Here is a 57,671-nt window from a genome sequence, read left to right as displayed (position 1 = left end):
CGGCGGCTTCAAGTCGGTGGATGACCTCAATAATGTGTCGGGCATCGGCGACAAGACTATGGAAAGCATCCGACCTTATGTCACGGTTGACTAAGCTCCCCTGCCAGCCCATCCACCTAGCCATCTTAGCGGTGGCGGCATACTTTGCAGTCCACTCCTTTTCCCTCTTGACAATGGGCCTGTTGAGTCTGGTAGTAGTTGTCTTTTGGATTCGGCAAGGCAAGACAGTTTTTCTCAAGACGCTGCCGCTTCTAGCCCTGTGCAGTTTGTTTTTCGGATGCCAGAAGGTCCAATGGGAGCGGGCAGATCAGTCAGCCCCAGAGCAAGTGACGACTGTGCAGATTATTCCAGATACGATTGAAGTAAACGGGGACAGCTTGTCTTTTCGTGGTCGGGCTGACGGACAAACCTATCAGGTGTTCTACAAATTAGCTAGTCAGGAGGAGCAGACTTATTTTCAAAAGCTGACAGGTCTGGTCCAGCTTGAAGTGGAAGCAGAGGTCAGCCTGCCAGCTGGTCAACGTAATTTCAAGGGCTTTGACTATCAGACCTACTTGAAAACCCAGGGCATTTATCGGATAGTCAAGATTACGGCAATCAAGAAGATTGTCCCAGTCCAGTCTTGGAATGTTTTTGACTGGTTATCAAGCTGGCGGAGAAGTGCGCTTGTTTTTATCAAAACTAATTTTCCGGCACCCATGAGCCACTACATGACAGGGCTCTTGTTTGGGGAGCTGGATAGTGATTTCGACCAGATGAGTGACCTCTATTCTAGTTTAGGAATCATTCATCTCTTTGCCCTGTCTGGTATGCAAGTTGGATTTTTCATCGATAAGTTTCGCTGGATTTTACTGCGTTTGGGCTTGACCAAGGAAACAGTGGATAAGTTACAAATTCTCTTTTCCCTTGTCTATGCTGGTTTGACAGGCTTTTCTGTGTCAGTGGTGCGGTCTTTGGTTCAAAAAATTCTGGGTAATCTAGGCTTGCGGAAGTTGGATAACTTTGCGGTGTCGGTCTTTGTCTGTCTGCTGATTCTGCCCCGATTTCTGCTGACAGCTGGCGGTGTCCTGACCTTTACCTATGCTTTCTTGCTGACGGTTTTTGATTTTGAAGACTTGGGGCAGGTCAAAAAGGCTGCGGTGGAGAGTCTCAGTATTTCGCTGGGAATTTTGCCGGTGCTGATGACCTATTTCTATGCCTTTCAGCCCCTGTCTATCCTCTTGACCTTTGCCTTTTCTTTTGTCTTTGATGTCCTGCTTTTGCCAGGTTTGTCAGTTATTTTTCTCCTGTCGCCAATCGTCAAGATTACTTGGGTCAACGGATTTTTCGTCTTTATGGAAAAAATCATTGTCTGGGTGGCTGACTTTGGTTTCAGACCTTGGATACTGGGCAAGCCGTCTGAGCTGGTCCTCTTGCTTTTGCTGGTCAGCCTCTTCTTGCTCTACGATTTCCACAGGAGAAAGAAATGGCTTCTAGGACTGAGCTTGGTCCTCGCTCTGCTATTTTTCATAACCAAACACCCGCTGGAAAACGAGGTGACGGTAGTGGACATCGGGCAGGGGGATAGCATCTTTTTGCGGGATATGCGGGGGCGGACGGTTCTGATTGATGTGGGCGGACGAGTCGATTTTGCGGCCAAGGAAGCGTGGCAGGAGCGGTCTTCGCAGGCTAATGCAGAGCGGACTTTGATTCCCTATCTGCATAGTCGGGGTGTCGATAGGATTGATAGTCTAGTGCTGACCCACACCGACACAGACCATGTGGGTGATGTGCTGGAAGTGGCTAAGCAGGTGAAAATTGGACGGATTTACGTGTCGCCGGGAAGTCTGACGGTGTCTGACTTTGTAGCAACCTTGAAAGAAATCAATGTCCCTGTCCATGTGGTGGCGGTAGGCGACCGCTTGCCGATTTTTGACTCCTATCTGGAGGTTCTCTATCCAAGTGGAACGGGCGACGGTGGCAATAATGACTCCATTGTCCTTTACGGTCGCTTGTTGGAAACCAATTTTCTCTTTACAGGAGATTTGGAGCAAGGGGAGTTAGACTTGATAGAAACCTATCCCAACCTGCCCGTCGATGTCCTCAAAGCTGGTCACCACGGCTCCAAAGGTTCTTCCTATCCTGAATTTCTAGACCATATCGGAGCCAAGATTGCTCTGGTATCAGCAGGAGAAAATAACCGCTACAAACACCCTCACCAAGAAACCTTGGACCGTTTTGACAGTCGGAATATCCAAGTCTATCGTACCGACCAGCAAGGAGCTATTCGCTTTCTAGGTTGGAGGGAGTGGAGGATTGAAACGGTGAGGGAGTAAAGTTTGAACGATTTGATACAAAATAATAGTTTTTATTGGTTTCCTGACGGTTATTGTTGGGAAATCTTTCGTTGCGATAAATTTGTCAGCGTTTTCTTTGTGTTGCATTCTTATTTATTATATAATTGTAGTAGATTTTTTATTTGGCTCAAAAAGGAGACTATATTTTAATGAATTTGCATTTTTTACAAAAGAAGCAGCATTTTGGAATCCGTAAGTTTTCCATCGGTGTCGTATCTGTTGCCTTAGCAATTAGCTTTAGTGTTGCTGGAGGACAGGCTGTGGCTGCCCAAGAGGCAACACAAGCAAATGTTAGTAGCCAGCAAACGAGTCAGGTAGTAACAGATCAAGCAAATCAACTGCAGGAAACCAATGAGGTAACTGTTCAAATTCCAGAAACTGTTGGTTCCTCATTAAACCAAGCCACACAGGAGAACCCAGCTCAAGAAAGCCAGCTTGTGGAAGTAGAACCAGCTATTCAGAAGGAAGTGGTTTCTCAAGACATTTCAGCACCCCAAGCAGCACTTCCAGCAGAAGCAGGGCAAGAACAGACTGCAGAAGAGCAGTCAAATACAGCTGGTGATGAGAGCACTCTCACAGTCGAAAATTCTCATCAGATTATTGAGCAAGTAGAACCAAAATCTATTCAAACGGCACAAGAACCAGCAGGTTCAACGGACGAGGTTACTCAACCAGTTCAGCCAACTGAAACAGCAGCAGTAGAAGAAGTCGTTCAGCCTGTGTTACGTTCAGCACGAAGAGCACGCAGTGTGGCAGCTCAGGAGTTGGCTAAACTGCCACTAGATGCCAATGGAAAGCTGGTAACTTCTTTGACTAATCAATCGGCTGTTAAACTACAAACAGTGTTTGCAGATGGGACCAGTCAAATTGAAGAAGCTAATGCAGCTAATCTCCCAAGAATAAAGAATGGTCAAAATATCTCAGAACTAGTTAGCGCAGTATCACCTGAATTGAAGGCGGTTGACTATGAGAGTCTGTATGAGCATTTAAATCATTCAGAGAGGCCGCTAGAAAAAATACTATTGGAGCAGGCTCTAAAAAAGGAAAATGGTGGTAAGGCTCTAACTGATGAAGAAATGTCCCAGCGCAAGCGACAGGTCTATATGGACCAGTTGGATATGCGGGATAGCTTTAATGCTGTTCAGACAAATTTGGATAGTATTTTGGCTGGTGTTTTTGAAAAAACGACTACAGTCGATGCTAATACAATCAAAGCAAACAAAGAGAAGATTTTACTTGGCTTGACCTATCTTGACCGTCAGTATGGGTTTCAATTTGGTAATTTTTCAGCCAAAGACCTCATTTTGTACCATCCAGAAGTGTTTGGAAATAGTAGTGAACCCTTGACCAATTTATTGGCGATAGGCGATTTGGCTTATGCTGATTTGGAGTTGAGAAACAACTTGGAGACCTACCAACGAAAACTAAGCCCGATTACTAATCATGCTGATGCAATTCAGTTTATTGAAAGTCAAGTTCCACGTTGGACGGGTCAAGAAGATGTTTCAGCTTGGTTTAAAGATACTTCCAAGGCTTATATTGTTGAAGCTAGCAGTCCTCATGGTCAAACAAAACTCTACACCACCTTGCGAGATAGCCAGCGGTGGCAGAACCACATTTTGCCTCTTCTGAACCTGAGTGATGATTCGCTCTATGCCATTAGTACGACAAATACCATCACTTATGGTGCGGTAGATACCTATCTGGCCGAAAAAAACGATAGCAACCGAGCTGCTTTAAAAACTACAATAGCTGATTATGCAACTCATCAACAAGCTTTTTTGGATTTTTGGTATCGTATTAGTGAACAGAGTGAACGATTAAAAACTTATGAACCGATTATTGTAACTGACTCTCTGCAAGCCTATTCAACTGGAAAGGATTCTGCAGAACAATTGTGGTCGCCTAAATCAGGTCCTAAAGCCTTGACAGGAGTGCAGGAGTTTATCGGTCCCATGAATCTTTATATCAATTTTGTTCGTGCAGGAGGTCAAGCCAATGGGACCAATAGTATGAACAATTTCCTCTATAAGTCATTAACTAATGATGGCCATGCTGTCTACACTCATGAGTTGACACACATGTTGGATAAGACCGTTTGGTTAAATGGACATAGTCGTCGACCAGATCAGTTGCAGGAAGTATTTGCGAGAGGGTTATTTGAATCGTTGAATATGTCTGCATCACCGACTTCAGATCCGATTTTTAACCTCAATACTGCTTATACTATTTCGGGCGATAGAACCCAAAATGGGCATCCAAGTCGTTTCCAAACCTCTACAGATTTGAAAACCTATATGCAGGGAATGCTAGATGTCCTCTATACTTTAGATTATGCAGAGGCCCAGTCAATCTTGAAGAAGGCTCCTGATGAAAGGGCTGTTCTGCTTAATAAAATCAGTCTCATTCCAAATCCAGCTAATAATGGTGGCGGAAAAACGACTGAAATTGTAAACTCCATTGATACGACTTCAGCTGCTAACTTACAGACGATTGCTGATTTTGTAGATCAAGGCTTAATTTCGGGACGGTATAAGTTTGATGGGCTTAATACACGAGGAACAGCCCGTACGAACTCCTACTATACCATTCCTCTCTTTGAACCGATTTATGCGGCTCTACAAAATGATTCGGGTAGCGGAGGTGATATTAGCTTTAAACGGAATGCCTATGAAATTTTAGGCGAGTACGGCTATGAAAAAGGGATGGTGGCCTACATTTCTGACCAATATGCAAACGATAAGGAAGCTCTTGCAGCTATTATGCCTGAATTCGATGGGAATTTAGCAACCTTTAAGAAGGCTATGTTCAATCGCCGCATTGCCAAGGTGTCTGAGCTAAAACCCACTAGTGTAGCCAGTGATTTTACTGCAATTCAAACTAAAATGGATGAAGCCATTGCTAAAGACTTACAACAACTTAAAGTCAACGCAAATAATAACGTTCTTTTGTCAACTGGTGTAAATGCTGTTAGAGAGTTGAAAAATCAGATTTTCCAAGCATATTTGAAAGATACAAATGAATTCCGTACAAGTATTTACAGTCAACCAAAGGCGCGTGAGCTCTATGTTACCGATGGTGCTGAAACCTCTACCGATGGTCAGGGAACGGAAACAAATCCATATCAAAGTTTATCTTATGCACTCTCTCAAGCTAAAGATGGTGATACTATTAAATTGGTTAGTGATATCATTCATCGTGATGGACAAAATTTTTCAACGAATTTTGTCATTGATAAGGCGGTGACAATTGATGGTCGTGGAAATAAATTAAATCTCCGTGGACTTAATCTGCTGACGACAAAAGACGTGACTCTGACCAATCTCAACCTTGCGATGATTCCAGATGGTGCTCAACAACCGAAAATTTATGCGGATGGTAACCATCTGACCTTTAATAATGTGTCAACGACCATCAGTCAGGCTCAGACAGGTCTTCGTCCAATCTTGATTGCAGGTTCACCAACTGACACCCCTTCAGGAAGCCATGCTCGGATCTCGATTATTGGCGGCTCCTCAGACACTCGCTTCCAGCAAATTTTTGCGGGCAATGCCCAAGGGGCTAGTTTGATTCCGGTTGAGATTATCATAGACTCAGAATTTGCCAAGGTTGATCAAGGGATTGACTTAGGTGGTGTAGATGGTAACCAAACACTTGGTCGGGTTAGCCTAGAGAGTAATTCCGGCAATATCAAGAAAGTTATGGCGACTAATAGTTCAGATAACCAAGTGAGTCTGAAAGCAACTCGTATCTATGGGCTAGATTTAGTAGATGTGCAGGAATTGGCCTTGCAAGATCAAGCCAATATTACCCTATCTAATCGAGTTTCTAGTATCTCCACCCGACTAGAAGTGGAAAAAGGTAGCCTTCTCAATCTGGATATGGACCAGAATCTTGAAGTCGGTGAACTGATTGGAGATGGAAAACTGATTATCCCAGTTAGCTCTAGCTTGCAGGTAACAGGAGATATTCAAGATAGTGTTCAGGTTCTTGTCAGAGGATTTGAACAAGATCTGACCAAGAATATAGACAAGGAATATGTAAGGGTTGAGGGACTATTATCTCCTACAGCTCGTATTACCTTGGAGAAAGGCTATAATCGTTTTGACTTGGTTCAGGATGGAGTAGCCTATCGTTTAACAGAGCCGACTCAGACACCGCAGAACCTCCAAATCAACCTTCGTTTCAAAGATGGTGAAACGGTTGTTAAGGAAGAAAGTGTGACCTTGCAAGCAGGCTCTTCTGTGACAGATTTGGAAAACCGCCTGCCTCGACCAGCTCTAGGTCATTATGAGATTTCTTCAAGTTTCGACCAGACTCAATTGAACAACCTGCAAACTTCTCAGATAATTGATATTCCATTGGAATTGATTACGCCTGCCTTACCAGTTAAAGTATTCGATAAAACTGCAGTTACAGGTCTTGAATTGGTAATCCTGCCGACTAAGACAGACTATCGTCCGGCTGAAACAGTGGACTTGTCAGGTCTTCAAGTGAGACTGATGGATAATCAAGGTCTGTCCAAAACCATTATTCCAGACCAATTTGGTGAGTACGGTGTGGAATTGGTGCCTGTTACCCTGACCCCACAAGTTACTCGTCTTCAAGTCCGTAAAGATACTCATGAGGTGGCTATTCCAATTCAGGTTATCCCATGGAAAGCAGATGTTTATGCAGTTACTGTTGGGGAGAAGCATGTTTATGAGACGGATGATAATCTGACTGCGGTAGAAACTGCCCTTTTAGCTAAGGTTCAGGTTGATGCCAAAGCAGGTTCTGTTGAAAAGAGCTTTGTAAACCCTCTTCCAACTACTCTTGGTGAACACAACGTACCAGTCCTTGTCAGATTTGATGACGGTAGTCAGAAGCGGGTTGAGGTTGCGGTTGAGGTTGTCCCTGCTAACCTCCAAATCAACCTTCGTTTCAAAGAAGGTGAAAGACTTGTCAAAGAGGAAAGCCTGACCTTGCCAGCCGGTTCTTCTGTGACAGATTTGGGAGATCGTTTGCCTCAACCAGATCTAGGTCATTATGTGATTGCTTCAAGTTTCGACCAGACACAATTAAACAATATCCAAACTTCTAAGACAATTGAGATTCCATTGGAATTGGTGACACCAGTCAAAGTATTCGATAAAACTGCTATTACGGCTCTTGAGTTGGTGACTTCACCGACCAAGCTTGACTATCGCCCAGCAGACAAAATAGACTTGTCAGGTCTTCAAGTGAGACTGATGGATAATCAAGGTCTGTCCAAAACCATTATTCCAGACCAATTTGGTGAGTACGGTGTGGAATTGGTGCCTGTTACCCTGACACCACAAGTGACCAGTTTTCAAGTTCGTAAGGACAATCATGAGTTGACTATCCCAATTCGGGTTATCCCATGGAAAGCAGATGTCTATGCCGTTACTGTCGAGGAGAAGCATGTCTATGAAACCGATGATGATCTGACTGTGGTGGAAACTGCCCTTTTAGCTAAGGTTCAGGTTGATGCCCAAGCAGGTCCTGTTGAAAAAGGTCTTGTAAACCCTCTTCCAACTACTCTTGGCGAACACAGCGTACCAGTCCTTATCAAATATGATGATGGTAGTCAGAAGCGGGTGTCTATTCAGGTTGTTGTCCAACAAACAGCTCATGGGGAAGGTGTCACACATGAATTGCCAATCGGTGTTCTTCCTAAATCGGATCGCTACCAGCCACAAGTAACTAGCGAAGCCCGTGTCCTTCCAACCAGCAGTACTGAGGAAATAAAGGCTGAAATTGTTAAGCAGATCAGTCTTCCAACTGAAGCAGGTCAAGTTGTTTATGAACTTGTAAGTAACCTTCCACAGACAAATGGTGACTATCCAATCACGGTTCGTGTTATTTATGATGATCGCAGCCAAGACGAGATAGTAGTACCACTTCATATTTTCAAAATGGAAAACGGTAAGGGAGTCACACATGAATTGCCAATCGGTGTTCTTCCTAAATCGGATCGCTACCAGCCACAAGTAACTAGCGAAGCTCGTGTCCTTCCAAACAGCAGTACTGAGGAAATAAAGGCTGAAATTGTTAAGCAGATCAGTCTTCCAACTGAAGCAGGTCAAGTTGTTTATGAACTTGTAAGTAACCTTCCACAGACAAATGGTGACTATCCAATCACGGTTCGTGTTATTTATGATGATCGCAGCCAAGACGAGATAGTAGTACCACTTCATATTTTCAAAATGGAAAACGGTAAGGGAGTCACACATGAATTGCCAATCGGTGTTCTTCCTAAATCGGATCGCTACCAGCCACAAGTAACTGGAGAAGCCCGTATCCTTCCAGCAAGCAGTAGTGATGATGCAACGGCTGAAATTGTTAAGCAGATCAGTCTACCAGCTGAAGCAGGTCAATTTGATGTTGTAGTAGTCACTCCTATTCCACAGTCTAGTGGTGACTACTCCATGATTGTTCGGGTGGTCTATGATGATCGCAGCCAAGACGAGATAGTAGTACCACTTCATATTTTCAAAATGGAAAACGGTAAGGGAGTCACACATGAATTGCCAATCGGTGTTCTTCCTAAATCGGATCGCTACCAGCCACAAGTAACTGGAGAAGCCCGTATCCTTCCAGCAAGCAGTAGTGATGATGCAACGGCTGAAATTGTTAAGCAGATCAGTCTACCAGCTGAAGCAGGTCAATTTGATGTTGTAGTAGTCACTCCTATTCCACAGTCTAGTGGTGACTACTCCATGATTGTTCGGGTGGTCTATGATGATCGCAGCCAAGACGAGATAGTAGTACCACTTCATATTTTCAAAATGGAAAATGGTAAGGGAGTCACACATGAATTACCAGTCGGCGTTCTTCCGTCATTAGAAGTAGCTTTAGAGAAGGGGTTAGGAGAAAATAGTCCGAAGCCAGCCGCAAAAGAAATGGCAGTCTCTGTGAGTGTCGTGGGACAGCAAAAATTCGCTAAAGGACAGTTACCTAAAACAGGGGATAGGAATAATCTTTTACTGGTTGGCGTAATGCTTGCAATCTTTAGTTTAATTTCCTGGATGCCGGGTAAGAAACCTCACCAAGTAGAAGAGAAGTAGTAATCATTCATTCTTTTGCTCTATCAGCATAGGAAGAAAGATTTGTTTTCCCTTAAATGCTACCAATCGAATGTTATCCTAATTTTAAAGGCAGAAGCTAAATGTATTAGTTTCTGCTTTTTTAAGCTTAACAAGAGAGTTGAATGATAGATTTTTATTGAGTATTATCAATGAGTTTGTTTTCTATTTTTATTTCAACATGGTATAATTTATTAAGAATTAGAGGTATACATGTTAGTTATTGGACAGATTGAGACATTTAAAAAAGAGAAGTTAGGTTCCTTGACCGTTTTATGCGGTGAGGATGTTGGACAATATCAGATCGCAAAGGATTTATTGTTGCGACAGATTGATTTCGATCCTGCAGACCTTAGTTTTGCCTATTTTGACATGTCAGAAGCTGATTATAGTCAGGTGGATTTGGATTTGGCTTCTCTCCCATTTTTTTCAGACGAAAAAGTTGTCATCCTGGATTATTTTTCTGATTTGACCACAGACAAGAAGCGGCATTTGACGGACGATGAGCTTAAACAGTTTGAGGCTTATTTGGAAAATCCTGTCGAAACAACACGTTTGATTATCCTAGCCCCAGGAAAGTTGGATAGCAAGCGACGCTTGGTCAAACTCCTCAAACGAGATGGACTAGTATTAGAAGCAAATCCTCTGAAGGAGATGGATTTGAAAAATCATTTCCAAAAGGAGATAATGCGTCTTGGATTGCAGATGGGAGGAGAGGTTTTTCAATATCTTTTAGAAAAGTCCAATTTTGATTTTGCAGAAATCAGTAAGAACCTAGTCTTTCTTCAATCTTATAAGGGAAAAGAGACGATTGAAATTTCAGATATTGATGCGACTATCCCCAAAACACTACAAGATAATATCTTTGATTTAACACAGTTAATTCTACAATCCAAGGTAGACGAGGCTCGCAACTTAGTTCGTGACTTGCGGTTGCAAGGGGAGGAAGAGGTTAAGTTGATTGCCATCATGTTAACCCAATTTCGAACCTATCTACAAGTGCAAATCCTAGTAGAGCAAGGCCGAGGGGAACAGCAGATAGTAGCTGAGTTATCAACTATTATGGGGCGTAAGGTGAATCCATACCAAGTAAAGTATGCTTTGCGTGATTCACGCCATCTGTCCATTGGATTTTTGAAAAAAGTTGTTCGATTATTGATAGAAACAGATTATCAAATCAAGACAGGACGGTTTGATAAGGATTACTTGTTTGATCTTACATTGTTAAAAATTGCAACGAGTTAAGTGTCTGATTAGTATTTTCAGACAAAAAAATTGAAAAGGCTCTCACATTGGAGTAAAATAAGAATATCAATTAGTATAGGAGAACAAGAAAATGGCAATTATTTTACCAGACCTTCCATACGCATACGATGCCTTGGAACCACATATTGATGCAGAAACAATGACCCTGCACCATGACAAGCACCATGCAACTTATGTTGCAAATGCTAATGCTGCCCTTGAAAAATACCCAGAAATTGGCGAAGACTTGGTAGCTCTTTTGTCAGATGTGGAGCAAATTCCAGCTGATATCCGTCAAGCCCTTATCAACAACGGTGGTGGTCATTTGAACCATGCTCTTTTCTGGGAATTGCTTACACCTGAAAAAACAGAAATTTCAGCAGAATTGGCAGCAGATATTGATGCAACCTTTGGTTCATTTGATGCATTCAAAGAAGCCTTCACTACAGCAGCAACAACTCGCTTCGGTTCAGGTTGGGCTTTCTTGGTTGTCAACAAAGAAGGCAAGTTAGAGGTTATCTCAACAGCTAACCAAGACACACCTATCATGCAAGGGTTGAAACCAATCTTGGCATTGGATGTTTGGGAACATGCTTATTACCTTAACTACCGTAACGTCCGTCCAAACTACATCAAAGCCTTCTTTGAAGTGATTAACTGGGACAAGGTTAACGAACTTTATAAAGCAGCTAAATAAGAACAGTTCTCTTCCGTTTGGAAGAGATTTTTTAGTTGCGAAGAGTACTTTGGAGAGAATTGTGTATGGGAAGAGGGATGATTTTTCGTATTATGTATAAAAATAACAAGATATTTTTCAGAAAAATGATGTAAAAGTAAGAATAAACGAATATTTTTATAATTTTTTGTTATAAATGACTGATTTGATATTGAAAAGCCGTAAAAAAAGGATTATTATAGATATGTCAATATGAAAAAAATAGAAGGAGCATTGTTTTGCTTATGAAAAAGAATATTCGGTTGAAAAGCAGTGTACTAGCTCTTGTAGCTGGTTTTAGTGTCATTACAACACAGGCTGTTTTAGCAGATGAATTAGCTGTCCAAATTATGGGAGTTAATGATTTCCATGGTGCGCTTGATACGACAGGGACAGCGCGATTGGAGGGGGAAACAGTTCGGAATGCAGGAACTGCTGCTTTGCTTGATGCTTACATGGATGATTCGCAAGCAGAATTTGAAGAAACAGCAGCAGAAACAGAAACACCTGCAGAGTCTATCCGTGTTCAAGCCGGAGATATGGTTGGCGCAAGTCCATCGAATTCTGGACTTTTACAAGATGAACCAACTGTAAAAGTCTTTAACAAAATGGATGTTGAATACGGTACTTTGGGGAACCATGAGTTTGATGAGGGACTTGATGAGTATAACCGTATCATAACTGGTGAAGCTCCAAAAGAAGGCCAGTTTAATGAGATTGTAGATAATTATACTCATGAAGCTGCCAAACAGGAGATTGTTATTGCCAACGTTATTGACAAAGAGACGGGTGAAATTCCGTATGGCTGGAAACCGTATGCTATTAAGACTATTCCTGTAAATGATAAAGAAGCAAATATTGGCTTTATTGGTGTAGTTACGACAGAAATTCCTAATCTTGTTTTGAAGAAAAACTATGAGCAGTACACTTTTTTGAATGAGGCAGAGACGATTGCAAAATATGCGCGTGAGTTAGCTGAAAAGGGTGTAAATGCGATAGTTGTACTGGCTCACGTCCCAGCTACAAGCAAGGATGGTGTGGCTGCTGGTGAAGCTGCAGATATGATTGCTAAGCTAAATGAAATCTATCCTGAACACTCAGTTGACCTTGTATTTGCCGGTCACAACCATGTCTATACAAACGGTACAACAGGCAAAACCTTGATTGTACAAGCTACCTCACAAGGTAAGGCTTATGCAGATGTTAGAGCTGTTTATGATACAGATATTGCCGACTTTAAAGAAGTTCCGACTGCGAAAATTATTGCAGTGGCACCAGGGAAGAAAACACCAAGTCCAGAAATTCAGGCGATTGTAGACGAAGCAAATGCCATCGTTAAAAAAGTAACAGAGCAAAAAATTGGTACGGCTAGTCAAGCGACAGATATTTCTCGCGAGGTAAATGAATTTAAAGAAAGTGCTGTGGGTAATTTAGTAACATCGGCTCAATTAGCTATTGCTAAGAAATCAGGTTATGATGTTGACTTTGCAATGACCAACAATGGCGGGATTCGGGCAGATTTGAAGGTCCAAGAGGATGGAACAGTTACTTGGGGAGCAGCACAAGCTGTTCAACCATTTGGGAATATCCTACAAGTCGTTCAAATGACAGGTGAGCAGATTTATACAGCCTTAAATCAACAATACGATGAAGGCGAAAAATATTTCCTTCAAATGTCTGGAATTAAATATATCTACACGAAAGCAGATAATCCAACGGAAGAAAATCCTTACAAGGTTGTTAAAGCCTTCAAAGAAGATGGAACAGAGTTTGTTCCGACAGAAACCTATACACTTGTCATCAATGACTTCCTATTTGGCGGTGGGGATGGCTTCTCGATTTTCAAAGAAGCTAAACTGATTGGCGCTATCAATCCAGATACAGAAGTATTTGTGGAGTATTTGACTGATTTAGAAAAAGCAGGTCAAACCATTAGTGCCACTATTACAGGTAGAAAAGCATTTGTAGAGGAGTACGTAGAAGAATCAAAAGCAGAAGAAAAAGGAGATGCTGCTGGGACAACTACCGATACGAAAACACCTGAAAAAGCAAACGACGGTGGCGGTAGTGTAGCAAATCAGAAAGCAAACGAGCAACCGGCACCATCTGGAAGTGTGGCTCCTATTTCAAATAAGAAAGCTGAAAAAGCATCAGGAAATCAAACACTTCCAAGTACCGGTCAAGAAGCCCTAGGCACACTTCTTATTAGCTTGGGTGGCTTAGTTTCACTCGGAATGGCTGTCTCAATGAGACGTAAGGAAGGGGAATAGGAATCAAGCATAAAAACGACAAACTTTCGAAGTACATTATAGAATTACTTCTTTTAGAGATTATCATGAGAGAAATACATAAAAACAATTGTGTTTCATCTTAGAGTAGGTTCTGCTTTTTGTAAAAATTTGAAAAAAACTTATATAACCTTGCTCTTGCAATCTGCTCTCTTCTAGTGTACAATAGAGAAGCAGACTTCCCTTAGTTAAATGGATATAACAAATTCCTCCTAAGAATTAGTTGCAGGTTCGATTCCTGCAGGGGAGATGAAAATACAACAAAAACCCTTGATACACAAGGGTTTTTAACTTTATTGCCCCAAATCTGCCCCAAATTTTTCCATTAAATTTCTGACTTTGTCGAATGATTCTTCTTGTTTAGCCTTGAATAAGTGCGAATATGTTTTCAATGTTTCGGTCGCATCCTTGTGTCCTACTAACTTGGCAATGGTCACAACGTCCACGTCATGATAGATTAGCCAGCTAACGTAGGTATGACGTAAGCCGTGTACATTAAATGTTTGACGTGTCTTTTTCTTTAAAATTTTATTTTCGCCAGTCCCTGTCAATTTGGTAAACAATCTTTTATCTGGATTGTCTATATATCCAACTTTCATGTACTCGTCGTATGCTTTCAGCCACTCACTATCAAATGGCACATCTCGTTCTGATTGCGGATTCTTAGTAGGTCCCCAACCTTTCTTCTTTCCGTAAACCTTGTAAGTCCTGCGGATTCGTAAACACATATTTTCGCGGTCAACGATAGGCTCTGTAATGCCTGCTGCTTCCGAGAAACGAAGTCCGGTTTTTCCGATAGTGTACAGGAAGAAGTGGGACTGGTACTTAATTGTCTTTCGATAATCTGTGATTAATTGTTCATATTCATCTAGTTCCAGGTACTTATCCTCCTCTTTCTTGGATTCGACATCGGAGAAAATCTTGACAATTTCGGTAAAATCTTTTTTTAAAATTCCCTGGTGGATAGCAACTTTAATTGCTGCCCTTATATGCGAATTGAACCTTTTGACACTATCTTTCACATAACATTTTGCCAGTTCGTTTATAATGTTTTGATAGGAAGTAGCGTTTATTTTCGAGAGTTTCGTTTCGTGAAAGTATATAGTAATCAGTTTAAGGGTATATTCATATTTACCAAATGTTTCTGGTCCGACATGAGGCTTCTTGTGGACAAGCATCCATTTTTCAAAGTATTCAGCAAGGGTAATGTTCTTATCTTCCACAATGCCGTTGGACAGCTCAATTTCAGCTTGGGATGCTGCTTGAACAGCCTCTGCCTTGGTTCTATATCCTGACTTAGATTTCTGCTTATATGAGCCGTCTGGGGCTTTATATGAGATACGGTATTCCCATCCGTTATCCCTTTTTCTAAAATATGCCATTGATTTACCCTTTCTAATTTGATAAAATGGGTATAGTAAAGAGACCTACTGCAAAGCAGGTTTTTACTATACGGAATTACCCTACACTCAAGCTTTGGTCGGCGGAGAGTGTGGGGATTTTTTTGTTTTTTTGTAAAATAGCAAAAAAGCAGCCATGAAAAACATGACTGCCGTACGGTATGGGACTAAATCCCGAATGTAAACTTTATGAGGCTTTACCTCTAATACAGTCATATTTTATACTTTTTTTTGATTTTTGTAAAGTATTTTGGTTAGAAATACAATTCTTTAACTTTTGCGTTGATGGCGTCAAGAGTTTCTGGTGATACTTTTATCTTTCCTACAGGGTCTAAGGGGTTCTTTTTGAGTATCCTATCTTTGCTAATGGTTTGTAGGCTGTCGCATTTTGCGAATGATTGCTTGAGGTATTTACCATAGTAGTCGATGACTTCTTTTAGATTTGAAATGGTGAGTTGGAACTCCTCACTTGAAGTGTTTTCCTCAGTTATCTTCTGTTCTAGTTTAGCAAATTCTTTGTCTATGTACTTAAATGATTGTTGACCAATTATTTCTTGTAACGGAACAGTGTTGTCATTTTCTTTGGAAGTGATTGGGATGACTGTCAATGTCTTTTTGTACGGTGAATCTGTTTTATCAAGTACTATAGCCCAATGATTGTTTGACAACTCTCCACCAACGTTTACTCCAAATTCAACAAAGACTAGTGAACCACGATTAAACTTCCAATATTTTCTTTTGGGACTTTCTGCCTCGTAAAGATACTGCTCTGATTGTCTTTTGACAGCAGGGGCTAGGAAGCGGTATTTGGTGGAGGTGTGTTTTGCCTTGCCAAGTTTGTATAATTTTTCTACTTTGATGTAATTTTGTTTGGCATTCTCAAAGTATGGATTTTCTTTCATAAAAATCTCCTCCCTACCTCTCCCTATACGCCTCCACGACTTCGCCGATGGTTCGGAAGTCGGTGTCTGCTGTGATGGGGATGTCGTCATAGTCTGGGTTCAGGCTGTGAAGATAGGCACCTTGGTCTGTGATGCGGAGTTGTTTGATGTAGGCGTCGCCGTTATAGGCGAATACTCCGATGTCGCCGTCAGATAGGTCTACAGATAGTTTGACGAATATATAATCGCCTGAGTGGTATTCTGGTTCCATGGAGTCTCCGTAGATAGGGACAACGAAGTCAGCGTCCACTTCAATAGGTAATTCGATTGTTTCAACCTTTACATCATTCAGATACTGACCTGTGCCAGCGGAAGCGGGTTGGTCGTAGTAGTTGTAGGTGTGGTAGGTGGCTTGCAGTTCATTTACTGTATTCTTACTGTATGTTACTGTATTTTGTTTATCTAGGAGCTCGCTAGAGTAGCGTAGCACGCTTTTCTGGTTGGGTTCGGTTAATTGCACCACCTTGTCCGAAATCTGCTCTATGAGGCTGTTAGGGGCTGTGGTGGGGGTTTCTCCGAGGAGTTCAGATTTTTTAATATTGAAGATTTGAGCCATTTGCTCAATTTTATCCATTAAAGGTTTATTTCGTCCAACTTCCCAAGCAGAAATTGCAGTCGGAGCAACATCTAGTAATACAGCTAAATCTTTTTGGGTAAGTTTTTTACTTTTTCTATATTCTTTAATATTGTAAGCTAAAATGTCCATTTTTTTAGCCTCCTCACAGTGTTTTCTTATCTGTATTCTACACTTTAAGTGTAAAAATGTAAAGTTTTTTTATTTTTTTGTAAAAAAGTATTGACAAGTACACTTCAAGTGTAGTATAATATAGTCAAGGTTAAGGAATTAACCGAAATAAAAACAGGAGGTACAGCCAATGGCTAAACACGAAAAAAAGCCTAAACGCAGAGAAATCGAATTTGACATTCAATTCTTCTGGTTTAGACTTCGAGTAAAATACTTAATCGAGTGGTAGCTTGATTAAGTAGGGGGGCAGGAGCCTCCCTCCCTCGTAAGAGGGATAGGTATAGTGTACCACATTGGCTGTACTTCCCGCAAGGAGTATCTTATGAGTTGGAAAAAAATTCTCTTTGGTAGTTATGAAAAGATCTTTGTCAGTCAGGATGGCAGGGCAAAGACGACTATCTCTATCAAGGGTGGATTGTTGCTTAATCTGTTGGCACTGGTCGGGCTGGTTGGCTTGATTTGGTGGCTGATTGGTCTATTTACATAGAAAGGAGTGAAGGTTATTGCAATTAACTTTAAAAATGGCTCGTGCTAAGGTAGGACTTACTAAGAAACAAATGGCTTTGGAACTTGGTGTTACTCGTCCCACTTATGACGATTATGAAAATTACAATACCATAATGCGTATTGATGTGGCACAGCGTTTTTGCGACATCGTCGGTGTATCGATTGACGATGTTATTTTTCAAAAGAAAACTACACTTGAGGTGTAATTTTTTAGAAGTTTATATACACTTGAAGTGTAATCAAACACGCCAGCTCTGCTATTTCCCCAATGGTCAGTCTTTGGTCAAACTTTATACAATACTTGTATAAAAAGTTCTTGACTTCTTCAAGAACTTTAACTAACAGGTGGAAGGAGGGGTGATCATGACGTCTATACATGTGTCTTTGTCGGTTGAGATGAAGAAGCGGTTGGGGGTGGAGTGCCAGCGTCTGGGGCTGTCGATGGCGGCTTATGTGCGGTTGGTGCTGGCGGAGAAGTTGAGAGAGGAGTAGGGCGGTACAGCTCTGCTATTTATGGAAAGGAGGAGGACATGAACAAGAAAGGACGACCAGCAGGGGTCAAAAACGATCGTGGACTTTACACAATCGCGGTACCAAAGGAAATCTACGACCAAATAGATGATTTGGCTATCGGTAGCGGTAGGTCGCGGACGGCTGTTGCAAGCTTTATTTTTACAGAAGGACTGGAACATATCCAAATTGTCGAGGAAACAATCACACGCAAGCGGATTGTGGGTATTGAGTAGGGAAAGGCCAACCAAACTAGAAAGGAGAAAGGGATGAACGAACTAGAAAGAACAGCCCTCAATGAAATACTGAGGACTGTGACCTATATTGCTGAAAGGGTGGATAGACTTGGAGAACAGTTATATCCACATCTTACAGAAACAGATAAAAAAGAGGTGCTGGCATTGATTAACGATGCACTTTCGAAAGGAAGGGGTATCTCAGATAATAATCTTGACGGTGTCAAGTTCCAGTCAAATACTCCTCAAGGGATAGAAGGTGTTAGATAAACAACGTTTCTAATTTCTTTAGCTCTAGATGATATTCGGGAGAAATATGGCTATAAGCCTTGTCGAAAAAAGTATTCAAGTCAGCGACTACATAGAGTTCTGACAGTTTCTGACACTCTGCTAAAAAGTCTGGTCTGCCTTGGAAAATGGGAAGCATAATCGCAGCTATGTAAGTGTTTATCTTACGATTTCCTGTGGGATTATCTTTTAAGTAGTCCAAAGGTAATTGTTTTAGATTTACAGGTTCGCTTTCTTGAAGCTGTAATTCGCTGTACTCAAGCGTGAAGTCTGTGAAAGATTTAATTATCGAATTTGCAGATTTAGACCACTCTTGAGCAAAACCTTGTAGGAAAAGGTGAGAAGCTACCTCACATAAGACTTCTTCAAGCCAAAACATCGGCGTATTAGAAGGCGATTTATAGTAAGCGTGTAATAGCTCGTGACCTAACTGGTAAATAACTTGAGAATGCTCATTGATTTCTTGTAAGTGTAAGAAAATCAAATGCTCTTCTGGAAAAGACAATGGGCAGTCGATAAATGGAGCGAAGATAATCGATATGTTTTCGTCTTTGAGATTAGGGAAAATGTCTTGCGCAACACTTGCTAGATGGTCAAATATAGCTGAGTACATAGCAGAGTTAAATGGCTCTGGCAGTGGGCGGACAGATTGATAAAACATCTTCCAGTTTGTCGCAGGAACAAAATACTTTTTCATAACAGTTCTCCAATCGTTTTTACTTTAATTATAGCATATTTACTAACTAACTAGAAAGGAGAAGGGGATGAGACCAAAACGGTATCCGTATCAAGGAAAAAAAGCTTCGACCACAGAAATAGTCAAAGCTTGGAAAAAAGATTGTTTAGAAATTTTACAAAAGCAGATAACTTCTATTGAAGAGAAGTTAGCGCTACTTTATAACGAGTGAACCGCCATGCTCAATGACAGTATATCCACTCTTCTCTAATTCTTGAATTATTTCTTCAACAGGCATCGCATAGAGTTTTGGATTTATAGATGTTATCGGACTTGATAATCGTTCGTCAAAAGCAAATTTTAATTGATTATCCAAATCTGCCCAAGTCTTAAGCTTTTTTGATTATTTGGTTTTGGACTTAACTTGCTCATACTTCTTCTCCTTTCCATAATATTTGACGCACAGGAGAAAATCACTAGATTTGGTAGTTAAAGTTGAATTTGCTTACCTGATTGTCATAAGTTGATAATAACAAAAATATATAGAAATAATATCAGTCTAAAGACGGATATAGCACTATATATAGTGGTTTTGAAGATGTGGGAGAAAATTGAAGAACTCGCTAATATTCGAGGAATTACTATCTACGCTTTAGCAAAGAAAGCAGGTATCAATTATACGATGTTGGCAGAACTAAAATCTGGGAAGAAGAAGGATATGATGTTTAGTAATGTTGTTAAAATCGCTAAGGCTCTTGATGTGAGTCTGGATGAATTAGCAAAAAGCTAATAAAAAACCACTGCGGGAACAGTGGCTTACTAAAAATTACAATTAAATTATAACACACGAAAGCGAGGTTTGACAAGATGGATGACATTGCTGAAAGCCTCATATCACGTTTTATCAGTCAACTAAAAGTTAGGCTGGTAGAGGTATTTGAGGTGTTTAACTTAGAACTTGCAATGCCTTTGCTACTCAACAGCAAGCAGTGCAAGAAGTTGCTAGGGATTGCAAATGAGACGGAATTCCAGAGGGTGTCACACTTGAAGGATTTTCCAAGAATTGAAAAGAAAGGGTCGCACCCACGATTTCCACGAGATGCGGTGGTTGAGTGGATGCGTGTGAATTGGAAGTCGATATGACAGAAGCGATATTTACATTAGGAATCTTCGCTGTGCCGATTTTGACGGCGGCAGTTGTGGAACAGTGGAAAGCGGAGAAGGAGCGGAAGAAGCGTGATCAGGAGCTTTTGCTCGACTACAAAATCGCTATGGCTTGTGAGCGGGCAGTTGAAGCTGATCGCTTAGCCTGGAAGAATCAAATTAAACAGTCGCTAGCAAGCTGGGAACCAATCAAATTTGCTGATGATGCACCAGTTCGTGCAGCTAGAAAGTGGGGCAGACATGCACATTAGCAATGGGATTGGACGGGAAAATCAAATTGATCAGATTGTCTATTTCACAGGTAAAACACGACAGTTTTATCAAGCTATGTCACCGTACGAACTTGCTGTGGAATTGAAAATCGTGAAGATCCAGGCAGGGCTAGTATGACAATTTACGACAGAGAATACGTGTGTGACGATTGTCTTGAACAATGGGAATCGCGCTCAGAAGAACCAATGATATTTTGTCCATTCTGTATATCAGATGAAGAGCCGAGAGTTATCGGAAAGTGGAGGGCTTATGACTAGTATTGAAAGGATTAGGGAATACTATCGCGAACATCCGAACGCATCTTCTAAGGAAGTGTCAGAGGTATTGAAGATTAAAGAGAATACTGTCAAGGCTTCGATTTCTAAAGATGTGAAAAATCGTCGGGCAGTTCGTTTAGATAATGGTGGTATTGACTATACAGATTTTTTTGAGAAAGATGAATGGTTAAAAGCATTCCGTGAGTATCAGAAAGAGATTCTGGAAGAGCAGATTGAAGTCCTGCGAGAAGCAAATCGTAGAGAGATTGATAGCAACCAGATCCGCTTGAACGCTCGTGAGATACGGATGTTGCTGAATGATTTGGCTAGATTATGACAAGACAAGATTTAATTGAACTAATGGAAAGTGATGCAGCAATCGGCATCAAGGATTTTATGGCTATGCATGATCACTATGTTGCCTGCTTGATTACCCACAAGCAAGGTTACGACCATGACCAGTTGGAGTATATCGCTGCATACGTTAAATTTTTGGAAAATCATTTTATGGAGGACTTGTAATATGGCGTTTTTGTACGAATTAGAAGGGATTTATGCCCAGCTTCAAGCTATGGAATTGGACGATGAAACGTTTAATGACACGCTTGAAAGTATTGACTTTGAAGAAAATTTTGCGCAATCTTGCGAATGGTTTATCAAGATGCAACGTAATGCCGAAGCCGATGCAGAACGGTTTAAGGCTGAAAAAGACGCGTTCGCCAAAAAACAAAAAGAAGCTGAAGCAAGGGCGGAACGTTTTAAGGAACGTGTAAAAGAAGCGATGATGTTAACTAATCAACAGAAGGTTGATACTGGATTATTTAAATTATCACTCCGAAAAACGGAAAGTGTCACTATTTTTGACCCATCGAAATTAGCAGATGAATTTTTGAAAGTGAAAGTTGAACCGAATAAAACGGAAATCAAGAAAGCCATCAAGAATGGTCAAGTTGTTTTCGGAGCTGAACTGACAGAAGGGCGCAGTGTGGTAGTGAAATGAAAATTACAAAAGCGACAGATATAATGTTAAATGATTCCTGTTATCTCATCTATGGGAACCCAGGGTTTGGGAAGACTTCGGCATTGAAATACATCCCAGGTAAGACCTTGGTGATTGATATTGACAAGTCATCCAAGGTTCTAAACGGGTGCGAGAATATTTCTATTGCGAAAGTAGACTCGCATAAAATCTGGGACGAATGGTTGAATGTTGTCAAAGAATTACTAAAAGGAGCGGCTGAACCATTCGACACCATCGTCGTCGACAATGTATCAGAACTCTTTCGGGCTTGCTTGGCGAATTTAGGTCGCGAGGGCAAGAACCACAGGGTGCCTTCTCAAGCGGACTACCAACGGGTAGATTTCACTATTTTGGATAGTTTGCGGGCCTTATTGCAGCTGAAAAAACGTATTGTGTTCACAGCTTGGGAGACTTCGGATCAGTGGACGGATGAAAATGGCATGATTTACAACAGGGCCATGCCTGATATTCGTTCTAAGATTTTGAATAACTTCTTAGGCTTGACCGATGTGGTGGCTAGATTGGTCAAAAAGACCACTGAAGACGGCGAGGAAGTGAGAGGTTTTATTTTACAACCGTCGGCAAGTGTCTACGCAAAAAATCGTCTGGATGACCGTAAGGGGTGCAAAGTAGATGAGCTTTTCACTACGGAACTACCAAGTTGAACTGATTTTGGATATCAAGAAATCCATGCTTGCAGGCCACCGTAAAATCATGGTGCAGTCACCCCCACGGTCCGGAAAAACAGTTTGTATGGCTCACATCGCCAAGAATGCGACAGATAAGCAAAAGACGGTACTGTTTTTCAGTCATCGCAAGGAAATCAACGAACAAGTTTTTGAGACATTCAGCCGCGCTGGTGTCGACATGGGATTGGTCTATATCGGTACAGTTGGTAGTATTGTCAGGAAGTTAGGAAAATTACCTTTGCCGACACTCATCTTGGTGGATGAAGCGCATCATATCAAGGCTAGTCAATACCAACAGATTTTAAAATATTATCACCAGGCGGTACAGTTGTTTTTTACAGGAACTCCGATACGCTTGGATGGTTCTGGTTTTGACGATATGGCGGATGATTTGGTTGTCGGTAAATCTATCCTGTGGTTGCAGGAACATGGCAATATTTCAGAGTTTGACTATTATTCTATCAATCTGCTTGATCAGGCAAAGCTAAGGAAACGGCAGGGCGAGTACACGAACCAGTCGATTGATGATAGTTTTGATTTCAAGCAACAGCACGGCGATTACTTGAGCCATTACGAACGTTTGGCAAAGGGAAAACAAGCTATCGTATATTGCCATAGCGTAGAATACGCTGAGAGGGTTTCTAAGCGATTTTTTGAAGCAGGGTACCAATCAGCCGTAGTGTCTGGAAAAACTCCGAAAGTCGAACGAGAGCGGGCAATGCGTGCCTTTCGTGACGGAGAAGTGACTATCATGGTGAACGTCAATTTATTTACTGAAGGGATTGACTTGCCAGGTGTTGACGTCTGCATCATGCTACGACCGACGGCATCGTTAAGTTTGTATTTGCAGTTTGCAATGCGCGCCTTGAATCCCAGAGATGGCAAACGTGCCATACTGATAGATCATGTCGGAAATCACATTCGGCACGGTCTGCCAAACGATGACCGCTACTGGACCTTGGAAGGCGTTGATAAAACAAAATCATCCAGTAAAGAGAAGGAAGAGGCGCCTAAGACTTGCGAGAATTGCTTTGCGACATTTTATAGGGATAAGATTGTCGATGGAAAATGTCCTTACTGTGATGAACCATTGAAAATTATCAAGGATATTGAACAGGAGGCAACAAATGAAACGTTAACTTTAATCAACCAGGGGATGGAGTTTGTCTCTATCCGCGGTGAGATGATAGAAGTGACACGGGAAGAGGCTTTGGTCTACAAGCGTGTCAAACGATATGGTAAGAAATACGAGAGATGTGAGTCTCTCGCAGAATTAAAAGCATTTAGAATTATCCACGGTTACGCCCCAGGCTGGCTGTGGCACAAACAAAAAGAATTAAACCTTTGGAGGAATTAAGAATGGGACTTTTTACAGTAAATTATGAAGCAGCAGAACAATTTTCATCTATCGAAGACGGAACTTACGAAGTATTTATTTCACATGTGGAGCAATCTGCAAGTAAAGGTGGCACCGACTTCTTGGATATTCGCTTGAAAATCCGTGAGGACTTCCAGCAGAAGTTCCGCAACAATCTTATCTTTGACAAGATTTGGATCAACAAAGAAACCTTGCAATACCCTGAATTTGCTCTTCAGCGTTATGCTAAGGCGGTAAAATTGCCTGAAAACATTGAAATTCAGACCGTGGAGCAGTTTTTGAACCTTATCAAGGGTAAGAACTTGAAAGTCACGGTTAAGAATGAGCAGTCTGAATACAACGGTAAGACCTATGACAACCTGAATATCAAGAAATACGAGCAATCAGAATTGCCACCAGTTGCTGTCCAAGCTAGTCAGCCTGTTGTGGATGACTTAGATTTGCCATTCTAAGACTATGGCAGGAATGGTAGAATACGCCTTGCACTATGCTCGCCTTGGTTTTTCTGTCATTCCGATTGATAAGAAGAGCAAACGGGCCATAACAGCGTACAAGGATAAGACTTTTTCAGAATTAGAAATCAAGCGTCTGTGGCGTGATAACCCAGATGCCAACATAGCTGTAAAAACAACGGATTTCTTTGTTATTGATATTGATGTTCGAGATGATGTGGATGGCTATTCCAGTTTTGAAGAATGGGAATTGAAACAATATATCCCTGCCACTCTACAGGCGACAACGCCGAGTGGTGGCAGGCATATATTTCTCAAGAAACCTAAAGGTGTTCAAATTAGTCAAGATATTAAGGTTCGTCCAGGAATTGATATCAAAGCCCACCCGAACAATTATGTCTTGGTAGCACCTAGCAACAATCCCAAGGGAAAATATGTCTGGGATCAGTCTGTCGAAGAGATGGCAGAGGCTCCGATGGAGCTGTTGGACATCTTACAAGCAGAGAAGAAACCAAGCAAAATCAATTTTATAACTAAATACAACCCAGAATACAGCAGTAAAACAGCTAAGCTATTTGAACAAATTGTTTTCGGTTTGGGTGATGAAGGTGGAAGAAACAATAATCTAGCTAGTTTGATTGGCGGGTTATTGATCCGTGGTGTTGATGAGGAGGCAGCTTATATGTTAGCAAAAATAGCTAATCATTACACGCCAAGTCCTCTATCTCAGCAGGAGGTAGATAGGACATTTGAAAGTATGTTAAGAAAGGAGCTTGATAGGCGAAGTGGTATTGGATATAGCGAAGATTAAAGCAGAGTACGAAAACGTCGTTCCACATCCAGCTGTCTACGAAAAACCGACCGACTGGCGTGAGATTCGTCTGGCCTGTCGTGATTACAGAAACGACTGGCTGGAAAAGGCTAAGTGGAAAGAAACGCAGTATGGAACCATGGAAGAAATAAAAGAGCCACCGAAACGCTTGACAGAGTTAGCTGTTGCGGAAGGTTTGGAACAAATCCTATATGTCATCAACCTACCGAACGACAGGGTGGCGGTTTATGATCCTGACGCTGGTTATTATCATAAAGACCCATCTTTTGCTTACAAGGTTATCAGATTGTTAGAACCTACTTTTACCGAGACACGGTCCAAGAACGTACTATTCATGTTAGCAGCAACCAAACGGAAATATCTATATGATGGATTCTCATGCGATTTTTCTATCGGGGATTACCAGGATCCGAAACGTTTCATTCTGGTGAAAAACGGTATTTTTGACAAACAGTTGAAGAAGATGTCGGGTTTTACCCATCGGTTCGTGGCATTTTCAACCATTGAGACAGAGTATGATCCGTTTGCGGCATCACCAAACATTGACGGTTGGGATGTAGATAGTTGGTTACTGGATTTGATGAGCGGTGACGAAGACTTGGTTCATCTCTTATGGCAGGTTATTTCAGCCAGCCTAAATGGGAACTACTCGTACAGGAAGTCTATCTGGTTTGTCGGTGAAGGAAATGACGGTAAGGGTACGGTCCAACAATTGATTACAAATATTGTCGGTATCCGTAATGTAGCAACCTTGAAACTGAATCAGTTTTCGGAACGTTTCGCCTTGTCAATGATTGAAGGTAAAACTGTTATCATCGGGGACGATGTGCAGGCTGGTGTTTACATTGATGAATCGTCGAATTTTAACAGCGTCGTGACTGGTGAGCCAGTATTAGTCGAGGAGAAGAATAAGCAACCTTACTCGACCGTGTTCAAAAAAACCGTCATTCAATCAACCAACGAATTGCCGAGGTTTAAGAATAAAACCAACGGAACCTATCGGCGTTTTCTTATCATCCCCTTTCGGAAGACATTTTCAGCCAAGGAAGATAATTGGCAGATTAAGGATGAGTACATCAATAGGGATGATGTGAAACAGTATGTGTTGAAAAAAGCCCTTGAGTTAAACTTCACACGATTCAGCGAGCCACAGGCAACGCTGGATGTCTTGGAAGAATTTAAATCTAGCAACGATACAGTTAAAGCGTTTATTGACGAATGGTTCGGAACATTTCAATCCGAACGCCTGCCGGTCCGTTTCTTGTGGTGGTTGTATCAGGAGTGGTGCAAAGAAGAAGGGATTACAAAAGTGGCTAAAGGAAAGTTTGAACGTCAGCTCATAAAATTACTCCCTGCAGAATGGGAGAAGAAAAGAGCAAAACCGACAAGGAGATTCAAACCATCGCTGGATGTTCCTCGCAGATATACAGGTTTTTATTGGGATAACGATAACGACCCTAACACGACTGCAGTTTGTCTTGATAAAAAGTTACTGGTTACTGATTAGGTTACCGAACTTTTATAGATAGGTAACCTAGTCAAACCCTTGATATTACTGAGTTTTTGATAAAAAAGTTACCGGTTACCTATCTTCTCTTATTATTTATTAAATTATAAATATATAAAATATATATAAATAGAAAATAGGGGGTAACGGGTAACTTTTAGGGGTGGAACAAGGGCTAAACCCTTGATATGACTGGTTTTTTGGAGGTTATCTATCTTTTTTCGAGATGTGTAACCTTTAGTAGGAAATATATGGAAAAAGAACATAAAATACAAAATGATATTCGAGTTGGTTTGACGGAGGCTGGTTGTCTGGTCTTCCGTGCCAACGTTGGCAAAGTCCGTACGTCTGATGGACGATACTTTGACACAGGTCTGCCAAAAGGTTTTAGTGACTTATTTGGATTTAGACAAGACGGACAAATATTTTTCATCGAAGTAAAAAACGAAAAGGGTCGTGTACGACCAGAGCAAGAGAAATTTATCGATCGAATGCAAAAGTTCGGCGCCTTAGCCGGTGTGGCTAGGAGCGTTGAGGATGCGATGGATATCGTAGGAGGAAAAGCAAATGGAACAATTTAACAACGTAACCAAACCAAAACATTACCAAGGTAAGTATGGTATACCTTTTTATTTGTAGAACATATACTAACCCATTTGTTTTTTGGATAGGTACTGATAATGATTTTTTTGTATTACTAATATAACATAGAAATTTCCAAAAATAGTTTAACAATAGCAACGTTTGCCATGAGATCATTTCGGATAAATAATATTCTTTGATATCATTTTGCTCCATACTTTTTTTTAGAAACAATCTAATTGTTCGTGCTTTATTTTTGAGATTATCTAAGAATGATAATTTCAAATAGATGAATATTTCTTCATCTAATGTATTAACTGTTATATGCTTTGTGACATTATTTATCAGATTAATTAAGTATTTATCTATATAATCATATGATTGATTTTTGTGATAAAAAAATTCTAATTCCTCATCTGTTTGTTTAATAGATTCGTTAATTAAATTGATATAATTGTTGAAAGCTTTTCGCCCTTCCTGTTTTAAAAAGTTAATAATATTTTCGTCATGCAGGTCAGCTAGAATATTTGTGTTAAGTGCGTTGGTAACTTTACTTTTCTTTAATGTTATTTCTAACCTATATATTCTGAAAGTGAAATTTTTAAAATCTTTTAAATAGCCATCGTTAATTAATTTTGCGGTTTTATCATATAACACATATTTTTGAAATTTTCCAACGCAAGATTCGATAATGTGATAATCCTCGCTATCACATTTTATATCGTAACGTTTTAAATTTGGTTGTGGATCATTAATGAAGCAACGAAATAAAAGCAATCTTGTTTGTAAATGTATACGATTCAAACTTGCGAATGTAAAAGCAATTTCGATTTCCTTGATAACGATGTTTTTTCCTGATGGGGTTTCTATATTTATTTCAATATTTTTGGAAATTTCAAAAATTAATTCTAGAATTCTATTTTGAATTTCGAGAATAGATGATGTACGGATATTTATATGTTCAGTAATCAAATCGATTGTAACCAAACCTTGACTTGAATTTGAATCCTCCTTATCGATTGTAATTTTTCCAAATTCATTTGATTTTAAAGTTAGTCTCTTTATATTTCCAGATTGATGATAGTTGATATACAAAGTTGTATTACGCCAATTCAATTTTAATATGTTACTGTTGAAATTATTCAAAATATAGATATCGGATGTAAATTGCAGTGAAATTGCATCTATTCCAACGAATCCTGGAAAAGCGGAAAAACTTTTCTCGATTTCTTGAAGCGTTACAAAATTATTAGTTTTATTTTTTGTTGACATAATTCTACCTTTTTTATTCAACAGTCATTATGCCACAAAAGGAACTCAACGAAGGTGAATTTGAGGAATTTTTTGCAGATTACTGAAAAATAAATTATATTTTTCCTCATTCAATGAAGACAATAATATAATTGTTTCCACTGTTTTCAAGTGATTGCAGTATATATAATATTTTTTAGATATCTAAAAACTTAATTTCTATAACAATTACAAATTAGTTAGATGATTACGATGGTAATAATATTATTTACTATAAATTGTTTGAAATGCTATTGTTGCTTTCAAAAAAATATCCATTAGAAAACATTCTATTTTAAAATATTCTAATTGTTTACCAACTACGAATTACGTGGAGTGTGTTGCTCTGCTCGTAAAAGCCTATAAAAAATTTATATGAAAATGACCTGATTGTTAGTCAGGTCATTTTTTCATATACTGATTCCAATATTGGGAGTTTTAATGTTTTGTATTGTAATAGTAGAGGTCTATTTTTGATTTGCAGCTAAAGTATCTAATAATAAACGCCCAATAATGTAAAGTGGAAGGCGTGAATGTACTTCTACATCTGGGAAGTATGTTAACTCTGTTTTAAATCCAAAAAGCTTTATCTGAGTATAATTTGATAGGCTACCTGAGGGGTTAGCACTCAGGAGTATAGTAGTGGTATCGTTCTTTTGACAAATTTTTGCAGCATCTTGTAATTCAATCGTTTCTCCATTTAAGGATACAAATACCACACAATCATTTGTATCCAATCTGGCACTTACAGTACGGATAATGTTTGGGTCTGTATGAAGTTCTGTATAATACCCCAGTAAGAGAAATTTTGTTTGCATCTCAGTAGCAAGTAATTCAGAAAATCCTCTGGCAAAAATAGTAATTTTCTTTGCAATTTGTAGTTTTGAGATTGCCATTTCTAATGTTTCTAGGTCAAGTTCATTAAGAGTTTTTGTAACTTCTTGATAACTCTTTAATACGGAAACTTTGATTTCGTCTGTAATTTTTTTATCTTTGAGTATGGTTAAGCTATCCTGTTTTCTATCTTTTACATCGTGCTTAAAATCAGAAAATCCAGTATAACCTTTTTTTTGTAGTGTTCTGGTAATAGTAGCAGTTGAAACATTTAATAATTCACTAGCTTCCGAAATGCTAAGAGTAGAGATCTCTTTAAATTTGTTATTAAGATGTGTCCAGGTGTGTTTTTCAGTTTCAGTCAAATGTTTATTGATCGCCATTATTATTCCTTATGCTTTATGAATTTTTTTAATCTCAAAAAGGGAAGAGCATCTTAACATGTAATCATCATTAAAGAAACTACAACACACAAAATTAGATGAAGTTGCTTTCTTAAAACTGATATTTTTTGCTCATTAATATCTATGATTTTCAGTTTGCCTTTATTGAATTTTCGGATGGCCTGTAAAGTAAATTGTTACAAAATCATTAGAATATTAGAAAACAGTTACATTTTAAAAATGTTATTATTATTATAACAAAAAAAGTATGAAAGGAGAACAAGGTGTGGGTATCTATACTTTAACAATGAACCCGGCTATCGATATGTTTATCAAAACAAGTCAACTAAAAAATAACATCGTTAATCGAACTTTATACGATGAACTGCAACCAAATGGAAAAGGTGTTAATGTCTCGTTTATACTAAAGATGCTAGATATTCCAAATACAGCTTTGGGGTTCAGTGCAGGTTTTACGGGACAGTACATCAAGGATGAGTTACTTGCTAAAGGGATTACCGAAGAGTTTATTGACGTAGATGGAATAACTAGAATTAATGTGTTTACACAGGTTCTAGAAACATCAGAGGAATATAAATTGGTAAATAAAGGTCCAGAAATTTCCCCTTCTGCTCAAGATGCTCTATTAGAAAAAATTCGATTGCTAGGTTCAAATGATTATTTAGTTATTTCAGGAAGTTTTCCTAGAGGAATTGATTCCAGTTATTTAGTTAAGATAGCTGAGATAACAAATGAAAAAAACGTATCTTTAATTTTAGATATTAGTGATCCAGTTATTCTCACTTGCCTAAAGTATAAGCCATATCTGATTAAGCCAAATGATGAAGAGATTGCACAATGGTTTGGAGTGCATGATATATCAGAAGATGAGATTTTAGTATATGGGAAATCACTTCAAAACTTAGGTGCAAGAAATGTACTGATTTCTTTAGGTGGTAAGGGGGCAGTTATGTTAACGGACAGTGGTGAAGTATTTACTTGCAACGCACCGAAAGGAGAAGTGGTAAATACTGCTTGTGCGGGAGATACTACTCTTGGTACTTTTTTAGGTTCAAAAATATTGGGTCTATCAACTGAGGAATCCTTAATCAAAGCAGTTGCTGCAGGCTCTTCGACAGCATTTAGAAGTGGACTAACGGATTTTTCAGATGTCGATGAATTAAGTAAACAAATATCGCTAAAAAATGGAGGTAAAGTAGATGGCTACTTATAAATTGATTGCAGCTACTGGTTGTCCAACTGGTATTGCACATACATTCATGGCTCAAGAAGCACTTGAGCAAGCGGCTAAAGAGCGTAACGTTTCTATCAAGGTAGAAACTCATGGTCAAATTGGTATTGAGAACGAATTGACAGCTGAAGAAATTGCAGCAGCAGATGCGGTTATTATTGCAGCTGACAAGGATGTAAACGCAGAACGCTTTGCAGGGAAACGTGTCATTGAGACTTCAGTTGGTGAAGGTATTAAAAATGCTTCTAAATTGATTGATGATGCTTTATCTGGTAAAGGTGTTGTGAAAACAGGTGAAGCTATTAAGCAAGAAACTCCATCAGCAGGAAATGAGAGTTTTGGACGTCAAATCTATAAACATCTAATGAACGGTGTATCTCACATGCTTCCATTTGTAGTTGCAGGAGGAGTTTTGATTGCCATTTCATTCCTATTTGGTATTTTTTCATTTGACCCAAATAGTGAACAATATAATCCTTTTGCTGCTATGTTGAAAAATGACATTGGTGGTGTAGCAATGGGCATGATGGTTCCTGTTTTATCAGCCTATATTGCCGAATCTATTGCTAAGCGTCCTGGATTTGTATCAGGTCTTGTCGCTGGTTTGATGGCCGCAAATGGAGGATCGGGATTCTTAGGTGGTATCGTTGGTGGTTTCGCTGCTGGTTATATTGTTTTGGCTCTAATGAAACTATTTAAGGGATTACCAAAATCATTAGATGGTTTGAAAGCTATTTTCCTATATCCATTGTTCGGTGTTTTTGTTACAGGATTATTTATGGTGGCAGTGAACTCTCCAATGACATGGGTAAATGAATCTATGATGGCTTGGCTTGCAGGATTTGAAAATGCCAATCCTATAATTCTTGGAATTATTATTGGTTGCATGTCTGCTTTTGATATGGGTGGTCCAGTAAATAAAGCAGCGTATGTAACAGGTACAGCCCTTTTAGCACAAGGAAATACTAGCTTTATGGCAGGTGTTTCTGCAGCATGTATTGTCCCACCATTGACTACTTTTGTTGCTACAACAGTATTCCGTAAATATTACTCTGATGAAGATTGCAATGCAGGTCTTGCAAATTTAATCTTAGGTTCTACACATATCACTGAGGGGGCTATCCCATTCGCTGCAAAAGATCCACTCCGTAATCTACCGACGTTGATGCTTGGGTCATCAATTGGTGCAGTGTTAACTTATCTTTGGGGTGTAAAAGTACCTGCTCCACATGGTGGATTCTTAGTCTTACCTGTAGTAACAAATGCTGGACTTTGGGTGTTAGCAATTGCAATTGGAGCTATTATTTCAGGATTACTTCTAGGATATATTCAAAAAACTAAAATTGAAAAGGAATAAGAGGTACATTAATGATAGATAAGAAATTAGTACTAGTTGATGTGTCTGCTTCATCAAAGGAGAGTGTGTTCGATTGTTTATCACAATTGGTTTTTGAACATGGATATGCAACAGACATTGTCTTAGTTAAAGAAGCACTTCTTGCAAGGGAAGATGAAGGTACTACCGGAATGATGGATGGTTTTGCCATTCCACATGCTAAATCTTCTGCAATCACAAAACCTGGCGTAGCTGTATTGAAATTAGCTAATGGTGTTGAATGGCAGTCAATGGATGGTCAACCTATCACTTCAGTTATTGCACTATTTATTCCGGAAACGGAATCAGGTACCACTCACTTAAAATTTTTATCAAAGATTGCTCGTTTACTCATGAAGACAGAGTTCAAAACATCTTTTACAAATGCAAATAGTGTAGAGGAAATTGTTGAGCTATTGAAGAAACACTTAGTGTAATCAACTTTATCTCCTGACGTATAGAGTAGATGTCAGGAGATTTCTTTATTTAGAAAGGAATAAAAATGGTAAAAAATCTATCTAAGTTAATGACAAAGAATGGCATTATATCAGCTCTTGCTTTTGACCAACGTGGCGCCTTGAAAAAAATGATGGCAAAACATCAGACAGAAACTCCAACTGTAGAGCAAATGGAAAAGTTGAAAACTCTAGTATCTGAAGAATTAACACAGTTTTCTTCTTCTATTCTTTTAGATCCTGAATTTGGCTTACCAGCGTCACACGCCCGTGATGAACAATGTGGCTTACTTTTGGCCTATGAAAAAACTGGCTATGACACCAACTCTACCAGTCGTTTGCCAGATTGCTTAGTAGAATGGTCTGTAAAACGACTAAAAGAAGAGGGAGCAGATGCTATCAAGTTCTTACTCTATTATGATGTTGATGGAGACCAATATGTCAACCTTCAAAAACATGCCTATATTGAACGTTTGGGTTCAGAATGTCAGGCAGAAGGTTTGCCATTCTTCTTGGAAATTTTGAGCTATGATGAAACGATTGAGGACAATACTAGTGTTGAGTTTGCTAAAGTTAAACCTCGAAAAGTAAATGAGGCTATGAAAGTATTTTCGGATGAAAGATTTGGAGTGGATGTTCTCAAGGTAGAAGTACCTGTGAACATGAATTTTGTAGAAGGCTTTGGAACAGGGGAAGTCGTCTATACAAAAGAAGAAGCAGCTGAATATTTCCGTCAACAAGAAGCATCAACTCATTTGCCATACATTTATCTAAGTGCAGGTGTTTCTGCTAAGCTTTTCCAAGATACTCTGGTGTTTGCACATGAAGCAGGTGCTAAATTTAACGGTGTTCTCTGTGGTCGTGCAACATGGGCTGGATTTGTGCCAGTTTATATTGAGCAAGGGGAAGAAGCAGCACGAGAATGGTTACGAACTGTTGGTCGTGAAAATATTGAGAGCTTAGATAGAGTATTAACTCTTACAGCTAGTTCTTGTGCTGAAGGATAGCTAGAACTATTCTAGGAGAAGTTTCTGAGTACTTTAAAATAACTAAAATTCATGTTATAAGAAAATAGGAGCATTTTTATGAGCTCCTATTTTTGTGTTAAGTATATTGTTGTTTTCTTGTAAGAATAGCGGTAGATTAGCGGATTTTCATCTATGGTACTTACCTCAAAAATGAAGAAGTGAACGCGATTATCTCTAGCCTTTTCCTTATTTAGGACAAAGTAATTCTTACGAGAAGTTGCATTGTTTTAAGGATATCATCGGTCAGGAAGGTCAATGGAATATTCATACTGGAGTAGCGATAGAAGTCACGTTCAAAATCTTGGTAGCTCTCGCTATAATAGTCCATTTGTAGGTGATTACGCTGAAACTCAAGCTGATTCATAGAGCACCTCCTCAACAAGTTCAATACTTATAATATCTTTCAATTTTAGATTGATGTGACCGGTTTGAGTTTTTATCAAAATAAAATCCTTATTCAGACTTGGTATTGTTCCAGTGTAGAAAACACGTTTGTTTTTATCAATTACATCAATGCGCGCTGTCAGCTGTCCTGCATACACCTGACTTAGGAGTAATAATTTCTTCTCTAGTGATAAATCAGACATATACGTTACTTTGTCTGCATCGTCAGTGAGTGCTGATGTATGCTCAGATAGGAAAAATCCTATCCATTTTTGCATCCTGGTACTCTCTTGCTGACTGAAATGGTAAGTATAAACGGTCAATCATATCAAATCCTTTCTAAGCAGACACAACAATATTTTTATTAAGTTGAATCTTAAACCCTTGAATTCCCCCACCTGTGTAATGTTCTTTAAAGCGATTGATTACCTCGGTATAGATCATCATAGATGAGCTTGTTGTCTAAATGCTAAATGTAAATTCCAGTGGTAATCGATTTTCAGATTTAGCATGTACTAGTCGTATCGATATTTCAGTTGTTTTATGTTTTCTCTAGCGAAGTATTGAAGATGCTGTTTCAACGACTCCGTGTAATATCCTTTCAATCACTTCAATATCATTACATCCTTTGCTATGGATTTCTGAAAATTGTACTGTATTGATAATTAATAAATGAAAGTGGAAACTAAAATTTAAGAAGTCTCCACTTTTTTCTATTTTTTTACTGTTCAATAACAATATCTTCTGCAATTAATGTTTCAAAATTTACTATTTCTTCATTAACAAGCTTTTCCGTCGATATCGGTAATGCATAGACATATGAATAGCGATTTTATGAAATACTTAGTTATCCATTATTTTATAGATACTAAGATGGATGGTTAAAGTAATCCATCTTTGAATAAAAATCGGATATGTATGAAGTCTATTAATAATCGAAAAAGGGTCTAAATTTATACAGTCCATGTTTGACCAATAAATGGACAAAGTAGAACTCCATTTTAATTATTATGAAACTGAAAATTTATGCTCGATTGCCCGAATGACGGGCAACAGCGGGGTGCTTTGCTATTCCCCGCTGGCCTAAGTTCGATATTTTTGAGCTGTAAGATAAACAATTGGCTTCGATTCAAGATAGCATTTTGTTACTTTTTGCCAAAAAATAACGTTTTTGTAGTTTTGACAGCCCTGTGGTCCATCAAAACTACAAACGCTCTCCGAGGGTCTTGCAGACGGCACATTCGCCCTAAGGACAAAAAAACAACATCCTCAAATCACAAGGACATTGTTTAGAAATTATCTGCTACAATAATGAGCTGTAATACTTTATACAGTCCTCAAGCAGCTTTGAATTTAATTGAAAAAGAATTCAACAGGCTATGTACCTTTTTCGCATAAAAAAAGCGTCTTCATGATTATTACACAATCAAAGTAAGGAGCTTTTAGAAATTTTATGTGTTAATAGAAAACACTGTGGAATTCAATGGCTTCTATATATCAAAAGAATTTTTGATAAACTAATTTGAAAATAATCTATAAAATTACGGAGAAGATAGACGAATAATTGCCAGTGATAATATATAGCATTTTTAGTAATTTTCTATATTAAAACCAGTCCTCGTTATTCAAGGGTTGGTTTTATTATCTAGCAAGACATGAGTCAATAATTAGTTGAAGCACAATGCGTCAGTTGACAGTACTCTAGTGTGAGATGAGTTTATAATTGATTTTTGTTTGCGTGACTGGCTATTAATTCTAGTTGTCCGGTAAAGGACCAGTCTGTTACATCGGCTGGTAAGATAAAGTGGGTTCCTTTTTGAAGTGGGTAGCTGGTTTCACCGACTTGGATGGCACCTTCCCCTTCGATGACACTGACAAGCAGGTAAGGAACTGTCTGTTCCATTTTAATTTCTTGCTGGATATTCCATTTATATACGGTAAAGAAGGGATTGGCAACCAGAAGTGTCGAGTCAAGATGATCGATTTTAAGCTTGGCAGGTGTTGAATTGGCAACTGGACCAATTGTCAGCACATCAATCGATTTTTCAATGTGTAGTTCACGGAGGTTGCCTGCATCATCACGGCGATCAAAGTCATAGACACGGTAGGTTGTATCGCTAGATTGTTGGGTTTCTAGTATCATGATACCTTTACCGATGGCGTGCATGGTGCCGCTTGGTACAAAGAAGAAATCACCCTTTTTGACGGGTACATGGGTCAACAGCTTGTCCCAATCTCCAGCTTCGATTTGTTGGCGGAGTTCTTCTTTGGATTGGGCATTGTGGCCATAAATGATTTCAGCCCCGTCCTCGGCTTCTAAAATGTACCAACATTCTGTCTTGCCCAGTTCGCCTTCGTGAGCCAAGCCATAGCTATCATCGGGATGGACTTGAACGCTAAGCCAATCATCTGCATCAAGGATTTTGGTTAATAATGGAAAGACATCATCTGTTGGATTGCCAAATAAATGTTTTTCATTCTGATAGAGGTCATCCAGGCCTCTTCCTTTATATTGACCGTTTGAGACAGTTGTTACACCATTTGGATGGGCTGATATGGCCCAACACTCACCAGTCTTTTCACTAGGAATATCGTAGTGGTAGTTGGTTTTCAGACGTTGACCACCCCAAATTTTTTCGTGCATTACAGGTGTGAGAAACAAGGGTTCCATATTTTTCTCCTTCAAAATAAGAATTCTACTATAAAAGTATAACAGATTTTTCACAAAAAGTTAAAAAATTTTATAAAAAGTATATATTTTTAAATAAAAGTATATACTTTTAAAAAGCCTTGTGTTATAATGAAAGCGTAAACAAATGCAAAGAAAAAATAATGGAGGAGAAATCTATGAAAAAAGCATTGTTTAAATTTGGTGTCACCGCAGCAGCAGCTGCACTTGTTTTAGCGGGATGTGCTAGTGGAGGCGGAAGTAGCCAAAGTGAGGATGGAAAAGAAACCATCACCTTTATTAACCACAAGACAGACTGGGAGGGAAATGGTAAATGGGATGAATACATTGCTAAGTTCAATGAGAAATATCCTGATATCACTGTAGAAGTTCAAACCATCACGGACTATGCTGGTCAGATGAAGACCCGTATGAATTCCAAAGAGTATGGCGATGTTCTAATGATTCCAGGTGATATTCAACCGCAAGATTACGCAACCTTCTTTGAACCGATGGGAGACAAGGCGGAGTTAGAAAAGACCTATCTCGGTTTGAACGATCGTTCATTTGAAGGAGTTTCATACGGTATTCCGAGTCAGATGAATGCTACTGGTATGGTAGTAAATATGAAGGTATTTGAAGACGCGGGTATAAAAGAGTTTCCTAAAACTCCTGAAAGCTTTCTAGCAGCTTTGAAAACCATCAAGGAAAAGAACAATGATGTAGTTCCACTTTATACCAACTACGCAGCTGGTTGGACGCTATCAAACTGGGACTTTACTCGTGCTGGAGCTGCAGGGGATGTAGATTTTACTAACAAAATGACGTCTGATACTTCGCCATTTGACCAAGAAGATACAATGGGAACAATTTACAAGCTTTTGTATGATGTAGCCAAAGAAGGTTTGATTGAAGCAGATCCAACAACAACTGACTGGGAACAATCAAAAGTTGATTTATCAAATGGTAAGATTGCGGTCATGGTCTTGGGTAGCTGGGCAGTTCCACAAATCCAATCAGCAAATCCAGATAATGCATCAAACATTACTTTCCAAGCCTTTCCAATGACTGCATCTGATGGCAAACAATATATGCCAGTTGGTGGAGACTATAACTATGGTATTAGCGTTCATTCAGAGCACAAAGAAGCAGCTCGTAAATTCGTAGACTGGATGGTCAACGAATCTGATTATGCCAAAGATAATGGTGGACTTCCAACTGTAAAAGGTGCAGATTATCCAGAAGCATTGCAGGCAAGTAAAGAAGCTGGTGTAGAATTGTTTGAAGAAAATCCAGCACCAGAAGGAAAAGAATCACTCTTCAGCGATATTAATAACCAATCTGAATTGGGTATTGGTACAACTGACCTTGAAAAACAACGCATCATTGATGCTGCAGTAGGGAACTCTTCTGAGACTTACCAAGATATTATGAAGGATTTCAACACTCGTTGGGCAGATGCCATTAAAGCAGTTGCTGGCAACTAAGAATAGTGGTGGGCTGGTTGGAATTCTCTAACTGGCCCACTAGTTATTTGAGGAGGATCTTATGCTTAAGATGAAAATGAGTCAAGCGGCTGAAAAGCGTCTATTGATTTTCACGTTTACAATTATTCCTGTGCTATTATTGTTAACATTTTCTTATTATCCCTTGGTGAAAATGTTTCAATATAGTTTAACCAATTGGAATGGGTACTCTCCCAATCCGGATTTTGTCGGTTTGGACAATTACAAGACCATTTTAACAAAACCTGCTTATTTTACGGTTTTTAAGACTAGTTTGTATTACTTTATTGCAACTTTCTTCCAGTTGGGAATTGCACTTTTGTTTGCGACAATCTTATCTTTCAAGGTAAAATTCGCTAATTTTTGGAAGGGAATTCTCTTTTTCCCTTATCTTTTAAATGGTGTTGCGATTGGTTTCATCTTTTTGTATTTTTACAAAGGCGGAGGAACCTTGGATACGGTTCTTGAGATGTTAGGCTTGGGGAATCAGATTCAACTTTGGTTGGGAAATCGAGAAATTAATAATATTTCTCTTGCCTTTACCTCTGTTTGGCGCTATACAGGCTTTAATTTCCTTGTTTTCCTTGGTGCCATTCAATCCATCAATCCAGAGATTTATGAAGCGGCAGAAATTGACGGTGCCAATCGTTGGGACCAGTTTATCTATATTATTTTTCCAAGTATCCGAAATATCATCTTTTTGAATATTATTCTTGGTGTTAGTGGCTCACTGAGTGTATTTGACATTCCATACATTATGACAGGTGGTTCAAACGGCACTACAACCTTCGTGATTCAAACAATCGATACAGCCTTTAAGTATAACAAGGTTGGTTTGGCTTCTGCTATGGCCATTATTCTCTTGGTCATTGTCGTAGTAGTGACCTTGGTGCAACGCTATGCTACGCAGGAAAGGAAATAAACGATGAGAAAAGAGAAATTGACAATTGGCAAGGTCTTCCAATACCTTGTCCTCATTCTAGGAGCAGTCGTTGCACTGTTGCCCATCTTGGTTGTGTTTATTGGTTCCTTTAAATCAAACAATGAATTTTTGAGCAGCAATGTCCTCGCTCTTCCTAAAACCTGGGATTTTTCAAACTATAAAACAGCCTTTGTCAATGGACAGATGCTTTTGGGTTTTAAAAATACGCTGATCATTTTTGTGGCTAGTATGATTGGGAAGTTGACCTTGGCGTCCATGTTTGCCTATGCAATGAGTCGCTTTAATTTTAAATTGAAGAAAGTGATTCTCGGTCTTTTCATGATTGCTATGTTGATTCCAGGGATTACCAGTCAAGTAGCAACCTTCCAAATCATTAATTCCCTTGGCTTGTTTAACACTATTTGGGCTGTTATCTTGTTGAATTTGGGAACTGATGTGATCTCAGTTTATGTCTTTATGCAGTATTTAGATGAAATTTCAATTTCATTGGATGAATCAGCCTACCTTGATGGAGCAAGTCACTTTGGGATTTTCTGGAGAATTATTCTGCCAAACTTAAAGGCCCCAATTGTGACCATGTTGATTATCAGTGGTGTAGGTGTCTATAATGACTTCTATAGCCCGTTCTTGTATATGCCAGATCGGAATTTGAAGGTGATTTCAACAGCCCTCTTCGCCTTTAAAGGGCCATATGGTACTAACTGGCCAGTCATTCTAGCAGGTGTTATTATTGTTATCTTGCCAATTTTAATTGTATTCTTGTCCCTCCAAAAATACATTTACAATGGGGTGGCTGGTTCTGTTAAGTAGTCAATCATGTGATAGAAAGGAGGACTCATGGAGAAACAATCTCGTTTAATTGCAACCATCAATGGAGTCTATGTCTTGGCTAAGGCCTCAACCTATTTTTGGTGGGGCTTGGTGAGAAGAGGATTCGTTTACGGTTGGTACGGTGCCTTGGCAACTTGTTTGGCACTATATGAAAGTTCACAGCCCTATTATGTGAGTTTAAAAGAAGTGGATTATCTTCCTAAAGAATCCAAAGTTTCAGAGATGCTCATTTCTTCCTTTACGACCTTCGCTTTTCTATTATCCCTAGTCAGCTGGTTTGGTTTGCTTCAAAACTATTCAGACCAGCTCTTGCTAGGCTTTCTTGTGGGAAGTATGTTTTGGCTAGTATTGATGGTTTGGCTTCCCTATTACCATAGAGTAGCTGGCCCTCATTTTAAAATGAGTTTGGCAATGAGTTTGCACTTGATTTCTCGCAATCTCAATGATGTAGCTGTGCAAGGCACCATTTTAACTCTTCTATTCTATCTTGCCCTTACAAAACATCTCCTTGTCTGGTTTTTCATGCCGGGTATCTATTGTCTGGTTCTTACAAAAATCAGTCAATTAAGAAAGGAAAAAAAGAATGATACGGGTTCATGAACAAGACTTATATTTTCATTTAAAAAATGACCACATTTCCTATGTTTTTCGGGTGATGGAAGATACAGGAATACTGGAACATCTCTATTATGGCGCTTCAATTGCTGATTATGATCAGTTCGACTGGCTCTTAGAACGAGAGATTCGGCCTGGAAATAATCTGGTGGCTGGGAAATTATTGACTTCCCTAGAACATATCAAGCAAGAGATGCCCGTTTTTGGAACGACAGATTTTCGTTATCCAGCTCTTGAAATGACCTATCCAGACGGAGACTCTATCAGTCATTTTCGCTATCAAGGATATAAGATTTTTGATGGAAAGGTAGCCCTTGAGCCCCTGCCAGGAACTTTTGGGGAAGAAGAGCAGGTTCAGGTTTTGGAGGTTTATCTGAAGGATGATTATTCGGATGTTTATCTGACCTTGCGCTATGCCATTTACAGAGATTTGCCTATTATAACACGTCAGGCTATTTTACGAAATGGTGGTCAGCAGGAGTATTCTGTAAAACAACTGGCTAGTCTGAACCTAGACCTCCCCAATGAACAGTATGAGTGGCTTCACCTAGATGGAGCTTGGGCGCGTGAAAATCATCTATCACGTGAAAAAATTCATCGGGGAATTCAACATGTTTCCTCCACGCGTGGAGCTAGTAGCCATGTTCACAATACTTTCCTTGCTATTTGCCAACCGCAAACGACAGAGAGTCAGGGGCAGGTCTATGGCTTTGGTTTGATCTATAGTGGAAATTTCCGTGCCCAAATAGAATTGGATAATTATGACCGACTACGAGTCCAATTAGGCATCAATCCTTTTCAGTTTCAGTGGCAATTGAAACCAAATGAAATGTTTGTTAGTCCTGAAGCTGTCATGGTTTTTAGCGAAAATGGATTGACAGGTATGAGTCAGGCCTTTCATCATCTTTTTAGAGAGCATCTTATTCGGAGTTCTTGGAAAAATAAACCTCGTCCAGTTCTCTTAAATAGCTGGGAGGCAACCTATTTTGATTTTGATGAGAAAAAGATACTTAATATTGCAGAGGCAGCAAGGGAACTAGGAGTAGATTTATTTGTCCTAGATGATGGTTGGTTTGGCAATCGAAATAGTGATAAGGGTTCCTTGGGGAACTGGGTTGAAAGCCACGAAAAATTACCAAATGGTTTAGCCAGTCTTGGCCAAAAGATTCATGCAATGGGACTTCAATTTGGTTTATGGTTTGAGCCAGAGATGGTTTCAGAAGATACTCCTATATATCGTGAGCATCCTGATTGGATCATTGGACATCCGCAGAAAAATATTTCACAAGGTCGAAACCAATATGTCCTCAATTTTGGGAATCCCAAAGTGGTTGATGAGGTTTATAGGCAGATGGATGCCATCTTGCAGGAGGTTCCGATTGATTATCTGAAACTTGATATGAATCGCTATATATCAGAGGCCTATTCTTCTGACTATTTGCCAGACCAGCAGGGAGAGCTGGCTCATCGCTATATTCTGGGTGTCTATGATTTGTATAATCGCCTAAGCAAGAATTATCCACATATCTTGATTGAATCCTGTGCGGGTGGAGGAGCACGATTTGATGCTGGTATGCTCTATTACAGTCCGCAAATTTGGACTAGCGATGATACAGACGCAATAGAACGATTGGCTATTCAGACCGGAACTTCTATGCTTTACCCACTGTCTAGTATGGGCAGTCATGTTTCAGCAGTTCCCAACCATCAAGTTGCTCGTGTCACATCCCTCGATATGAGAAAGAATGTAGCTTTCTTTGGTATGTTTGGTTATGAATTAAACCCTCTGGCGTTGACCGAAGAGGAAAAAGAAGAAATCAAGCAGCAAATTAAAGAGTATAAATCCCATCAAGGGTTGGTGATGCAGGGAGATTTTTACCGCCTAGAAACAGGCGATAGTAACCGAGTTGCATGGATGGTTGTGAGCCAAGATCAATCAGAGGCTTTAGTTGGGCATTTTCAACTTTTAGCCCAGCCGAATCCGACCTATCAACGCTTGAAATTAAGAGGATTAAAAGCAGATGTTTCTTATAAAGTACAAGAAAAACAGTCTGAGACACTTCGCTTTGGGAGAGATTTGGAAACGATCGGCCTATTATTGAACGAAAATTATCTAGGCCGTGAAGTGGAGTACTGGTCTAGAGTGATGCTAGGCGACTTTTCGTCTAAATTATTTTATTTAAAAATGGTCTAGACAAGAATTCGGTCACGAGTAGGTATATAATAAAGTAAAGCGTTTTCGTATTTTCTGTTTGACAATCAATCCATTACATGAACTGCTGTCTTGGTTTGTTAAGCTGATAATGATTAGAAGGAGGCAATCATGGAAAAGTATAATGTGATTGCAAATGATGTTAGAAGAAAAATTTTAGATGGTATTTATAAAGCTAATGACCAGCTTCCTTTTGAGAAGGATTTGTGTGAGGTTTATGAAGTTAGTAAAATGACGGTTAAGAAAGCCTTGGACATTCTTGTTGCAGAAGGGTTAATTATTAAACGTCGGGGGGCTGGTACGTTTGTCAAAGATTTATCAGTAGAGGATATGGAGAAGATGGTAGTAGGCAGTCAAATGATTGGTACTTCTGCATATTACCCAACTCGTACAGTGACCAGTAAGGTTTTGCATTTTGAAATAATTGCCGCGTCAGAAAAAGTAGCCAATAAGCTCAATATTCCAATTGGTAGTTTTGTTTATGACATTGAACGTGTCCGGATATTAGATGGAAGTCCACTAGTTATGGAAAATACCTTTATGCCTGTTTCAGTCATACCTGATTTAAGGTTGAAAAATGTAGAAGAATCTATCTATGAGTATATTCAAGATACCTTAGGGATGAAAATTCAAAGTGCTCACCGCAATATTACAGTTCGCAAAGCATCTGATTCTGAAGTAACACATTTAGAATTAGAACAAGGAGATCCTGTTGGTATAGTGGAACAAATTGGCTTTTTATCTAACGGGACAACCTTTGAGTATTCTATCAGTACCCATCGCTATGATACCTTCAGTATTGAAATGATGATTCGACAAGATTAGGAGAACATATGGCTTTACTAGTTTGTGATATGGGAGGAACTGCTGTGAAAGTTGCCCTCTACAATCAAGGGCAACTCTCCCATCAGTCTTCTTTTCCAACTCCAGATAGTTGGGAAGATATGAAAATTGAATTAAAAAAATTACAAGAAAGATTTTCAGCAAATCAGCTGACAGGAGTGGCTTTTTCCAGTCCCGGTTCTGTCAATACGGAAGAGGGAGTCATTTATGGCAAGAGTGCCATTCCCTATATACACCGTTTTCCTATTCAAAAGGAGTTGAGTGACTTATTTGGACTACCTGTTTCGATTGAAAATGATGCCAACTGTGCAGCTTTGGCAGAATTGCATCTTGGAGTAGCCAAGGATAGCGCATCATCTATCTTCTTCATCATTGGTTCTGGAGTAGGTGGAGCTGTTGCCCAGGGGAATTCCTTACTAAAAGGGGAAAATCTCTTTGGTGGGGAATTTGGTTATATGATCCTCCAGGATGGTATGACCTTGAGTCACCTAGTCAGTCCTGTTCACGTGGCAAACCGTTTTGCGCAGGCAGAAGGCTTAGCTGAATCTTTCTCAGGAAAAGATTTGTTTTCTCTGGCTGACCAAGGACATGAAAAGGCCAGACAGGTAGTGGAAGGCATCTATCAGAGTCTAGCTATCGGAATTTACAATGTGTTGATGACTGTAAATCCAGAACTTGTTGCAATTGGTGGAGGCATTTCCGTTCGGGAAGAATTGGTAGAGGAAGTCAGAAAGCGCCTAGACCAGATTATTTTAGAGGCGGATGCTACAGATTTGACATTCAAACTGGAAGCTTGCCAATACCGAAATGATGCCAACTTACTTGGCGCAGCTGCCCATTTTGTGAGCCAATATGGAGAATAAATATGAAGCTATACAAGGATGATACCATCGTCTTTTTCGGAGACTCAATTACAGAGTGGGGGCGAGATAAGAATGATGCAGGAAGCTTGGGACATGGTTATGTTAATCACGTTGCAGGCCAATTAGCCGCTCGGTATCCACAAGCCCGTTTTTCTTTCTATAACAGGGGAATTGGTGGAAACAAGGTTGCAGATTTGAATGCCCGTATTTATGAATGTCTTGACCTCAACCCGACAGCCATCTTACTCATGGTGGGAATCAATGACGTTTGGCATACTGTTGGCCTAGAATCATTTGGAAGTCATGCAGAGCAGGATAGGTTTGAACAGGAGTATCGCAAACTACTGACGAGTTTGAAAAAGGCAGGAGTAGAACGAATCCTGGTTATGGAGCCCTTTGTCCTGCCTTATCCCTTGGATAGACGGGAATGGCGAGTTGATTTAGATCCTAAAATTCAGATTGTGCGACGCTTGGTTCAGGAATTTGATTTGGAACTAGTTCCCTTAGATGGACTACTAAATGAACAAGCCATTCTCCACTCTGCACAGTACTTGACAGGTGAAGATGGTGTCCATCCGACACTAGCAGGTGCAGCGTTTATTGGGAATGAGGTTCTCAAACGTTTGCAGGTGGAGGTATAGGATGAGAACGAAAGATGCTCTAACACTTTGGGGTGACTATGGTGGTAGTCAATCAAAACCAAAAGATTTTGACGCATTCTGGGAAAGAGCTTTGAATGAGGTTGATGAAAAAGGTCTAGACTATCAGTTGAGACCAGTCTCTTTTAAAAGTCCGCTTGCAGATTGTTTTGAACTTGTTTTTTCAGCTGTGGACGATTCTAGGATTGTCTGTCAAATTTTGAAACCCAAGGGAGCAATAGAGAAATATCCAGTCATCTTTCAATTTCACGGCTATCATACCAATGTCGGAGACTGGTCTGATAAATTGACTCTGGTTTCCTTGGGCTATATGGTTGTAGCTATGGATGTTCCTGGACAGGGTGGCGCTTCTCAGGATTCTAGCCAGACAAAGGGAGGAACCCTCAAAGGACATTTACTCAGAGGAGTGGAGGAAGGTCCGGAGAATTTATTTTATAAGCGGGTCTACCAAGCCATTTATCAGCTTACTCAGATTGTGAAATCGATGCCTGAGGTTGACAGTAAACGTATGTATAGTTATGGCGTTTCCCAAGGAGGGGCATTAGCCTTGGTTTGTGCCAGTCTTTGTCCGCAGGTAAAGGCCAGCTTTGTCCAATATCCATTTCTCAGTGACTTTAGAGAAGCCTATGGACTACAAGCAGAACAATCAGCCTATGAAGAAATCCCTTATTATTTCCGCTTTCGAGATCCGTTACATGAAACGGAAGAAGCGGTATTTAGTGCCCTGGATTACATTGACATCCAATACTTGGTGTCACGGGTTCAAGCCAAAGTCTTGTGGGGTATGGCTCTAGAAGATCGAATCTGCCACCCCAAAACGCAATTTGCGGTCTATAATCAATTACAATCAGAAAAAGAATTACTCTTTTATCCAGAATTTGGACATGAGTATTTACCGAAATTTAATGATATGATGCATCAACGATTATGTGCAGAAGGAGAAGATGATGAAAGAATTTCCAGCTAATTTTTGGTGGGGAGCAGCCACATCTGGTCCCCAAAGCGAAGGGCGTTTTGCTAAAAAACACGCCAATATGTTTGACTACTGGTATGAGATAGAGCCAGAAGTTTTCTACAATCAAGTTGGTCCCGATACGGCGTCTAACTTTTACAACAGTTTTCGTGAAGATATTGCTCTCATGAAAGAGGTTGGTCTCAACAGTGTGCGGACCTCTATCCAATGGACGCGTTTGATTGATGATTTGGAAACCAATACGGTCAATCAGGATGCGATTGCTTTCTACAATCAAGTGATTGATTGTTTCATTGAAAATGGTATTCGCCCAGTGATGAACTTACACCATTTTGACTTGCCAGTTGAGCTCTATCACAAGTACGGTGGCTGGGAGTCTCGTCATGTGGTGGACCTCTATGTTGGCTTTGCGGAGCAGGCCTTCAAACACTTCGGTGACCGTGTCAAAGAATGGACAACTCATAATGAGCCAATGGTCGTTGTGGATGGAGAGTACCTTTATCAATTCCATTATCCTAAAATAGTGGATGGGAAAAAAGCTGTTCAGGTAGCCTATCATCTCAACCTTGCCTCTGCCAAAGCCATTTCCAAATTCCGTGAGTTAGGCTTGGATAAGGATGGCGGACGCATTGGTACAGTCTTGAACTTGACGCCAACCTATGCAGCCTCAGAAGCGCCAGCTGACCAAGAAGCAGCTAAATTTGCTGAACTCTGGAACAATAAGATGTTCTTGGAACCAGCTATCTACGGACATTTTCCAGCAGAACTAGAGGAAGTCTTGAGACGCGACAAGGTTATCTGGCAAACAGAACCTGAAGATGCTGCTATTTTCAAGAACAACACTGTGGATTTCCTTGGAGTCAACTTCTACCATCCAAACCGCGTGAAGGCGCCAGACATCGCTCCAAATTCTGTAGGTGACTGGATGCCTACCCGCTATTATGACCATTATGACATGCCTGGACGTCGGATGAATATTGATAAGGGCTGGGAAATCTATCCTGAAGCCATGTATGATATTGCCATCAATATTCGTGACAATTACAAGAATATTCCATGGTTTGTTTCTGAAAATGGTATGGGAGTTTCACGAGAAGAACGGTTCTTGGATGAGAGTGGTCAGATTCAAGATGACTATCGGATTGATTTTATCCGTGAGCATCTGGAATTTCTTCATAAGGGAATCCAAGAAGGTTCTAATTGCTTTGGTTATCACCTCTGGACGCCGATTGATTGCTGGTCATGGACCAATGCTTATCGCAATCGCTATGGATTTATCTCAAATAATATCCATACGCAGGTGAAAACCATTAAAAAATCAGGTGAGTGGTTTAAAACTGTTGCTGGTCAAAATGGATTGAACTAAGAAGCTGCTGGAACACCTTGTGCAAAGGACATCAGGTCCTTTAAGTGTGAAAAGTAGTGCTTTGCAATGGGAGGTTTGACCTCCCGATGACATCGGTTCATTTTTTGATGGAGAGCGGTTTTACAATAATCGCTCTTTTTTGCGGTCAATTTTTGGAAAAAATAGATAAAAAGGAGTCTAAAATGGGAAACAGACTGGCGAAATCAAGTGTTTTAGCAGGTGTTTTGGTGGCTAGTTGTATGTTGGGAGGGCATGCTGTTATGGCGGAAGAAACAAGTTCGGACCCTATTCTTTCAACAGAAGTTATTCCTTCACCAGTAGGGGAACTTTCTGTCAACACAGAAATGAAAGCGGTTCCCGATAGAAACTCTGAAATCAAAGTCTCAGATGAAAATACGGAAACACAAGCTACATCTGCTCCACAAATTGTTGAAGTAAAGACTGATGAGCCTAGTAGTGAAGAAACAGGAGTTGTAACAGAGATTCAGTCAGAGACAACAGAGGAGGTTGTAGCTACTGAAGGGGTGGAGACTGAAAGTACAAGAGATAGTGTGGTTCTTAATATGGTTGATGAGAAGGCCAGTCAGGAGACCAAGGAATTACTGGACTATCTCAAGGAAAAGGCGGCCAGTCCAGACATCTTGTTTGGACAACAGCATGCCCTTGATGAAGGAGTGAGCTTGACCAGTGAAGGCAGTCGAGCAGGCTCGACTGAATCTGAGGTAAAAAATGCTGTTGGGGATTATCCTGCAATTTTTGGTTGGGATACGCTATCTCTAGACGGTCATGAAAAGCCTGGCGTGGCAGGGGATCCTGAACAAAGCTTGAACAATGTCATCGAATCCATGAAAACTGCTCACAAACTAGGAGGGGCAGTCGTTCTCAGTATGCACCCCTATAATTTTGTGACGGATGGAAATTTCAATGATAGCTCTGGCAATGTCGTGTCTGAAATTCTACCAGGTGGTACGAAAAACACAGAGTTTAATCAATGGTTGGATCGAATTGCCAGTCTGGCTGAGGGATTAAAGGATGATGAAGGTAAGGATATTCCACTTATTTTTCGTCCCTTCCACGAGCAGAATGGTTCTTGGTTCTGGTGGGGTGCCAGCACAACCAAACCCGACCAATACAAGGCTCTTTATCGCTACACTGTTGAATATCTTCGTGACCAGAAAAATATTCATAATATCCTCTATGTATATTCGCCAAATACAGCTACACCTGGGGACCAAGAACGCTATTTAGAGACCTATCCTGGTGATGCTTATGTGGACATTTTAGGAATAGATTCCTATGATTCAAAAGATAATGCAGGGTCAGAACAATTCCTTTCAGGCTTGGTGAAAGACCTCTCCATGATAGTGGACTTAGCAGAACAAAAAGGGAAAGTAGCAGCCTTGACAGAATTTGGCTATAGCGCCCAAGGTCTCAATAAAACCGGCAATACCTTAGATTGGTATAGCCGCATCTTTAACACCATTCAATCTGACCAAAAGGCTTCTAAAATTGCCTATATGCTGACTTGGGCAAATTTTGGTCTGCCTAATAACATCTACGTTCCTTATCGTGATGTCAATGGTAGCCTTGGTGGAGACCACGAATTATTGTCAGACTTTGAAAGATTTTATCAGCACGCCAATACTGTATTTGCCAAGGAAGTGGGCCAAATTTATGGGAAGGGTAAGAATATCCAAACAGGTCCTGTAACTGATTCAGCCTACCTGATCCGCCCAGCAAATGGGGATATTATTGTTCAGCAAGAGGTCACCATTGTTGTCAAGCCATGTCAGGAAGATGATGCCGTATCTGTGACAATTGGCGACCAAATCTATCAGCTTTCCAAGGAAGGTCAGTATTTTACAGCAACTATTACACTTCCAGCTGAGTTAGACAATAAAGTTTTGATTGCAACCATCCAATACACTAGTAAAGGACAGGAAACCAAGCAGGAGCAAGTAAAACTATTTACTCGTTTCACGCAGAACACAGAATCCCCCCTTATAGTTGATACTTTTGAGCAATATTTTGGGGATGACAGTTTACTGCACCAAGCTTACTCATCGAACGGGGATAAGATCCAAATTAGGTTATCTGAAAACCAAAAGCAAGAAGGCAAATATGGCATGGTCTATGACTATGAAGTTGGAGATAAGGGTTATGCTGGACGTCAAATTTCCTTTGAGAAAAATTGGCAAGGAGCCAACGCCCTAAGTTTCTGGCTCAAACACAGTGGCTATCCTCAACATTTGACTGTCCAAATACGTATTGGCAATGTCAGCTATGAGAAAAATATTGCTTTGACTGAAGCATTCGAAGGTCTAGTTAGCATGCCACTTGCTGAATTTTTACCAGCTGCTTGGGAAGGCAATCAAATTGCACGCATTGATCAAGTTGGATTAGGCCAAGTAAGTCAATTTGCCTTTTATTTGGGAGGCGAAAAAGGGACTGGTACTCTTTACATCGATGATATTCAAGCAGTCACTAGAGAAGATTTACCTGCAATCGTGGACAAATATGAGCCAGAAGTAGCAACTTATCAACCGACGATCTATCATTTTGATGAGGAAGTTGGGAAATGGAACGGTCCTGATTTGAAGACAGTAGATGGACAGCTTTTTGCCACTATTTCTGGTGAAAAAGATCAGAAAACAGAAATCAATCTCCAAGCCAATCAAGACCTATCCAAGTATAATTGGTATGTGGTCAAACTAAAATCAAGTAGCCCAGTTCAAGCTAAACTCTACTTCAAAGTGGGTGGTAGTTGGCAATGGATTAATAATGAAATGGCAACAGTTAATGACCAGTGGACGGATTTACGATTTGAATTGTCAGAAATTGCGGAGCGTTCCAATACACGTGAAATTGGTATTGAGTTCTTGGGGCAAGGTAGTGAAGGGCCAATTCAAGTACAGATTGACCAGGTTGCTATAATAAAAGACCTTGCTGAGTTAGAAGACAAGGGGAACGAGGAAAGTTTAGAAGAAGAACCATCTGCAGACGGTGCACCAAGTTCACCTGTAGAAAAAGAAGAACAAAGTAAGGATGGAAATCCAATACGAGAAGATTCAAATGGGGACCAATCAGTTGAAACGCCACTAAACTCAATGATAGAAGAGGTACAGAATAAAATGCATGAATCAGTCCCAATTGAGCAAGTGAATCCCCAAAAAAATGAAACGAAACATCAATCACCGATCCCTTGTGGTCACATTTTACAAACTAGAAGTCGGCTAGATGTTAGGGCAGATATGACAGAACAAACTTCTGCGATAGCTTCTAAATCCTTACCACAGACAGGTGATGGCAGCGGTTTATCCTTTATAGTGTTAGGTCTAGGACTCTTGTCAGCAGTTCGATGTTTTAAATTGAAAAAATGAAATTAATACTCATCTCCTAAAATAGCTTGGAGCAAGACTCTCCTTAATTCAAAAACCCACTGACTTATAATGAGCCAGTGGGTTTATTACTTATCCGAATCAAAATCTTATTTCAAAAAAGGTAGTGATTCGACTGATTTGTACTGTAATATAGTGAAAGTTCATCTTTCAAAAATCGCATTAAATCAAGGGTTCTACCGTCTATTGACGTGTAGTGAATCTCTATTTGTCTTCAGTAAAAGTTCAGTAGATAATATTAATAACAAAAAATCACAGACTTAGTTCGGTTTGTTGCTAATAGACGATGAAAAAATAAATCCGTTCAACCATTTGTTCAACCTTTTATTTTTTACATATACTCAGTAAATGATAATATCTTGATAATATCCAATTTTTAATATTATTTTTAACTTATTTTAACCTGAATTTGCCTGCAGGGGAGATGAAGAGTATACGAAAAAGCCTAAATGATAGGCTTTTTTGCATTATTGAATTTCCTCAACTGCTGTCCATAAATAGTCTGTTTTCTGTTTATAAGATAAGCTATGGCAAGTACAGGAATAGCATAGGGCAGGATATTAGCGCCGAATACTTCATAACTAATGAAGAGAGGAGCCAATAAGGTATTGGTGGCTGTTCCAAATACGGCACAATACCCAAGAGCTGCAACAAGTTCAGTTGGTAGACCTAGTAATCCTGCTAAAACAGCCCCAGAACTTGCTCCAATCGCAAAGAGCGGAGTAACTTCGCCCCCTTGAAAACCTGCAGCCAAACAAAGACAGGTTAGTAGGAGTTTTAGTAGCCAATCGAAAGCAAACACCTGTTCCCCAGCTAAACTGGCATCAATCAAATTGGTTCCTAGACCAGTATAACGACCTTGATGGAAGAAAAATAGTAGAACGGTCAGTCCAACTCCCATGATAGCTATTTTAATGTAAGGATTTGGAAGCCATCGAGTTGAGATGCTTTTTGCTTGCGCCAGAAACCAAGCAAATAAATTACCGACAATTCCAAAGCAGATGGCAATCAGAAGCCATTTAAAACTATCTATAAAATGGAATGAGGTAGTTGCGATGGCATGCGAAAATTTCTCCAATCCCAGTAAGTGGGAAGTAGTAGAAGCCGTGAAAGCGGCGACTAGACAATAGGGGAGACTAGTCCAAGCATATTGACCAACAATCAAGACCTCGATGGCAAAGAAACTTGCAGCCAAGGGTGTTTGAAAGAGCCCCGCAAAACCTGCGGCCATACCAATCTTTGTTATCATGTCTTTGGGCAAGTCTGTGAAGCCTTTTTTTTGTAACCAGTGTGAAAGACTAGCACCAAGTTGGACAGCTACCCCCTCGCGGCCAACGGAAGCGCCAAAAATATGACTGAGCCAAGTTGTAGTGATGATGAGCGGAATGAGAACTGGAGAAATGTGCACATTCTCACCTTGTCCAACTCTGAAGACTAAGCCCATACCTGCTTGGACTTCCCTCCCCCATTTTTGATAAACGAAAACAATCACCAACCCTGCAAGTGGTAGAAAGGGGATTAAATAAGTAAAGAATTCAGACCGTAAGTCACCAACCCCTAGTAGAATTTTCCCAAAGAGTGTGGTGACTAGTCCAGCAACCAGTCCGATTAGAATAGAAAAGACGAGGAATTGGATAGCTTGCTTGACTTTACTGGTCATCTTGAGCTAATTTTGCAGCTTGATAGGATCTCGATTGGGCCATCATATCGCTAAAGGTCGCTTGAATGGCAGAGCGGTAATCATCTTTTTGGACTAATTTTCCAACTCGTTCAAGGACAGCATTTTCTCGGCTGGTATCCAAAACAGGCTTACCTGTTGCACGTTTGTAAGCTGTAACTTGGTCGACCAACTCCATTCGTTTTTCGAGTAGTTCAACCAATTGGCTATCAATCTTATTAATCTGTTCGCGGATGTGTTCTAAATTCATTTTTTCCTCCTTTTAAGAAAACCAGTAACGGCTGTTACTGGTTAAGTTAATTATTCATTTACTTTTGCAACAAGGTCAGTTGCAAATTGCTCAAGGTTAACAATATCCTCGTCTTCAGCAGCCAGGTCTACCTTGACATTTTCAGCACCCTTGACTGCACCACGTGACCCCAACATGACATCAAAGTCATCTACTGCACTACAGAAGTCATCATAGAAGGTATCACCAGAACCGCAAACGCCGTAGACCTTACCAGTCAAATCTAAGTCAGCTAGGTCAGCATAGAAATCAACAATTTCATCTGGAAGCTCACCGTCTCCACCATAAGAATAGGTGTAGCTGGCAACGACAATCAAGTCCGCATCCAAGATTTCTTCTGTTTCAATGGTCGTACATTCGTGAACCTGTACTTCCAAACCTAACTCTTCTAGCTTACTGGCGACAATGTCAGCAATTTCTTCTGTGTTACCAGTCATACTAGCGTAAACTATTTTTGCTAGTGCCATAATTTCCTCCAAATTACATAGTAATCTTATTATACCACACTCCCATCATTTTCAAAAGGGGAAGTTTGTGCTAAAATGATGAAAAGGAGTTGCTATGACTATTTATAATACTATTATTGAAAAAATTCGTGAATACGACACCGTTATCATTCATCGCCACCAACGACCAGATCCAGATGCCATCGGTAGTCAAGTTGGCTTGCAGAAACTCTTGCAGAAGAATTTTCCTGAAAAAACCATCAAGGTAACCGGTTTTGAGGAACCAAATCTTGCTTGGATGGCAGGAATGGACGTAGTTGCAGACCAAGATTATCAAGGAGCCTTGGTTATCGTGACGGATACTGCCAATACGGCACGTGTGGATGATGACCGTTACAGTCAAGGAGATTTCTTGATTAAAATCGATCATCACCCCAATGAAGAGCCTTATGGTGACCTGCTCTGGGTCAATACGGAAGCTAGTTCTTGTAGCGAAATGATTGCAGAATTGGCCCTTCAAAGCCAACTGGAGCTAGACGCAGAAACTGCCCGTTTACTTTATGCAGGAATTGTGGGCGATACAGGCCGCTTTCTCTATCCAGCAACCAGCTCGCGCACTTTTGAGATTGTTGCTCGTCTCCGCCAAGAAGATTTTGACTTCGCAAGGATGTCTCGCCAGATGGATACTATCGATTTCAAGATTGCCAAGCTGACAGGTTACGTCTACGACAACTTGGAAGTGGATGAATACGGTGCGGCGCGTGTCATTTTGACACAGGACACTCTCGAAAAATATGGCGTGACCGATGCGGATACTTCCTTTATCGTAGGTGCACCAGGACGGATTGGGACGGTTCAATCATGGGGGATTTTTGTGGAACAAACTGACGGAAATTACAGAGTCCGTTTGCGCAGCAAGTATCTTCCAATCAACGAAATTGCCAAACGCCACGATGGCGGAGGCCACCCACTAGCAAGTGGTGCTAACTCTTATTCACTCTCCGAAAATGAGCAAATATACCAAGAAATCCAAGAGGGCGTGAGGAATGCAAGCAAGTAGCCGTTCCCTTCGTCTAATGGGAACCATCATTGATACTAAAGTCTGGCATCCAGATGCAGAACCGATTTTGGATCAGGTAGAAGAGTTGCTCTATCTCTACAAGGACCGCTTTTCTGCCAATGACTTGACCTCTGAATTAATGGAGGTCAACCTCAATGCGGGTGTTCAGGCGGTTCCTGTTGCCGATGACCTGTATGAATTGATCAAATTGGGCAAGGAACACAGTCTGGCTCAGGGATCTTTTTTGAATATTACCATTGGTCCCCTTGTGCAAAGCTGGCGGATTGGGTTTAGCGATGCCAAACTTCCAACCCAAGAAATGATCAGTGAAAAACTTCAGCTCATCAATCCAAGGGACATCGAATTAGATGGTGAAGAGCAGACAGTCTTTTTGAAAAAAGAAGGCATGGCCATTGATCTGGGCGCCCTAGCCAAAGGATATGTGGCAGATAAGATTATTGACTTCTTGAAAAGAATAGGTGTGGTAGCTGGACTGATTAACCTGGGTGGCAATATTCTGACCTTTGGTCAGCCTCCTCACAATCCAGATGGTTATTGGCGAATTGGTATACAGGATCCTCAGAAACCACGGGGTGAAAATGCCCTCGTCCTCAAAATAGGAGAAGAATCGGTAGTCACCTCCGGTATTTACGAAAGAACCCTTACCGTGAATGGAAAGACCTATCATCATATTTTGAGTCCCGAGACCGGCTATCCAATCGAGTCCCAGCTGGCTAGTTTGACCATTGTGTCCAAACAATCTGTTGACGGTGAGATTTGGACGACTCGACTGTTTGGTCAAGAAATAACTCAGATTTATAAGATGGTAGAAGAAACGGATGGTATCGAAGCAGTTCTGATTGGGCTGGATGGCAGGATTCTAGTGACCTCAGGGCTTTCTGAGAAAGTTCTTGCTGGTAAAGAAAGAATTTCTGATAGCTTGGGCAGTCCTTCAAGAGGGGGATTTGGCGCCAGAGTAACTTCTGACCTTGCTTCAGGTGCTTCTGTACTATAACTTGAAAAAATATTAAAAAAATAGGTAAAAATACTTGCCATAAGAACAAACTTTTGGTAAACTTAAATGGTTATAATCTATGGCTCGGAAAGAGTCCATGGCAGAAAGGAATTTTAAAATGAAAAAAGATATCCATCCAGAATATCGCACTGTTGTCTTCATGGACACAACTACTGGCTACAAGTTCCTTAGCGGTTCAACTAAGAAATCTAACGAGACAGTTGAATTCGAAGGTGAAACTTACCCATTGATCCGTGTGGAAATTTCCTCAGACTCACACCCATTCTATACTGGACGTCAAAAGTTCACTCAAGCAGATGGACGTGTGGACAAGTTCAACAAAAAATACGGTCTCAAGTAATCAACGTTATAAAATCGTTGAAAACGTTGATTTTAAGCCATTCCCGATCCTTGGGAATGGTTTTTTTTTTGAAAAAGTAACGAAAAAAGTAACGGCTGGCGTTACATTCCCAAAAATTGGGCAAACTTTTCAGCCGTTTTTTCTTTTGTGTTTTCCGTGACGTGAGCGTAAATATTCATAGTTGTTTTAATATCTTCATGCCCTAATCTTTCTTGTACTTCCTTAATCGATGCCCCAGCTTCAAATAATAAACTGCAATGAGTATGGCGGAAACCGTGGGGCGTTATATAAGGCAAGTCATATTTTTTCAGAATACAACGTAGATTATAGTTTATATAATCAAAACTATGGGTGTTGCCTGTTTCTGCTGGAAAAACTAGGTCAGTTGGTTTCACGCGCTGGGGGAAGTTTAAAAATTGTCTAGTCTTTTCCCACTTTTTCAGAATAGACACGGTAATAGGGTCAAGCGTGATAGTGCGCTTACTCTTTTTTGTTTTGGGTGTTTGATAGACGATACTGTTATTTTCTCCGTAGGCTACTATTTGGCTAACTGATAAACGTGAGGTAAAGAAGTCTAAGTCTTTCCACCGTAGGGCAAGAACTTCGCTTTTTCTCATACCTGTAAAGGCGAGTAAGCGGAAAATACAGGCTATTTCTTCCTTGTCTTCCTTTGCTACGCAGTCTAGGAACTTTTGCAAGTCTTCACGGCTGTAGAAGTTCTCTTTTTTCTTTTCTTCTTCATCGATTTCAGAGGATTTACGGGGCTTTATTATCTTCTTCATGGGGTTATCATGAATATAGCCCAGGTTTACCGCAAAATCTAAAACCATCTTAGTCATACCGGTAAAGTTAGCATATTTCTTGTAGCCCTTAAACCATTCTTGTGCCTGTTTTTGGCACATTGGTAGGCTTATTTTATCCACGTAGCACGCGCCAAATGCTGGAATGATATGTAGGTCTGCTTGTGCCTTTTGTCTGGCGTATGTACTAGCCTTTACGGTGTTTTTATAGTGTTCCAGCCATATCTTATAGATTTCCTCAAAGGTTATTCTATCTGGCTTATCAAAAAATCCATCTTGCTCCACTTTTAGAAGTAGCTGGCTTTCAGCTATTCGGGCTTCTTTTTGAGTTTTAAAACCGCTCTTTTTTACGCGCTTTTCTTTGCCTGTAAGTGGGTCTATACCTACATAAGCAATATAAGAGTATCTAACAGAGCCGTCTTTTAGTTGATATTGTTTAATCATTTGTGTATCCTTCCTATTGGTTTCCCCACCTAATCGAAAGAATAAAATAGTATGCGCGTGTTTATAAGTGGTTTCTAATAGTGTTGCTAAGAATGAAAAAAGTGCCTAGCAAAACTAGACACCTCACGCAAATATACACCCTCGGGCGTTATAAATGCTTTCTCCGTTTATCTAGTTTATAGTATTTACCCGTTGTGCTAGTTAATCAAGCGTAAGCAAGGGAATATTTTAAACTGATACCAAATTCAGTATGACTGCTTTTAAGCAAAAGATAATAAATAAGTAATATTTCCTCTGTCTTAAATTTGAGCGCCTGAATATTTCGGCAACGTAAAACCTCCATTCCATACTACTCTAAACTAGAAAATACGGTCTCCACTGGTTTCCTCAATCGACTTATTTTGTAATTTTCTAGCCATGAATACCCCATCATGTTTTTTCTGAGTTGAGAAATTAACTGGATACCACAGTCTGCTAACGCTGCCTTTGTCTGCCTATCCACATATCCTTTATCTCCATAAACGATTGGAAATGGGCTATTTTCAAGTAGCTCCAAAGCAACATCGCCATC

Annotated in this window: 56 protein-coding genes, 1 tRNA gene and 2 pseudogenes (1 of these 59 running past the window's edge); 44 read left to right on the top strand and 15 right to left on the bottom strand. The window is 40.0% G+C overall.

Features of this window, described 5'->3' with window-relative positions; translation table 11 throughout:
• From P7J49_RS06790 to P7J49_RS06760, 7 genes are all read left to right on the top strand, one after another.
• On the top strand, nucleotides 1-94 hold the end of the coding sequence (locus P7J49_RS06790; RefSeq protein ID WP_408570136.1) for a helix-hairpin-helix domain-containing protein. Its footprint begins 569 nt before the window's first position; 94 of the gene's 663 nt are visible here — the last part of the coding sequence; its start codon lies off the left edge, out of view; its stop codon occupies nucleotides 92-94.
• Nucleotides 78-2,315: a DNA internalization-related competence protein ComEC/Rec2 gene (locus P7J49_RS06785; protein WP_408570134.1), complete on the top strand. Its 2,238-nt coding sequence runs from the start codon at nucleotides 78-80 to the stop codon at nucleotides 2,313-2,315. The genes P7J49_RS06790 and P7J49_RS06785 overlap by 17 nt, the downstream gene beginning before the upstream one ends.
• A 170-nt stretch (nucleotides 2,316-2,485) precedes the next feature.
• Nucleotides 2,486-9,406: a ZmpA/ZmpB/ZmpC family metallo-endopeptidase gene (locus tag P7J49_RS06780; protein WP_408570132.1), complete on the top strand. Its 6,921-nt coding sequence runs from the start codon at nucleotides 2,486-2,488 to the stop codon at nucleotides 9,404-9,406.
• Between the two features lie 231 nt (nucleotides 9,407-9,637).
• Nucleotides 9,638-10,669 (top strand): DNA polymerase III subunit delta, encoded by a 1,032-nt coding sequence (gene holA, locus P7J49_RS06775; RefSeq protein ID WP_408570130.1) that lies wholly within the window; start codon nucleotides 9,638-9,640, stop codon nucleotides 10,667-10,669.
• 91 nt (nucleotides 10,670-10,760) lie between these two features.
• Nucleotides 10,761-11,366 (top strand): superoxide dismutase SodA, encoded by a 606-nt coding sequence (sodA, locus tag P7J49_RS06770; protein WP_408570128.1) that lies wholly within the window; start codon nucleotides 10,761-10,763, stop codon nucleotides 11,364-11,366.
• A 263-nt stretch (nucleotides 11,367-11,629) separates the two neighbouring features.
• Nucleotides 11,630-13,654 (top strand): surface-anchored 5'-nucleotidase, encoded by a 2,025-nt coding sequence (locus tag P7J49_RS06765; RefSeq protein ID WP_408570126.1) that lies wholly within the window; start codon nucleotides 11,630-11,632, stop codon nucleotides 13,652-13,654.
• Nucleotides 13,655-13,850: 196 nt separating this feature from the next.
• Nucleotides 13,851-13,922 (top strand) — tRNA-Arg (locus P7J49_RS06760).
• 43 nt (nucleotides 13,923-13,965) lie between these two features.
• On the opposite strand, the gene P7J49_RS06755 is transcribed toward P7J49_RS06760, so the two are convergent.
• The 3 genes from P7J49_RS06755 to P7J49_RS06745 form a co-directional block, all read right to left on the bottom strand.
• A complete protein-coding gene (locus P7J49_RS06755) occupies nucleotides 13,966-15,054 on the bottom strand; it encodes a tyrosine-type recombinase/integrase (RefSeq protein WP_332424329.1) in 1,089 nt (362 codons plus the stop codon).
• A 272-nt stretch (nucleotides 15,055-15,326) separates the two neighbouring features.
• Nucleotides 15,327-15,974 carry a type II toxin-antitoxin system PemK/MazF family toxin gene (locus P7J49_RS06750; protein ID WP_044767505.1) on the bottom strand — a complete coding sequence of 216 codons (648 nt, stop codon included), beginning with the start codon at nucleotides 15,972-15,974 and terminating at the stop codon, nucleotides 15,327-15,329.
• A gap of 13 nt (nucleotides 15,975-15,987) precedes the next feature.
• The gene (locus tag P7J49_RS06745) at nucleotides 15,988-16,719 is read right to left on the bottom strand and encodes an XRE family transcriptional regulator (RefSeq protein ID WP_408570124.1); all 732 of its coding nucleotides are present in this window, start codon (nucleotides 16,717-16,719) and stop codon (nucleotides 15,988-15,990) included.
• Nucleotides 16,720-17,080: 361 nt separating this feature from the next.
• On the opposite strand from P7J49_RS06745, the gene P7J49_RS06740 reads away from it, so the two are divergent.
• The 5 genes from P7J49_RS06740 to P7J49_RS06720 all read left to right on the top strand — a co-directional run bounded on the left by P7J49_RS06740 (nucleotide 17,081) and on the right by P7J49_RS06720 (nucleotide 18,281).
• The gene (locus tag P7J49_RS06740; RefSeq protein ID WP_087013647.1) at nucleotides 17,081-17,245 is read left to right on the top strand and encodes a hypothetical protein; all 165 of its coding nucleotides are present in this window, start codon (nucleotides 17,081-17,083) and stop codon (nucleotides 17,243-17,245) included.
• Between the two features lie 16 nt (nucleotides 17,246-17,261).
• Nucleotides 17,262-17,471 (top strand): helix-turn-helix transcriptional regulator, encoded by a 210-nt coding sequence (locus tag P7J49_RS06735; protein ID WP_024401629.1) that lies wholly within the window; start codon nucleotides 17,262-17,264, stop codon nucleotides 17,469-17,471.
• A gap of 157 nt (nucleotides 17,472-17,628) precedes the next feature.
• Nucleotides 17,629-17,757: a hypothetical protein gene (locus tag P7J49_RS06730; protein WP_004195146.1), complete on the top strand. Its 129-nt coding sequence runs from the start codon at nucleotides 17,629-17,631 to the stop codon at nucleotides 17,755-17,757.
• A gap of 38 nt (nucleotides 17,758-17,795) precedes the next feature.
• Nucleotides 17,796-18,011, top strand: a complete 216-nt coding sequence (locus P7J49_RS06725; RefSeq protein ID WP_044674118.1) for a hypothetical protein — start codon at nucleotides 17,796-17,798, stop codon at nucleotides 18,009-18,011.
• Between the two features lie 33 nt (nucleotides 18,012-18,044).
• Complete coding sequence (locus P7J49_RS06720) at nucleotides 18,045-18,281, top strand: hypothetical protein (RefSeq protein ID WP_029178278.1); 237 nt, start codon at nucleotides 18,045-18,047, stop codon at nucleotides 18,279-18,281.
• Here P7J49_RS06720 and P7J49_RS06715 read toward each other — a convergent pair.
• Complete coding sequence (locus tag P7J49_RS06715) at nucleotides 18,274-18,996, bottom strand: hypothetical protein (RefSeq protein ID WP_408570122.1); 723 nt, start codon at nucleotides 18,994-18,996, stop codon at nucleotides 18,274-18,276. The two genes, P7J49_RS06720 and P7J49_RS06715, sit on opposite strands and share 8 nt — an antisense overlap.
• Nucleotides 18,997-19,063: 67 nt before the next feature.
• Here P7J49_RS06715 and P7J49_RS06710 point away from each other — a divergent pair, with 67 nt between their 5' ends.
• The 14 genes from P7J49_RS06710 (at nucleotide 19,064) to P7J49_RS06645 (ending at nucleotide 27,129) form a co-directional block, all read left to right on the top strand.
• A complete protein-coding gene (locus P7J49_RS06710) occupies nucleotides 19,064-19,207 on the top strand; it encodes a hypothetical protein (RefSeq protein WP_099780081.1) in 144 nt (47 codons plus the stop codon).
• 366 nt (nucleotides 19,208-19,573) lie between these two features.
• The gene (locus P7J49_RS06705) at nucleotides 19,574-19,765 is read left to right on the top strand and encodes a helix-turn-helix domain-containing protein (protein WP_408570120.1); all 192 of its coding nucleotides are present in this window, start codon (nucleotides 19,574-19,576) and stop codon (nucleotides 19,763-19,765) included.
• A 77-nt stretch (nucleotides 19,766-19,842) separates the two neighbouring features.
• Nucleotides 19,843-20,118 carry a hypothetical protein gene (locus P7J49_RS06700; protein WP_044771496.1) on the top strand — a complete coding sequence of 92 codons (276 nt, stop codon included), beginning with the start codon at nucleotides 19,843-19,845 and terminating at the stop codon, nucleotides 20,116-20,118.
• Nucleotides 20,115-20,390, top strand: coding sequence for a hypothetical protein (locus P7J49_RS06695; RefSeq protein ID WP_074415327.1), 276 nt, complete (start codon nucleotides 20,115-20,117; stop codon nucleotides 20,388-20,390). The genes P7J49_RS06700 and P7J49_RS06695 overlap by 4 nt, the downstream gene beginning before the upstream one ends.
• Nucleotides 20,380-20,529 carry a hypothetical protein gene (locus tag P7J49_RS06690; protein ID WP_153308688.1) on the top strand — a complete coding sequence of 50 codons (150 nt, stop codon included), beginning with the start codon at nucleotides 20,380-20,382 and terminating at the stop codon, nucleotides 20,527-20,529. The genes P7J49_RS06695 and P7J49_RS06690 overlap by 11 nt, the downstream gene beginning before the upstream one ends.
• Nucleotides 20,530-20,661: 132 nt before the next feature.
• Entirely contained in the window at nucleotides 20,662-21,006 is a 345-nt protein-coding gene (locus tag P7J49_RS06685; protein ID WP_024377133.1) for a hypothetical protein, read from the top strand.
• Nucleotides 21,003-21,191 carry a hypothetical protein gene (locus tag P7J49_RS06680; RefSeq protein ID WP_024377132.1) on the top strand — a complete coding sequence of 63 codons (189 nt, stop codon included), beginning with the start codon at nucleotides 21,003-21,005 and terminating at the stop codon, nucleotides 21,189-21,191. The genes P7J49_RS06685 and P7J49_RS06680 overlap by 4 nt, the downstream gene beginning before the upstream one ends.
• A 1-nt stretch (nucleotide 21,192) precedes the next feature.
• Complete coding sequence (locus P7J49_RS06675; protein ID WP_024377131.1) at nucleotides 21,193-21,669, top strand: siphovirus Gp157 family protein; 477 nt, start codon at nucleotides 21,193-21,195, stop codon at nucleotides 21,667-21,669.
• Complete coding sequence (locus P7J49_RS06670; RefSeq protein WP_408570117.1) at nucleotides 21,666-22,355, top strand: AAA family ATPase; 690 nt, start codon at nucleotides 21,666-21,668, stop codon at nucleotides 22,353-22,355. Before P7J49_RS06675 ends, P7J49_RS06670 begins: the two co-directional genes overlap by 4 nt.
• Entirely contained in the window at nucleotides 22,324-23,736 is a 1,413-nt protein-coding gene (locus P7J49_RS06665; protein ID WP_024377129.1) for a DEAD/DEAH box helicase, read from the top strand. Before P7J49_RS06670 ends, P7J49_RS06665 begins: the two co-directional genes overlap by 32 nt.
• Nucleotides 23,737-23,738: 2 nt before the next feature.
• The gene (locus tag P7J49_RS06660) at nucleotides 23,739-24,209 is read left to right on the top strand and encodes a DUF669 domain-containing protein (protein WP_002936952.1); all 471 of its coding nucleotides are present in this window, start codon (nucleotides 23,739-23,741) and stop codon (nucleotides 24,207-24,209) included.
• A 4-nt stretch (nucleotides 24,210-24,213) separates the two neighbouring features.
• A complete protein-coding gene (locus P7J49_RS06655; RefSeq protein WP_024377128.1) occupies nucleotides 24,214-25,020 on the top strand; it encodes a bifunctional DNA primase/polymerase in 807 nt (268 codons plus the stop codon).
• On the top strand, nucleotides 24,995-26,548 hold the full coding sequence (locus tag P7J49_RS06650) for a DNA primase family protein (protein ID WP_029876106.1): 1,554 nt from the start codon (nucleotides 24,995-24,997) through the stop codon (nucleotides 26,546-26,548). Before P7J49_RS06655 ends, P7J49_RS06650 begins: the two co-directional genes overlap by 26 nt.
• A gap of 251 nt (nucleotides 26,549-26,799) precedes the next feature.
• On the top strand, nucleotides 26,800-27,129 hold the full coding sequence (locus P7J49_RS06645) for a VRR-NUC domain-containing protein (protein ID WP_024377126.1): 330 nt from the start codon (nucleotides 26,800-26,802) through the stop codon (nucleotides 27,127-27,129).
• Here P7J49_RS06645 and P7J49_RS06640 read toward each other — a convergent pair.
• Nucleotides 27,071-28,402, bottom strand: a complete 1,332-nt coding sequence (locus tag P7J49_RS06640) for a hypothetical protein (RefSeq protein ID WP_408570114.1) — start codon at nucleotides 28,400-28,402, stop codon at nucleotides 27,071-27,073. The two genes, P7J49_RS06645 and P7J49_RS06640, sit on opposite strands and share 59 nt — an antisense overlap.
• A 485-nt stretch (nucleotides 28,403-28,887) precedes the next feature.
• A complete protein-coding gene (locus P7J49_RS06635; RefSeq protein WP_408570112.1) occupies nucleotides 28,888-29,637 on the bottom strand; it encodes a MurR/RpiR family transcriptional regulator in 750 nt (249 codons plus the stop codon).
• A gap of 286 nt (nucleotides 29,638-29,923) precedes the next feature.
• On the opposite strand from P7J49_RS06635, the gene pfkB reads away from it, so the two are divergent.
• The 4 genes from pfkB (at nucleotide 29,924) to lacD (ending at nucleotide 33,726) form a co-directional block, all read left to right on the top strand.
• Nucleotides 29,924-30,871, top strand: a complete 948-nt coding sequence (pfkB, locus tag P7J49_RS06630) for a 1-phosphofructokinase (RefSeq protein WP_032534262.1) — start codon at nucleotides 29,924-29,926, stop codon at nucleotides 30,869-30,871.
• Nucleotides 30,858-32,246, top strand: a complete 1,389-nt coding sequence (locus P7J49_RS06625; RefSeq protein ID WP_029997660.1) for a PTS fructose transporter subunit IIC — start codon at nucleotides 30,858-30,860, stop codon at nucleotides 32,244-32,246. Before pfkB ends, P7J49_RS06625 begins: the two co-directional genes overlap by 14 nt.
• 11 nt (nucleotides 32,247-32,257) lie before the next feature.
• The gene (locus tag P7J49_RS06620; RefSeq protein WP_105096327.1) at nucleotides 32,258-32,701 is read left to right on the top strand and encodes a PTS sugar transporter subunit IIA; all 444 of its coding nucleotides are present in this window, start codon (nucleotides 32,258-32,260) and stop codon (nucleotides 32,699-32,701) included.
• 65 nt (nucleotides 32,702-32,766) lie between these two features.
• On the top strand, nucleotides 32,767-33,726 hold the full coding sequence (gene lacD / locus P7J49_RS06615; protein WP_408570109.1) for a tagatose-bisphosphate aldolase: 960 nt from the start codon (nucleotides 32,767-32,769) through the stop codon (nucleotides 33,724-33,726).
• 86 nt (nucleotides 33,727-33,812) lie between these two features.
• Here lacD and P7J49_RS06610 read toward each other — a convergent pair.
• The 4 genes and pseudogenes from P7J49_RS06610 to manA form a co-directional block, all read right to left on the bottom strand.
• A pseudogene (locus tag P7J49_RS06610) lies at nucleotides 33,813-34,111 on the bottom strand (DUF5960 family protein).
• Nucleotides 34,098-34,409 carry a hypothetical protein gene (locus tag P7J49_RS06605; protein ID WP_408570108.1) on the bottom strand — a complete coding sequence of 104 codons (312 nt, stop codon included), beginning with the start codon at nucleotides 34,407-34,409 and terminating at the stop codon, nucleotides 34,098-34,100. The pseudogene P7J49_RS06610 and the gene P7J49_RS06605 overlap by 14 nt, the downstream one beginning before the upstream one ends.
• A gap of 61 nt (nucleotides 34,410-34,470) precedes the next feature.
• Nucleotides 34,471-34,797, bottom strand: a pseudogene (locus P7J49_RS06600) (imsC-like protein).
• 1,051 nt (nucleotides 34,798-35,848) lie between these two features.
• Complete coding sequence (gene manA, locus P7J49_RS06595) at nucleotides 35,849-36,802, bottom strand: mannose-6-phosphate isomerase, class I (RefSeq protein ID WP_408570106.1); 954 nt, start codon at nucleotides 36,800-36,802, stop codon at nucleotides 35,849-35,851.
• Between the two features lie 176 nt (nucleotides 36,803-36,978).
• Here manA and P7J49_RS06590 point away from each other — a divergent pair, with 176 nt between their 5' ends.
• The 11 genes from P7J49_RS06590 (at nucleotide 36,979) to P7J49_RS06540 (ending at nucleotide 50,989) form a co-directional block, all read left to right on the top strand.
• Entirely contained in the window at nucleotides 36,979-38,286 is a 1,308-nt protein-coding gene (locus P7J49_RS06590; protein ID WP_172008877.1) for an extracellular solute-binding protein, read from the top strand.
• Between the two features lie 61 nt (nucleotides 38,287-38,347).
• Nucleotides 38,348-39,226: a carbohydrate ABC transporter permease gene (locus P7J49_RS06585; protein WP_408570104.1), complete on the top strand. Its 879-nt coding sequence runs from the start codon at nucleotides 38,348-38,350 to the stop codon at nucleotides 39,224-39,226.
• A 3-nt stretch (nucleotides 39,227-39,229) separates the two neighbouring features.
• The gene (locus P7J49_RS06580) at nucleotides 39,230-40,057 is read left to right on the top strand and encodes a carbohydrate ABC transporter permease (protein WP_408570102.1); all 828 of its coding nucleotides are present in this window, start codon (nucleotides 39,230-39,232) and stop codon (nucleotides 40,055-40,057) included.
• A gap of 27 nt (nucleotides 40,058-40,084) precedes the next feature.
• Nucleotides 40,085-40,678 (top strand): hypothetical protein, encoded by a 594-nt coding sequence (locus P7J49_RS06575; RefSeq protein ID WP_408570100.1) that lies wholly within the window; start codon nucleotides 40,085-40,087, stop codon nucleotides 40,676-40,678.
• Nucleotides 40,662-42,887, top strand: a complete 2,226-nt coding sequence (locus tag P7J49_RS06570; protein ID WP_408570098.1) for an alpha-galactosidase — start codon at nucleotides 40,662-40,664, stop codon at nucleotides 42,885-42,887. The genes P7J49_RS06575 and P7J49_RS06570 overlap by 17 nt, the downstream gene beginning before the upstream one ends.
• A 129-nt stretch (nucleotides 42,888-43,016) precedes the next feature.
• Entirely contained in the window at nucleotides 43,017-43,730 is a 714-nt protein-coding gene (locus tag P7J49_RS06565) for a GntR family transcriptional regulator (protein WP_105096314.1), read from the top strand.
• A gap of 8 nt (nucleotides 43,731-43,738) precedes the next feature.
• Entirely contained in the window at nucleotides 43,739-44,611 is an 873-nt protein-coding gene (locus P7J49_RS06560) for an ROK family protein (protein WP_024398260.1), read from the top strand.
• 2 nt (nucleotides 44,612-44,613) lie between these two features.
• Nucleotides 44,614-45,252 (top strand): SGNH/GDSL hydrolase family protein, encoded by a 639-nt coding sequence (locus tag P7J49_RS06555; protein ID WP_172008867.1) that lies wholly within the window; start codon nucleotides 44,614-44,616, stop codon nucleotides 45,250-45,252.
• A gap of 1 nt (nucleotide 45,253) precedes the next feature.
• Entirely contained in the window at nucleotides 45,254-46,237 is a 984-nt protein-coding gene (locus P7J49_RS06550) for an acetylxylan esterase (RefSeq protein WP_408570095.1), read from the top strand.
• Complete coding sequence (locus tag P7J49_RS06545) at nucleotides 46,218-47,609, top strand: glycoside hydrolase family 1 protein (RefSeq protein WP_408570093.1); 1,392 nt, start codon at nucleotides 46,218-46,220, stop codon at nucleotides 47,607-47,609. Before P7J49_RS06550 ends, P7J49_RS06545 begins: the two co-directional genes overlap by 20 nt.
• A 182-nt stretch (nucleotides 47,610-47,791) precedes the next feature.
• Nucleotides 47,792-50,989 (top strand): glycoside hydrolase family 26 protein, encoded by a 3,198-nt coding sequence (locus tag P7J49_RS06540; protein ID WP_408570091.1) that lies wholly within the window; start codon nucleotides 47,792-47,794, stop codon nucleotides 50,987-50,989.
• Between the two features lie 463 nt (nucleotides 50,990-51,452).
• Here the strand turns inward: P7J49_RS06540 and P7J49_RS06535 are convergent, their stop codons facing one another.
• From P7J49_RS06535 to P7J49_RS06525, 3 genes are read right to left on the bottom strand one after another with little or no spacing between them, the layout of a single operon-like run.
• Nucleotides 51,453-52,667, bottom strand: coding sequence for a chloride channel protein (locus P7J49_RS06535; protein ID WP_408570089.1), 1,215 nt, complete (start codon nucleotides 52,665-52,667; stop codon nucleotides 51,453-51,455).
• Nucleotides 52,657-52,935 (bottom strand): chorismate mutase, encoded by a 279-nt coding sequence (locus tag P7J49_RS06530; RefSeq protein ID WP_408570087.1) that lies wholly within the window; start codon nucleotides 52,933-52,935, stop codon nucleotides 52,657-52,659. Before P7J49_RS06530 ends, P7J49_RS06535 begins: the two co-directional genes overlap by 11 nt.
• A gap of 50 nt (nucleotides 52,936-52,985) precedes the next feature.
• A complete protein-coding gene (locus P7J49_RS06525; RefSeq protein ID WP_408570085.1) occupies nucleotides 52,986-53,441 on the bottom strand; it encodes a flavodoxin in 456 nt (151 codons plus the stop codon).
• Nucleotides 53,442-53,535: 94 nt separating this feature from the next.
• On the opposite strand from P7J49_RS06525, the gene P7J49_RS06520 reads away from it, so the two are divergent.
• From P7J49_RS06520 to P7J49_RS06510, 3 genes are all read left to right on the top strand, one after another.
• A complete protein-coding gene (locus P7J49_RS06520) occupies nucleotides 53,536-54,480 on the top strand; it encodes a DHH family phosphoesterase (protein ID WP_408570083.1) in 945 nt (314 codons plus the stop codon).
• Complete coding sequence (locus P7J49_RS06515) at nucleotides 54,467-55,495, top strand: FAD:protein FMN transferase (protein ID WP_408570081.1); 1,029 nt, start codon at nucleotides 54,467-54,469, stop codon at nucleotides 55,493-55,495. Before P7J49_RS06520 ends, P7J49_RS06515 begins: the two co-directional genes overlap by 14 nt.
• Nucleotides 55,496-55,613: 118 nt before the next feature.
• Entirely contained in the window at nucleotides 55,614-55,856 is a 243-nt protein-coding gene (locus P7J49_RS06510) for a type B 50S ribosomal protein L31 (protein ID WP_024379743.1), read from the top strand.
• Between the two features lie 101 nt (nucleotides 55,857-55,957).
• Here the strand turns inward: P7J49_RS06510 and P7J49_RS06505 are convergent, their stop codons facing one another.
• Entirely contained in the window at nucleotides 55,958-57,100 is a 1,143-nt protein-coding gene (locus P7J49_RS06505; RefSeq protein WP_408570079.1) for a tyrosine-type recombinase/integrase, read from the bottom strand.
• 349 nt (nucleotides 57,101-57,449) lie between these two features.
• A partial coding sequence (locus tag P7J49_RS06500) for a transposase (RefSeq protein WP_408570077.1) occupies nucleotides 57,450-57,671 on the bottom strand: 222 nt, incomplete at its 5' end.

The organism is Streptococcus suis (assembly GCF_046032515.1).
Classification (GTDB): Bacteria; Bacillota; Bacilli; order Lactobacillales; family Streptococcaceae; genus Streptococcus; species Streptococcus suis_AL.
Note: the sequence above shows the minus strand (reverse complement) of the source record. Positions and strands in the feature narration are given on the sequence as shown.

Bases quoted from the DNA above. Each gene is read 5' to 3' on its own strand.
- P7J49_RS06655 (WP_024377128.1), top strand. From the start codon at position 24,214: ATGGCAGGAATGGTAGAATACGCCTTGCACTATGCTCGCCTTGGTTTT.
- P7J49_RS06570 (WP_408570098.1), top strand. From the start codon at position 40,662: ATGATACGGGTTCATGAACAAGACTTATATTTTCATTTAAAAAATGAC.
- P7J49_RS06660 (WP_002936952.1), top strand. From the start codon at position 23,739: ATGGGACTTTTTACAGTAAATTATGAAGCAGCAGAACAATTTTCATCT.
- P7J49_RS06680 (WP_024377132.1), top strand. From the start codon at position 21,003: ATGACAAGACAAGATTTAATTGAACTAATGGAAAGTGATGCAGCAATC.
- P7J49_RS06525 (WP_408570085.1), bottom strand. From the start codon at position 53,441: ATGGCACTAGCAAAAATAGTTTACGCTAGTATGACTGGTAACACAGAA.
- P7J49_RS06565 (WP_105096314.1), top strand. From the start codon at position 43,017: ATGGAAAAGTATAATGTGATTGCAAATGATGTTAGAAGAAAAATTTTA.
- P7J49_RS06605 (WP_408570108.1), bottom strand. From the start codon at position 34,409: ATGCAAAAATGGATAGGATTTTTCCTATCTGAGCATACATCAGCACTC.
- P7J49_RS06515 (WP_408570081.1), top strand. From the start codon at position 54,467: ATGCAAGCAAGTAGCCGTTCCCTTCGTCTAATGGGAACCATCATTGAT.
- P7J49_RS06530 (WP_408570087.1), bottom strand. From the start codon at position 52,935: ATGAATTTAGAACACATCCGCGAACAGATTAATAAGATTGATAGCCAA.
- P7J49_RS06540 (WP_408570091.1), top strand. From the start codon at position 47,792: ATGGGAAACAGACTGGCGAAATCAAGTGTTTTAGCAGGTGTTTTGGTG.
- P7J49_RS06720 (WP_029178278.1), top strand. From the start codon at position 18,045: ATGAACGAACTAGAAAGAACAGCCCTCAATGAAATACTGAGGACTGTG.
- P7J49_RS06690 (WP_153308688.1), top strand. From the start codon at position 20,380: ATGCACATTAGCAATGGGATTGGACGGGAAAATCAAATTGATCAGATT.
- P7J49_RS06535 (WP_408570089.1), bottom strand. From the start codon at position 52,667: ATGACCAGTAAAGTCAAGCAAGCTATCCAATTCCTCGTCTTTTCTATT.
- P7J49_RS06580 (WP_408570102.1), top strand. From the start codon at position 39,230: ATGAGAAAAGAGAAATTGACAATTGGCAAGGTCTTCCAATACCTTGTC.
- P7J49_RS06685 (WP_024377133.1), top strand. From the start codon at position 20,662: ATGACTAGTATTGAAAGGATTAGGGAATACTATCGCGAACATCCGAAC.
- P7J49_RS06745 (WP_408570124.1), bottom strand. From the start codon at position 16,719: ATGGACATTTTAGCTTACAATATTAAAGAATATAGAAAAAGTAAAAAA.
- P7J49_RS06730 (WP_004195146.1), top strand. From the start codon at position 17,629: ATGACGTCTATACATGTGTCTTTGTCGGTTGAGATGAAGAAGCGGTTG.
- P7J49_RS06695 (WP_074415327.1), top strand. From the start codon at position 20,115: ATGACAGAAGCGATATTTACATTAGGAATCTTCGCTGTGCCGATTTTG.
- P7J49_RS06785 (WP_408570134.1), top strand. From the start codon at position 78: ATGTCACGGTTGACTAAGCTCCCCTGCCAGCCCATCCACCTAGCCATC.
- P7J49_RS06545 (WP_408570093.1), top strand. From the start codon at position 46,218: ATGAAAGAATTTCCAGCTAATTTTTGGTGGGGAGCAGCCACATCTGGT.
- holA (WP_408570130.1), top strand. From the start codon at position 9,638: ATGTTAGTTATTGGACAGATTGAGACATTTAAAAAAGAGAAGTTAGGT.
- P7J49_RS06705 (WP_408570120.1), top strand. From the start codon at position 19,574: ATGTGGGAGAAAATTGAAGAACTCGCTAATATTCGAGGAATTACTATC.
- P7J49_RS06520 (WP_408570083.1), top strand. From the start codon at position 53,536: ATGACTATTTATAATACTATTATTGAAAAAATTCGTGAATACGACACC.
- P7J49_RS06505 (WP_408570079.1), bottom strand. From the start codon at position 57,100: ATGATTAAACAATATCAACTAAAAGACGGCTCTGTTAGATACTCTTAT.
- P7J49_RS06645 (WP_024377126.1), top strand. From the start codon at position 26,800: ATGGAAAAAGAACATAAAATACAAAATGATATTCGAGTTGGTTTGACG.
- P7J49_RS06750 (WP_044767505.1), bottom strand. From the start codon at position 15,974: ATGAAAGAAAATCCATACTTTGAGAATGCCAAACAAAATTACATCAAA.
- P7J49_RS06575 (WP_408570100.1), top strand. From the start codon at position 40,085: ATGGAGAAACAATCTCGTTTAATTGCAACCATCAATGGAGTCTATGTC.
- P7J49_RS06555 (WP_172008867.1), top strand. From the start codon at position 44,614: ATGAAGCTATACAAGGATGATACCATCGTCTTTTTCGGAGACTCAATT.
- P7J49_RS06700 (WP_044771496.1), top strand. From the start codon at position 19,843: ATGGATGACATTGCTGAAAGCCTCATATCACGTTTTATCAGTCAACTA.
- P7J49_RS06755 (WP_332424329.1), bottom strand. From the start codon at position 15,054: ATGGCATATTTTAGAAAAAGGGATAACGGATGGGAATACCGTATCTCA.
- P7J49_RS06740 (WP_087013647.1), top strand. From the start codon at position 17,081: ATGAGTTGGAAAAAAATTCTCTTTGGTAGTTATGAAAAGATCTTTGTC.
- P7J49_RS06710 (WP_099780081.1), top strand. From the start codon at position 19,064: ATGAGACCAAAACGGTATCCGTATCAAGGAAAAAAAGCTTCGACCACA.
- P7J49_RS06550 (WP_408570095.1), top strand. From the start codon at position 45,254: ATGAGAACGAAAGATGCTCTAACACTTTGGGGTGACTATGGTGGTAGT.
- lacD (WP_408570109.1), top strand. From the start codon at position 32,767: ATGGTAAAAAATCTATCTAAGTTAATGACAAAGAATGGCATTATATCA.
- manA (WP_408570106.1), bottom strand. From the start codon at position 36,802: ATGGAACCCTTGTTTCTCACACCTGTAATGCACGAAAAAATTTGGGGT.
- P7J49_RS06620 (WP_105096327.1), top strand. From the start codon at position 32,258: ATGATAGATAAGAAATTAGTACTAGTTGATGTGTCTGCTTCATCAAAG.
- P7J49_RS06590 (WP_172008877.1), top strand. From the start codon at position 36,979: ATGAAAAAAGCATTGTTTAAATTTGGTGTCACCGCAGCAGCAGCTGCA.
- P7J49_RS06670 (WP_408570117.1), top strand. From the start codon at position 21,666: ATGAAAATTACAAAAGCGACAGATATAATGTTAAATGATTCCTGTTAT.
- P7J49_RS06625 (WP_029997660.1), top strand. From the start codon at position 30,858: ATGGCTACTTATAAATTGATTGCAGCTACTGGTTGTCCAACTGGTATT.
- P7J49_RS06510 (WP_024379743.1), top strand. From the start codon at position 55,614: ATGAAAAAAGATATCCATCCAGAATATCGCACTGTTGTCTTCATGGAC.
- P7J49_RS06715 (WP_408570122.1), bottom strand. From the start codon at position 18,996: ATGAAAAAGTATTTTGTTCCTGCGACAAACTGGAAGATGTTTTATCAA.
- sodA (WP_408570128.1), top strand. From the start codon at position 10,761: ATGGCAATTATTTTACCAGACCTTCCATACGCATACGATGCCTTGGAA.
- P7J49_RS06675 (WP_024377131.1), top strand. From the start codon at position 21,193: ATGGCGTTTTTGTACGAATTAGAAGGGATTTATGCCCAGCTTCAAGCT.
- P7J49_RS06635 (WP_408570112.1), bottom strand. From the start codon at position 29,637: ATGGCGATCAATAAACATTTGACTGAAACTGAAAAACACACCTGGACA.
- P7J49_RS06560 (WP_024398260.1), top strand. From the start codon at position 43,739: ATGGCTTTACTAGTTTGTGATATGGGAGGAACTGCTGTGAAAGTTGCC.
- P7J49_RS06765 (WP_408570126.1), top strand. From the start codon at position 11,630: ATGAAAAAGAATATTCGGTTGAAAAGCAGTGTACTAGCTCTTGTAGCT.
- P7J49_RS06640 (WP_408570114.1), bottom strand. From the start codon at position 28,402: ATGTCAACAAAAAATAAAACTAATAATTTTGTAACGCTTCAAGAAATC.
- P7J49_RS06585 (WP_408570104.1), top strand. From the start codon at position 38,348: ATGCTTAAGATGAAAATGAGTCAAGCGGCTGAAAAGCGTCTATTGATT.
- P7J49_RS06725 (WP_044674118.1), top strand. From the start codon at position 17,796: ATGAACAAGAAAGGACGACCAGCAGGGGTCAAAAACGATCGTGGACTT.
- P7J49_RS06665 (WP_024377129.1), top strand. From the start codon at position 22,324: ATGAGCTTTTCACTACGGAACTACCAAGTTGAACTGATTTTGGATATC.
- P7J49_RS06780 (WP_408570132.1), top strand. From the start codon at position 2,486: ATGAATTTGCATTTTTTACAAAAGAAGCAGCATTTTGGAATCCGTAAG.